This is a genomic window from Psychrobacter sp. SC65A.3, assembly GCF_025642195.1.
GTDB classification, from domain to species: Bacteria; Pseudomonadota; Gammaproteobacteria; order Pseudomonadales; family Moraxellaceae; genus Psychrobacter; species Psychrobacter cryohalolentis.
This window is the reverse complement of the sequence record NZ_CP106752.1, coordinates 2,768,230-2,825,900: the sequence shown is the minus strand read 5'-3', so window position 1 is coordinate 2,825,900 and position 57,671 is coordinate 2,768,230. Positions and strand designations below refer to the sequence as shown.

Genomic DNA, 57,671 nt, shown 5'->3' with positions numbered 1-57,671 from the left:
TCTTGCAATGGGGATTTATAGAAGTTTGTACGATTGTAATGTAGCAGCGTTACTGGATGCCCATTTTGCAGCGCCTGCGTAATCAAACCTAGCATTGGCGTAATACCACTGCCGCTAGCGATAAACAATAGTGGCAGTGGTGTAGAGGTAAGGGATAAGGGTTCGCTTATTTGACTTGCTTGCTGTGCTAACACTGTATGAGCTAGAGTAAATTCGCCACTGGGTAAACTGCTATTAAATATAGCACCCAGTGCTGCACGTTTACTTAGATAATCTGATACTAGACCTTGCGGCTTAACAGCAATAGTCATCGTAGAGACAATAGCTTGCGGTTGTGACTTTTCATCAAGGCGATCTCTATCAGAACCGTTTTTATCAAGGCTATTATTAAGGTTGTCTTGATTTCGATTAGAATTTTTATCGCTGTCCTCATGCCACCATAATGGCTGCTGCGCTAGACCAACCAATGAATAGGGGCGTTGATGATAAATACCATCAATCAGTATGCTTAAATTAATATGCTGACCGCCATGCCAGCCATCGTGTGAGCTATTACCTGAACTAAAAGCTTGCTGCTTAAAGGCGCGGTTAGGCTCAAATTGTAGCGCTATCAAGTCATCACTGAGTGTACGGCGTGCTATAAGACGCAATTTAGGCACAGTTAATGACCAAAAGGGGTGCAGCCGTGTACTGATGAAATCAATAAACACACGTTGGATCAGTTCAGGGCGATAGCCAGTCGTCATGGAGTACCTTTTCTATTGAGCCGTTTTTACAAAGCTATTTTATTAAGATTAGCTAATATAATATCGTCTATTGATTAATTTTGCGAAATGTTTAATGCTGTTTTTTGTGGTTTTTATAAAACGGCCATGGATCAGAAAGATACACCAGTAAGCTGAATGATAATTTTAATAGAAGCATTTTATATAAAATGCGCTCAGCTTTATGTCAAAAGGTATGAAACAAGCGGTAAAACAGCCAGTTAGCTTGCAGGGGTTGCGCCACAATGCGATAATGACAGTCAATGAATACCCCTGATTTTGAGGTGCAGCTTACTTGGTAGTATTGCTAAGTCTGTTTGTTTTCCTCTTTTATGCAGTCTATCGGAGTGTTAATGGCTCAATATATTTACACGATGAACAACGTGTCAAAACTTGTTCCACCTAAGCGTGAAATCTTAAAGAACATCAATCTATCTTTTTTCCCTGGCGCCAAAATTGGTGTTTTGGGTATCAATGGTTCAGGTAAATCAACCTTGCTACGCATCATGGCGGGCGTGGATACTGAATTTAGTGGTGAAGCTCGTGCGCAAACGGGTACCAAAATCGGTTATTTGCCGCAGGAACCGCAGCTCGATGACAGCAAAGATGTCCGTGGTAACGTCGAAGACGGTATGCGTGAGGCGTTAGATGCGCTTGCTCGTCTTGATGCCATTTATGCGGAATATGCTGAACCCGATGCTGACTTTGACAAGCTTGCTGAAGAGCAAGGTAAGATGGAAGACATCATCCAAGCATGGGATGCGCATAACTTAAATACCCAGCTTGAAAAAGCGGCTGATGCACTTCGTCTGCCACCATGGGATGCGGATGTCAGTAAACTATCAGGTGGTGAAAAACGCCGTGTGGCGCTATGCCGTTTGCTATTATCACGCCCTGATATGTTATTACTTGACGAACCAACCAACCATTTGGACGCTGAGTCCGTGGCATGGTTAGAGCAGTTCTTGCAGAACTATAGTGGTACTATCGTTGCCATTACCCATGACCGTTATTTCTTGGATAACGTTGCTCAGTGGATTTTGGAGCTTGACCGCGGTCATGGCTATCCGTATGAAGGCAACTATACTGAGTGGCTTGAGCAAAAGAACACTCGTCTAGAGCAGCAGAATAAGCAAGAAGAATCGTTTGCTAAAGCGTTAAAAAAAGAGCTGGATTGGATTCGTAAAAACCAAAAAGGTCAACAAGCTAAGTCTAAATCTCGCGTGCAGCGTTTTGAAGAATTGAACTCACAAGAGTTCCAGAAGCGTAATGAGACCTCTGAGATTTATATTCCACCGGGTCCTCGTTTGGGTAATAAAGTCATCGAAGTCAACGATATCTCCAAGTCATTTGGTGACCGTTTACTCTATGAAAACCTTAGCTTTAACGTCCCAGCTGGTGCCATTGTTGGTATTATTGGTCCAAATGGTGCGGGTAAAACCACACTATTTAACATGATTACCGAACGCGATACGCCAGATACAGGCTCAGTCGATTTGGGCGAAAGTGTCAAAGTTGCTTATGTTGGTCAGGTACGCGACAATTTAGATGATAGCAAAACGGTTTGGGAAGAAATCTCTGACGGGCTTGATATTATTACCGTTGGTGACTATACGACGCCAAGCCGCGCTTATATTGGTCGCTTTAACTTTAAAGGTTCAGACCAGCAAAAGCACGTCGGTCAATTGTCTGGTGGTGAGCGTAACCGCTTGCAGTTAGCTAAGACCTTGAAGCAAGGCGCAAACGTATTGCTCCTTGATGAACCATCAAACGATTTGGACATCGAAACCTTACGTGCGTTAGAAGATGCGATTCAGGTCTTCCCAGGTACTGTCATGGTCGTGTCGCATGATCGATGGTTCCTTGACCGTATCGCGACTCATATCTTGGCGTTTGAAGATGAAGGTCCAGTTTGGTTCGATGGTAATTATTCTGAGTTTGAAACGTATCGTAAAAAGACGATGGGTGATGATGCCAATCCTAAGCGTATGAAGTATAAAAAGATTTCAACTTAAGATAGCTGCTCAGAAATTTCAAATGTAAAGTAATAAAAAAGACCTCTAATTTGAACCGACCCCCATAAGTTGGACACAACTTATGGGGGTATTTTTATGCGTTACGATCTAGACTTTAAGATGCAAGTCATCGCATACTATCGGCAAGGACATACCGGACTTGCCACAAGTGAGAAGTTTAAAGTAGATTCGAAACTTGTACAAAAATGGGTTAAGCAATACCAAAGCGGTGGTATAGACGCGATCAAGCCAAAGACAAGTAAGGCCAAATACAGCAGTGGGTTTAAATACAAAGTGATTACGACCATGCTGACGCAAGGATTAAGTCAATCCGAGGTCGCTTTAACATTTAACATCAGCTCACCGGCGCTAATCAGTCATTGGCACAAAGCATATCGACAACAAGGCATGTCTGGCCTAATATCCAAACCCAAAGGTAGAACCGCCATGAGTAAACCCTTTATCACAGACAAACCAGATGATGAGAAAACCTTAGCAGAGCTTAAGCGTGAGAATGAGTACCTACGTGCAGAGAACGCCTACCTAAAAAAGCTCGATGCCTTGCTCAAAGCGGAGGAACAAGCAGGCAAAAAGCAAGGCTCATCGAAGCACTAAGACAAGCGCACCCTTTATCTGCTTTGCTAAACATCGCTAAGATGGCTAAGAGTGTCTTTTACTACCATAGGTGCCAGTTTGACGTTAAAGACAAATATGCAGACTTAAAACAGCGTATTGCTAAGCTGTATCATAAGCACAAAGGCAGGTATGGCTATCGCAGAATAACGGCCGCGCTAAAGCAGTTAGATTGTCATCATAACCATAAGCTCATCGCTAAGCTTATGCATGACATGACCCTTAGCGCAAAGATAAGACGTCAGAAGTATCGCTCCTATAAAGGACAACAAGGTAAGATTGCGAAGAACTATTTAAAACGCCAGTTTCATGCAGATAGACCGAACAAGCGCTGGCTCACCGATATTACCGAGTTTAAGGTCGGTGATGATAAGCTGTATTTGTCGCCCATACTAGATTGTTATAACAATGAGATTGTCAGTTATACACTCTCAAAGAGACCGACTTATGACTTAGTTGGCAAGATGCTAGAGGATGCTTTGGCAAAGACGAAAGCGTGTCGTGATAAGACGCTCATGCTACATTCTGATCAAGGATGGCATTATCAAATGAGACTGTTTGGACAGGTGCTGAAACAGCATGGGATTAAGCAAAGTATGAGCAGAAAAGGCAACTGTTTGGATAATGCGCTCATGGAGGGGTTCTTCGGTACCCTGAAGTGCGAGACCATTTATATTGAAAAGCCTAATTCGATTGAAGGTTTAGAGAAACAGATTCATGAGTATATTCACTACTATAATCATGAAAGAATTCAACTCAAACTAAAAGGACTGAGTCCTGTTAAGTACAGAACTCAGTCCTTGATATAAAATAAACCGTCTAACATTTGGGGGTCAGTTCAATTATTAGAGGTCTTTTTTATGCATCATAAAATTGATTAAAAGTTAACGCTTACGCCCAAATTTACGTTGCTTTTTATTGCTGATCTCAGTAATAGCATGGGCAATCTCTTCTTCATTCAGACTGGCTACTTGATGCAGAATTTGCATCATTTCAGGTCTCAGCACATATTTTGCATGATGAGCAATATCATTGATACGTTGATCAAAGGTTAAGATGCCAGTTTCTGTATCTTTTTGCAGATAATCCAAACGAGTCAATGCACCGAGGAAACTGGTGAATAATGCGCGATCAAAGAAGTCAGGAATATCATCAGCATATAACACTGATAAACGTTGACCAAGCAGATGACATAAATCAACTACTTCGTTTTCGGTTAAGTTGCCTGAGCCTTGTTGAGCGAGTAGAGCCAAGGTCATAAAGTAGCGTTCAAGACTTTGCTCAACCGGCGTGGCAAGCACTTGTAGCTGTTGGTAGCATCTGCTATTGGCTTCAGGGACGCTCAGCATACCATCGCCCAATTCTACAATTAGACCGTGAGCAATCAGACTGTCAACTTTTTTGTTCAGGGTATCCGCCAAACCATGCGCAGGATAATATAAGAATAGCTCGCTTTGCAGAAATGGATAGAGCTGCATGGCGATATTGTCTAGACGGCTACGTTCGATACGACCATTACGGGCAACTAAAGCCGCTAAGAAAGACAGGAGAATAAAGACATGAAGAATATTATTGCGGAAATAACTCAACAGTGCTGCTTGCTTACCTGCAATCTGAATGATATCGCCCAAGATATGAGGGATACGTTCAATAAGTTTTAACTTAATACCATAATCAATAATTTGCTGCGGCGACATGTCGGTAACGACCGTATCACTTGAATACGGCAGCTGTTGAGCCAAACCTTGATAAAGGGCAATTTGCTCGCGGCAAATATCTTCATCGAGCGCCGATTTTGGTGCAGATAGTAACACCAGTGACAGCAAGGATACCGGAGTAACCACTGCTGCTTTATTGATATGCTGCATGACTTTGACACCGATATTATCAACCATGGCGCTGGCTTTATCATCGAGCGGCGTATCGGTGCGATCAGCAGGTAAGCTGTTTTCTGGTACATCAAATTTGGCCATAAAATCGGTTAGATGTAGCGGTGTACCAAAACTTAAGTGCACATTGCCAAAAATACGTTCAATCTTGCGACCGACTTTGAGGAGTCCAAGTAATGATTCAGACTCTTTTGGCTTACCTTTTAGCTCACCGATATAGGTGCCACCTTCCATGATGCGCTCATAACCGATATAAGTCGGAATAAAGACCACTGGCTTGTTACTCTGACGCAATTGGCTGTGCACTGTCATTGCTAGCATACCCATTTTCGGTGGTAGCAAACGTCCTGAGCGTGAGCGCCCGCCTTCGATAAAGTATTCAATCGGCGTATTACGAGTAATAAGCGTGTGCATATACTCGCGTAAAACTGCGGTATAAAGCGCATTACCACGGAAACTACGACGTATATAAAAAGCCACTGCACCGCGTAATATTGGACCTAAAACTGGCACATCTAAGTTGTCACCCGCAGCGACATAAGGAATACTCAAGCCGCGTTTATAAATGACATAAGACAGTAATAGGTAGTCAACATGGCTACGATGACAAGGTACATATACCAGCTCATAATCTGCTGCCAGTTCACGTACGCGCTCGAAGTGATGTACTTCTACACCATCATACAATTGCGTCCATAACCACGTTAAAAATTTATAAAAACCGCGGATGATGGCATGTGAGTAATCATTAACCATCTCATTAGCGTAGCTCTTTGCGAGTAGTCGCGCTTCTCGAGGGCTAGTACCTGTTGCCGCCGCTTCTGCCTCTATTGCATGTTTGATGGCAGGCGAGTAAACCAGCTTATCTACTAAGTTACGTCTGTCTGATAAGTCAGGACCGAGCATACTGGCGCGTTGTTTGTCCAAATAAATATTAAGCTGCTGCTGCAATGAGCGTACAAGCTCACGATTGCCATCAGCCGCAGCTACCACAGTATAATTTGGCGCTACACCGATTGTATTTTCAGTGGCGCTATCTGTAGCATCACTGGCATTCGTATCAAGAGTAGCAGATTCAAAGATAGCGGAATTTAAGTCAGTAGGCTCATCGTCATCGTCTTTAAGGCTATCATTAATAAGGGTACGCAAATCTTGCGGAGGATGGAACTGTATAAAAGTATCGCGTCCCATCACGCCGATATTAAATAACTGTTTGGTAATGCTAGGATCTTGCCAGTTATCAGCCGTTAGCAGTTTAAATAAAGAATCCTCTTTTTCAGGCGCGCGTCCCCAGAGGATAGATACTGGTACCAAGCGTACTTTTAATTCTGGATACTGCAAAACAGCAGAGACCAGACGTGATAGGCGCGGTGATAGTTGGTTTTCTTTAGCATGGGGGTGATGTAAAAATATAATGGCAGCATTTTCTTTGATATTATGAGCACTGTCATTTACCCCAACCAATGCTGGCGGTAATTTATGTTCTTGCGTTTGTAAGTCAATCAAAATACTGTTGGAGCGCGAATAATCTTGCAGCACATAAAATCTTAACGTCTGATCATCCTGATCAAACTCTGGCAATTCGCCCAAAAGCTTTGGTTTTACCGCCACATCTAGCATCTGTCCCGAGATTTTACGGTACAATTGATTAATTGGTGCATTAGTATAAGGCGTGGGTACAACAGGGCTGCCATCAATTTTTGGCGTGTCTGACGGTTCAGTGGCTGGCGTATTGCCGCTGACCACTGGTGCTTTAAAAATCCGTTTTTTTAAGAACTTCGGTATCATAATTGGTATCAAAATTAGTCAAATATATTGCCCTTATAATGCCATAAAAGCCATCAAAGCGATATATAGTGTCTGTAGATACTACCAATATTAATAAGCTCTGGTTACTGTGCAGTAAGATACGCGCTGCATAAGCTATTCAATGATTTGAAAAGTAAAGTATTTAGGGTAAAAATAGTTTTGTACAAGATATACTATCTTGTATTTCTGCTTACTCATTAACGTCACTTAATTCAGTGAGAATATTATGACGCCAGCTATCAATCTCGCCAAACAACGTGGTCTTGATTATCGATTACACGAGTATACTCATGACAGTAACGCTGCCTCTTTTGGGTTAGAAGCGGCCGAAAAGCTGAGTGTTGACGTGACACAGGTTTTTAAAACCTTGGTCGTATTGACTGATACAGATGTGCTCGCTGTTGCTATCTTGCCAGTGGATAAAACCTTAAACTTTAAAAAAATGGCTAAGGCGCTATCTGTTAATAAAATGCTGGCCTGCAAAAAAGTCCAAATGGCAGATCCCAAACAAGTCGAGCGTAGTACCGGCTATGTATTAGGCGGTGTCAGTCCATTGGGACAAAAAAAACGCTTGCCAACTGTTGTAGATGAGTCAGCGCAAACACATTCAACCATCTATGTGAGCGGTGGTCGCCGTGGTCTAGAGATTGAACTGCCGCCAGCACAATTAGCGACGACACTTACGGCTCGCTTTGCCTCTATTACCGATGATTGAAAACGGCTGATTGTCAGATACATTAGCTTTGCGAAGCTATTCACTTTTCGTTTTTTACCCGTATTGTATAAGGATATAATCATGCCGCATTTAACCATTCAAGTGACACCCAATGTCAGTATTGCTCACGAAGAATCATTCCTCAAAGCATTGAATAAGATCCTGTGGGACAGTGGACACTTTGGTAAAGCAACAGATATTAAAGCGCGCATTATTCGTGTTGAAACGTTTTTAGTGGGCGTTGAAGATGATGAGCAAGTCAATGGCTTTATTTATGCACATCTAAAAATCATGAGCGGTCGTGATATAAGTATCCGTAATCAGCTTGCTGAGCAATTGGTGACTACTATAGAGCAAACGCTGGGTGCTGAGCAATCAGGACGCGCATCGTTACAAGTATGCGTAGAGGTTGAAGAGATTAGCGCGGTGTATCATAAGAAAATGTTAAATGCGTAACTGAATTTATTAGTTACTTGCTAATACAGTATAAAAAAAGCGCCTAGTTATTTAACTAAGCGCTTTTTTATTTATAACAGTCTTAGACTAGCTTTTAATCAACCCTAGTCTAAGAAAGCAAAGTTTTCGATTTTCATGGCAGTCATGCTGCTGCTTGGTGCAACCATACCTTCGGCGTGACCTGAGGTACGTGGCAACAGCTTATCAAAATAGAATTCTGCCGTTTGGATTTTGGCTTTGTAGAACTCTGGTGATTCTGTGCCGCCATTTTCAAGCTTGTCATAAGCGACAGCCGCCATACGTGCCCAGTGATAACCCATCATGACATAGCCTGAGTACATCAAGAAATCGTCTGATGCTGCTGAGATGATTTCACGGTCTTTACGTGCCATTAGCATCAAGCGAACCGTTAAGGTATTCCACTCAGCACAAAGCTTGGTCAATGCCCAAACGAATTTACGCATGTCTTTATCAAGTGCATACTCGCCACACCATTTCATGATGCTTGAGGTGTAATCGCGGATGATTTTACCTTTAGACTGCAAGATAACCTTACGACCGAGCAAATCAAGTGCCTGAATACCAGTCGTACCTTCGTACATGGTCGCGATACGAGCATCACGAGCGATAAGCTCCATGCCCCATTCTTTGATATAGCCATGACCGCCATAGATTTGCTGACCGTGTTTAGCTGCTTCAATACCTAGCTCAGTCAAGAAGCCTTTTAGGATAGGCGTATAGAAGCCAAGCTTATCATCCCATTTTTCAAACTCTTCGTCATCGCCATTGATGATGCCTTGTGCCATTTTATCTGCATAGCGTGCTGAATGATAAATCATTGAGCGACCGCCTTCGGCAAAGGCTTTTTGGGTAAGTAACATACGACGTACGTCAGCATGATGGATAATCGCATCAGCTACTTTTTCAGGATCTTTCGTGCCTGATAAAGTACGCATTGAACGACGATCTTTGGCATATGGCAGAGCGTTTTGGAATGACAATTCAGTGTGCGCCAGACCTTGGATACCAGTACCAATACGGGCAGTGTTCATAAAGGTGAACATGGCTTTTAGACCTTTGTTCGGCTCACCAATTAAGTAACCAACGGCATCATCAAAGTTTAGGACACAAGTCGCTGATGAGCTGATGCCCATTTTGTGTTCAATAGATCCACAAGAGACGCCATTGCGCTCGCCAATTTCGCCTTCAGCATTTGGCAAAAATTTCGGTACGATAAATAATGAAATACCGCGGGTGCCTTCTGGTGCATCCGGTAGACGGGCTAAAACGATATGAATAATGTTTTCAGTTAAGTCATGCTCGCCACTTGAGATGAAGATCTTAGTACCGCTAAGCTTATAGCTGCCATCGTCTTGTGGAATAGCTTTTGACTTTACTTGACCCAAGTCTGTACCACATTGTGGCTCAGTTAGACACATAGTGCCTGCCCAAGAGCCTTCGACCAATTTATGTAGATATGTCTCTTTTTGCTCATCCGTACCATACTGCATAATGGTATTGATACAGCCGGTTGATAAACCAGGATACATTGCCCAAGGCCAGTTAGCCGTACCGATCATTTCAGCTTTGATAAGGTTCAATGAGGTCGGTAAGTTCATACCGCCATATTCTTCAGGGTAAGAAATACCTTGCCAGCCACCATCAACAAACTGCTGATATGCTTCTTTAAAGCCTTTAGGCGTAGTCACCACACCATTCTCAAAATGACAACCTTCTTCATCCGCTGGCTGATATAAAGGTGCCAAAACGTTTTCGGCAAAATCTGCCATCCCTTGAAGAATCATATCAACGGTTTCAGGATCTGCATTTTCGCCATTATCCAAATCTTTATAATGCGTTTGGTAGTCAAATACATCATTAATTAAAAACTTGATATCACGTAAAGGTGCTTTGTAAGTTAACATAGTCGCTCTCTTTAGTTGTTCGCTATCATAGACGGTTGACTTAGTTTTTAAGCCAGAGTTTATGGAAACGATTTTAATTATTTGGAATAAAAACAGAGAATATCTTGAGTCAATGGGTGGATATGTTAAGGCTAGCTTGTCTATTATGGAAACTGTTAAGTTATCCTTGATAAAAAACAGTCGTTACGCATTGATGCAGTATAAATCTTATATAGCGACAAATATATAACTAATAACTAATATTCATAGTTTATTAGTATAATTACAACATTAAGTTATTATTGTGTCAATGAGCTTTTTAACCTCATGTTTTGCTAAGCCATTATCTATAATTTGCTTAGCCATTATCTATAATAAGAATAACCGTATGATCAAGGCGAACGGGAAGCCCATTATTCTAATGCATTTACGATATAAGGAAGGCTTTGTATGAGCGTACCAAAGTCCAAGGCAAAGCGGGTGTCTTGGCTGACACTATTATTGACTCGCCTGAAGTTATTGATAGATGGTGAGCTTGCTCATTTGCTGACAGTCAATCAAAGCAAGAGACCATGGCATATGCCCATTATCGCTGCCATTACCATCAGTTTCCCCGTATTTGTGGGCGCTTACTTTGAGGCTTTGCCATCAGGTATTAAGGCGTCTTTGGGGGCAATGGTCATCTTGAATTTACCTTTAATAGGCAAGCTGCCTTATCGTTTAGTGACTTTGATGGCATGGGGCTTTGCCATGTCGTTATGCTTTGCATTCGGCTTGGCAGCACAGCAAGTACCTATTCTTAGGCTGCCAGTGTTTATGCTGATAGCCTTTGGTGTGGTTATGTTTGGACGTTATTATCGCCAGCCGCCGCCAGCTGGCTTGTTTGTGATGATGGCTGGGGCGCTAGCATTATTTATACCTTTGCCATTAGAGAAAATCATGTCAGCCACTGGGCTTGTGATGCTGGGCAGTGGCTTTGCCTTAATCATGGGGTTGCTGTATTCACTATTTTTATTAGCGACGCGTCCTGCTACGCCGACACCAACTTATAGCTATGAGCCTGATACCATTAGTGAAAGCATTATTGTCGCGGGTTTTGTCAGTTTAGCGCTCTTGATTCCCTTAATGCTAAATATGTCTAATCCGTACTGGGCAGCGGTTAGCTGTTTTCTGATCATTCAGGGTATCCACTTACGGACGATGTGGATTAAGCAACTACATCGTTTACTAGGGACATTGGTGGGCGCGGGTCTGGCGAGTTGGATGCTATCTTGGGGTCTGTCGATATGGGGTATCGCTATTTCAATATTGGTTATGATGCTTTGTATTGAATCCTTGGTAGATCGTCATTATGGACTAGCCGTTGTATTTATCACACCACTGACGATATTCATTGCAGAATATGGCAGTGGGTTACCGCTTACGTCAGCGGTCTATCAAGAGGTCACGCACACACGCTTGTTGGATACACTACTTGGTTGTATGGTGGGTCTTGGTGGCGGGGTTGTCATGCATTCAACGAATTTGCGTGTACCGCTGCGCCGTATAGAAAAATGGCTGCTGACACGATTTGGCTAGTATAAAAACGTAGATCGTTTTTGTCATTTAGATAGATGATAGCTGCACTCGTGCACCGTTTATTATGTTGATACGTTTTCTAATGCGGTAGTCGCTTGCGCAACATCAATAGCGCGTCCTGTCCAACGCTCAAAACTTAACGCCGCTTGCCCGATTAGCATGCCGTAACCATCCGATGTCTGAGCACCACGGATAGAAAAATGTTGTAAAAATGGCAGCTCACGTCCATACATCATATCGTAAGCATATTGGCAGTTTAGCTTATCGGTTAGTGGCAAGGTTTCACCTGATAGTCCGATGGATGTGGCATTGATAATGATATCAAAGTCGCCACTTAAATCAGCCGTCGCATAGGTCTGAATAGTATGTTGATTTATCTTTTCGCTTGCGGTGCTAAGTTCATCGACTAAAATTTCTGCCTTACTCACTGTACGATTGGCGATACTCAGCGTTTCAATACCAGCCTCTATCAGCGGCAATACCACGCCGCGCGCTGCACCACCTGCCCCAATGATTGCCACGCGTGCACCATTCAATGGCCAGCCTAAACGCTGCATATGATTGACCAATCCTTGACCATCAGTATTGTCACCAAATAACGCCTCTACGGGTGATACACCTTTTGCCAATAGTGCTTTATCTAACAATAAAGTATTGACCGCGCCAGCCACTTTGGCATGTTCAGATAAGCCGCCTCGTGCTGCACAGCATTCATATGCGACTTGTTTAAAAGGCACAGTTACATTAGCGCCCACGCCGCCACCGTGAAAAAACGCTTCTACCACTGCCGTAAAACTTGCCGCATCATCTGGACAATATTGTCGTTGATAACAGATATCAAGCCCTGCTTGCGTACCAAATAACGTATGGATTTCAGGAGATTTGCTGTGGGCAATCGGATTACCAATAACAATAAAATGCTGGGTCATAAAGGCTCCACTGGCGGTACAGGGCATAAGTAAGGGTATCAAAGCGTACTTATCATAAGGGATAACGCGCCGTTTGACAAACCTGAAGCTATGGATATAACTAGCTGAGTCGGGGTAAATTTTTATGACGTTAGCATCTTAACAAATCTGTACTCTCTGCGAGTGTTATCCGTAAGGTAAAGGGTGGTCAAGCGCTAAGCAGTTGGGTAAACTAGAGAGCATGAAAAAGTAACCATATTATTTTTCCCTGTGCTTTTTTAATGTGATTTATAGAATATTTAAATAGAAAAAGCGTATGTATAAAATTCAGTGATAGCAAGACTTCAATAACAGACACTATTCATTATCAGCGGCATACCTAGCTGCTTGTTAATACCATTTTCAGAACTATCTTAAAGTGTGAGTAAGTTGCCCATGTGGAATAACACCCTACAGACCCTTATGGTCAGTACGATAATGGCAGTTGGCGTGTCGTTAAGCGCCTGTGATAACAATAAAAGCAGCAAAGTATCAACAGAGGAAGTAAGTGCTGATAAGCAGACCGTCTCCGATACACCAAAACCAAAAGACCCTGCGCCAAATGCTGATTTAGATGGCGCTACTGCGCAAGAGGGCACCCCAGTCAAATATGATGTCGCGTCATGGGGTCCTAAGAAAGTCGAGCCGCTTCGTGTCGATCAACTAGACGATATCAAATCAACACTTGGTAAAGTGGTCAGCACCGATGAAAATAGCTTGGATTATGCCAGTAATCCTGCGTCCAAATACCGTTTTATGAATACCGAAGCACCTTATTTAGATCTTATCGATTCTGAAAAATATCTCGAGCTTGGCTGGTACTTTGCCAATCCTACCGACTCGGATAAAGAAAAATCACTCAGTCAAGGTCATGCCAAAAAATCCTATCAACTTGCTCGTCAATTAATGGGTGATGAGGGCGGTAAGCTGGTGGCTGATATGCTAAACGGTCAAATTATCAAAAATAAAGTCATCGGTGGGCAAAAAGTAGAGCTGGCAAAATGTGAGTTCTATAGCTGTATGCTGGTCATCAATAAGTCTGCTAGCCAAAAAAATCAGTAAGCCATGCAGCCATCAAATAGCTGGGTCTGTTTATCTGCATTAGACAAGCAGACTACAGCCAGTACCGCCTCATTAGACAATCGCGGATTGGCATACGCCGATGGTTTTTTTACCACCATGGGCGTTATCAATGGGCAGATACTGTGGGCGGAGTATCATCATCAGCGTCTCATCTCTCATGCGACTGCCTTGCAGCTTGATTTAGACCACTGCTGTTTATTATCTGCCTTGCAAGTGCATGCGCAGCAGCTACAACAAGGTATGCTAAAGCTTATTATCACACGCGCCGCACAAGATATCCGTGGTTATGGCTATACGCCAAGTGAGTGCGGTAGCAAGTGTGAGACTTGGCTGAAATCCTTAGCGATGAAGGTTAGCACTACTGCGCAATTGCCGTTAGCTGATGGTATTTTTGTTCCGATGCAGCCTATGAGCACTGCTGTTTGTTTATCTTCGCAAATCGCTTGTCTGCCGCCGTCTCTTGCTGGACTAAAAAGTCTAAATCGTCTTGATAATGTGTTAGCGAGTGCGGAGTTGCAGGATATCAAAGCTCGTTCATTAAACTCTAATGGATCGCAAGATATCAGTGAGGGCTTGCTACGTGATATGACTGGGTGCTGGGTTGAAGGCACGATGAGCAATATGTTTTATCAATTATCTGATTGCCGACTGGTAGAGTCGCCATCTTCAGAGATGATAAATACGGCTAATGATGATAAAGATAGTGCTGATAAAAACAAGGCTGTTAAAGGCAACGCAAATTATTTAACCCAAGGTCAATGGTATACGTCATCAATGGCACAATCGGGCGTCGCTGGCGTGATGCGGCAAGTAATTATTGATGAGTTATCTACGACGAAATATCCAGTTGTTGTGCGGTCATTACAAGATAAGGATTTGCCACAGCTTCAGCAGCTGTTCTTTTGCAATGCGTTACGCGGTATTATGCCAATGACCAGTCTGACGTTACTGTCGGGTGAAATAGTGAGTTTTAAGCGATTTAATCATATTTAAAAAGGGCAGCCTAGAGCTGAGCGTTATAACGAAAAGCGTTTAATATAATTTTTGATAATGACCACGACCCAAAAACTTAATAATGCCTCTATCGCGTAATATTTGTAATTGCTGACGGATTTTATCTTTAATGTGGTTGTTTTCAGGATGTTTAAGCTTTAATAAGTCGGCAAACGCATAAACCTGATTGAGAGAGAAATTAGCTTCTAGCTTATCAATACATTGCAATACATCTAGTGTCCAGCCGCGTGAGGCGATAGATTGTGTACGTAAAAACAAGGTTTTTTGAAATTGCTCAGTGACATTATCTCGTGGTATGACTTGCTGGTCTTTGACTAAAAATACTTTTCCTGATTCGGGCACTTTACGCAAGTCAATATTACAGCCAACCCAGCCCGCACGTTTGGCCGTAACGGATAACGGTTTGCGCTTTATAATCATATCGGGCTTGAAGAATTGTTTGGGAATGATTAAGAAGTTGTTGACGCTCAATGCTTGAGAATAGGTCAAAAAGAAAAAGCTGGGATTATTGTCACTGTTGATACGTTCAATCATGGTGTCATAAGCACCATCATTAATAATGTTACTTAATTTAGCCTTCTTACTTTTTAGTTCGTATTCTTCTTTACAGTTTGCACAATAAAAATCAGCGACAGGTTTGCCGTTCGTAAATGCAGCCAATGGTTCGGCATTACAATTAGGACAGTAACTTTGGTTGGCGACCCAATCTTCGCTAAGCACACGAATTTTTTGAAGTTCAGATTTATATTTTTTGGCAAGATTTTGATTAAAATTTAGGTTCATAGCCCGTTTTCTTATTAAAGGAAAGATTTGAAGTGATACATAAGCGATATGAGTATTAAGCCATATAAATGAGCTTAAACGCTAAGTTAATGGATAAGCTAAGCAAATCCCATTGAAAAATAAGCGGTTCAGTGCTAAATTCTAGCAAACTTCTGCCTCGCGAGTGACCATGAGCACGCCAACCCCTGAAACGCCTCCTGAACGTCCTAATGATACGCTATCGAATGACCAAAAAGGTACTGCTGACGAGCGTATCGACGGGGTACCTTTGAATTCAAAGCCAGTCGATGAGACAGGTGTAGAGGAAGTTCCGCCTACAGATGTCTCGCTCATAAGTGGTAATAATAAACCACGTCATTATAAAGCCGATAACCCTTCATTCTTTATGCAGCGCGGTTATCAAGTGTTGTTGGTACTCGGGTTAATTGCTGCATTTTTCTTAGTCATGGTTTATCAGACCTTATTTGGTCGGATTGAACAGCCGCAGCAAATGGTGACGATTGAAAAGGGTCAGACCTATTACGGGTTGCTACCGCAGTGGCAACAGGAAATTCCGCTATTTTCTGCCACGATTGCCAAGCTTTATATGAAAACGCAAGTCGATGGTCCATTGCACGCAGGTATTTACCAATTACCGGAAAACCCTACTATTGCTGAAGCGCTACACGTGCTTGGGCAAGGGGTAAAAGCGGCGATGGTTAAAGTACAAATTATCGAGGGCAAAACCTCAAAAGATTTGTATCAGGCGCTACGTGATAACAAAGGCATCAAAAAAGAAGTGCTGACCGCTGACAGTACGAATGCTAGCATCGCAGAAGCGTTAGATTTGGTTGGCATATTGCCGGATGCAGTTGCCAATAGTAATGATCCTATCGTCAATCACAATCTTGAGGGCTGGTTTGCCCCTGATACTTATTATTATGGGGAAGGCACTACCGACAAGAAGGTATTGACCGACTTGTACAAACGCCAACAGCAAGCGCTGACCAAGGCATGGGAAAACCGTGCGCCAAATCTCCCTTATCAGACTCCTTATGAGGCACTGGTGATGGCGTCTATTATCGAAAAAGAAACCAGTGTGGCAGCAGAGCGTCCTTTGGTCTCAGCCGTCTTTAATAATCGTTTGAACAAAAGCATGCGTATGCAGACGGATCCTACCATTATCTATGGTATGGGCAGCCGCTATGAAGGCAATATTCGCCGTAAAGACATCGATGAAAAAACGGGTTATAACACCTATCAAATCGATGGTTTGCCGCCGACACCCATTGCACTGCCGTCAGCGGCTTCTATCGAAGCAACCTTACATCCTGCCGATAGCGCAGCGCTATATTTTGTGGCGACAGGCAACGGTGGGCATAAATTTACCAATAGCCTAGCTGAGCACAATCAAGCAGTTAAAGAGTATCTCGGTGTCATGCGTGAGAAGAAAGCTCAAACGCCGTCGCAGTAACACTATTTTATGTTGCTATTTATATTGCTTTAAAAAACCATCATTTATTGAGCATTATCGTTATAAAAATAAAAGTAATGATAACGCTCAACAATGACATAAGGTCATATCATGTCAGCATCCATACAAGCGCCGCTTTCTCAAACCACCACTACGCCCATTCACGGGCGTTTTATTAGTTTTGAGGGCACTGAAGGTGTTGGTAAAACCACGGCGATTGAGCAACTATGTGCGCGTCTGCAAGCGCGCGGCATTGATTATCTGCGCACCCGCGAGCCGGGTGGTAGTCCGTTTGCTGAACGCTTGCGCGAGATATTGTTAGACCCGAATACCGCTATCAACGATGATACAGAGTTGCTACTCATGTTTGCTGCGCGCTGTGATCATATGCAGCAAGTCATTTTGCCAGCGCTGCAACGTGGTACATGGGTAATATGTGACCGCTTTACCGACTCGACGGTTGCTTATCAAGGCTTTGGACGTGCAGATGGCGATGCGATTGTCCGTGCCAAAATTGACATGCTTATCGAGCAGTTTGTGGTGCAATTACCCGAGCTTACACTGTGGCTAGATCTACCAGTATTAGAAGGCATGGCACGTGCTAATAAACGCAGTGCCGCTGACCGCTTTGAACAGCAAGCGACGGAATTTTTTACCAGAGTACATCAAGGTTTTAGTGTCCTTGCTAGCGAGCAGCCTGAACGTATCCAGCGTATTGATGCCTCAGGCAGCGCTAATGAGGTCAGCACACGAATATGGCAGACGATCGAAGAGAAGTTGGTTATTTAATAGACATTTTCATAAAGAAATAAGCTTGCTCCAATAAAAAGCCCCAACTAACTAGTTGGGGCTTTGTTAATTGATAGGCATTTAATAAACACTATTTAAGCGTTGTTTATTTAGGTTTTATCTATATGACTAGTATCTCAATCATTTTTACCTACATTTTTACTTAATACAGCTTCAGCAGTATTACTCTTGACCGCTTTATCTTGGCCTGAGTCCGGTAAACGGTTGGGGTCTAGAGAGCCGTTTTTATTTTTAGGCGCACTGCCATTACCGTTACCACTGTCTTTATTATTGCTGGCTATTTTCGGTATTACTGGCGTATTAGGATTCGCTGGCAATACTTCGGGATTGACCTGACTAGTACCAGCAGATTCAGCGGTTGCTATTTTTTCGTTAGCTCCTTCATCATTTAATGCTGTTGGCATGGTTGAAGATGGATTAGACGCTAAGCTAGCATCAGCTGACACATCATTAGGTAGATTTTGTTCAGTGTCTTTGTCGTTATCTATCAAAGATGCTTCCTCTACATCACTATCATCGTCCGCCAGCTCTATTTCTTGGCGTTTTTCAGGCGCTTTAGAGTCGGACTCAAAGCTTGCGTCAGCTGCAGCGCGCGCTTGCTCTTGTTGCGGCGTCACATCGACCGGTTTTGGCTGTACGTCATCATCGACGACCAATGAAACAAGCTTGCGATCACGCGGCACCGTACCATCGAATTTGTCAGTAATTACATGTAGCTTGCCTTCTTTATCGACCGTATAAAGCGGCACAAATTGCTTATTATCGGCTTTATATTGCTCAAAGCTATAGCTGTCGGTGATATTGGTGATTTTAATACGGGCTTTCTTGGACAGCATACTGGCAAGCTTGGTATAGGTCACATCTTTGCCAAATAGCCACTGCGAATGGAAGTTTCCTTGCTTGTCATCGCGCTCACTTTTGACTTTTTCATCGCTAAACTTTAAGCGGTACAGTTTGCGCTCACCGAACTCATGACGATAGTGAATCTCGGATAAAGTATTCAGCTCTTTATCCATACTCATAGCAAATAAACGTCCGATACCGATGAGATCCAAATGATGGTCAGCGTGGTCAGAGACAGGATTGCCAAAGTAAGTACGCAAGCCACTCATGCGCGCGCTAGCGATGTTGGTATAGTTATTATGAGCAACGATGACATCAAAGCCCTGATCCTTTAGCGAGGTAGCGACCAACAAAGCGACAGGGTTTGAGCCCACAACCAAAATACCGTTGGTTTCAGGTTCACGTACACCCAAAAAGTTCCCTACCATTTTTGCGCCCAAACCCTGAATCATCACCGTACCAATAATGACCAAAAACACCAAAGGCACTAGTAGCTCAACCCCTTGAATATCATACTCTTGTAGACGAATGGCAAAGAGTGATGAGATGGCAGCAGCAACGATACCACGCGGCCCAATCCAGCTGATCATCAGCTTTTCTTTGGTCTTTAGGTTAGAGCCGATAGATGATACCCAAACCGATAAGGGGCGGGCGACAAACATCACAATCGCTAGTAGCACGAGACCTGCAAAACCGACGCTCAATAAGCTTTCCAGCTCAACACGCGCTGCAAGAATAATGAATAAGACTGACACCAATAAGATGGTGAGCGATTCATTAAACTCTAAAATCGTATCACGTGGGAATTTTGGCCAATTGGCCAGCGCAACCCCAAGTACAGTCACCGTCAATAAACCGGATTCATGTTCCAGATGGTTGGAGATTGAAAACAACACCAGTACAAAAGCAAGGGTAAAAACATTGCGTAAAAATTCAGGAATCATATGGCGACGCATCAAAAATGCTAATGCCCACGCGCCAGCTAGCCCCATTGCTACTGCCAATACCACAATCTTAGCAAACAGCAAAATACTACTGGCTTCACCACCTGAGATAATATATTCATAGACCAGTACCACCGCAATCGCGCCGATAGGGTCGATAATGATACCTTCCCATTTTAAGATATTGGAGATGGTTTTATTGGGTCGTACACTGCGCAGTAACGGCATGATGACCGTTGGACCAGTCACGCAGACCAATGCCCCAAACAATAAGGCAATAATAGGGTCGATATCAAAGAGCAAATACGTCGACAGCGACACGATAGCGATAGTGATTAGCACACCGACGGAAACCAGCATCTGTACTACAGAGCCGTGTTGTTTAATCTCCTCAAACTCTAAGGTCAGCGATCCTTCAAATAAGATAATCGCTACGCCTAGTGAGATAAAGGGAAACATCAGTTCGCCGAGTACTAAGTCAGGATCGAAAACCCCTAATACTGGACCCACTATAATACCAATCAGTAATAAAAACAAAATGGACGGTTGCTTTAAATACCAAGCCAACCATTGGGCGGCAATGCCAATCCCAACCACGCCGGATAACAATAGGGCGGTATCCATAAATTAATCCTTTTATAATAATATAGTCATGCTGTAGAGCGATTCGAGGCTATAGCATTTAGCATAGACGGTTTTTTAGTTCATGATTCATTCACATCACTATTAAAAGTCGCTATCAAAAATCGCTATCGACGGTTACCGCAAGAGTCACAGCAAGAGTCATGTATACTATATAGTAGCAAACACAGAATAATAGCAAAGATGAATACGCTTCTAGATAAAGTCGCGGAGCTTTAGAATATAAGATCTAATAGCCAGAAGTGCAAAAGAAAGAAGATACGGTAAAATAATAGCCAATTTAAACAATGAAACATTAATAAGTTTCAGCGCTAACTTTTGTTTGTTTTAAATGTGTTTTACTGGTTATCATAACATGATTTTATTTTATATAACTGAGTGCTCACTGTCACCCAAAGCGTTACAAGACTCTTAAAAAGACAGACAGCATAAGTCATTTTGGTGATGAACTAGCGACTGAATGCTGCAACGATGTTGTTCACTAGCTATGGTTAATCAGTGATTCTAATAGCTATCATGCTAGCTCGATGAAGTCCTTAAGTGACGTCGCAAGTCATAATCGTATTCAGATGATTCTGAGTTTGCAGTGTGTGGTTTAGCGTATAGTGCAATTAGCATATTCAAGTTAACTTACCGTATTGAGATAGATGCTCAATAGATGACAAACTAAGCTGCAGTCAGCAAAAATACTCTATAAACTAAGATAAAAGTAATATTCATTAATCATGAATTAAAATGCCAAGCCGTGCTATAAGTTAATAGCATAGCTACTCACAAAAATTATAAAAATCACTTGGATGAGGGATAAGATGCCAATCGACATATCTAAATCGAAAATCACCATAGCTACCATGCAGCGCTTGCTTCAACGCAGCACCTTGGCAATCGCTGTCGCTACTACCATGGTTGTTGGTATTAATCTCAACACTATGCCAAGTGCGCAAGCAGCTGTCACCACAGCGGATTTTTCAGGATTGGTACAGCAAGTCACGCCAGCGGTGGCACGCGTCAATGTGACCAAAACTGTGAGTGAGGCTGAGCTTGCAAAAGCCCAAACGGCTGAGCTGTTACGGAAATTCTTTGGTGATCGCCTACGTATCCCTGATCAAGCTGCGACACCAGCGATTGAGCATGCGTATGGCACGGGATTTTTTGTGACCGATGATGGTTATATGCTGACCAATCACCATGTAGTGGCGGGCGCAGACAAAATTACAGTGACTCTCAATGACAGAACTGAGCTGGATGCGACCTTAGTTGGCAGCGATGAGCGCTCGGATGTGGCAGTATTAAAGGTCACAGGCAAAAAATTCCCAGCGCTACCGATTGGTGATTCTAATAGCCTAAAAGTCGGTGAACCAGTACTGGCCATTGGCTCGCCATTTGGTTTCGATTATTCAGCATCAGCAGGTATTGTCAGCGCCAAATCACGTAACTTTTCGCGTGAAACCAGTGTGCCATTTATTCAAACCGATGTGGCATTGAATCCTGGTAACTCAGGCGGACCTTTATTTAACCAGCGCGGTGAAGTGATTGGCATTAACTCACGTATTTTTAGTGGCACCGGTGGTTATATGGGATTGTCGTTCTCCATCCCGATTGATGCGGCAATGGATGTTTATGAGCAGCTCAAAACCAATGGCAAGGTTGAGCGTGCTTATTTAGGTATTTATCCGCAAGATATCGATCGCAATCTCGCCGAAGCCTATAACCTAGCGCGTCCGCAAGGGGCGTTACTGACACGCGTGTCGCCTGATTCACCTGCCCAAAAAGCAGGACTAAAATCAGGGGATATTATTTTACGCTACAATGATGTCCAAATTATGGAAGCCTCTGATTTATTGAACCTGATTAATCGCGCGCGTCCCAATGATGGCTTTCGCATGCAAATCCAGCGTAATGGTAAGCAATCGCTTGTCACTGGCAAGCTGAGTGATGCCTCAAATGACATGCAATCACAAAGCCGTGGTCAGCAAAATAACGAGATAAGTCTGGGCTTAGCCTTACGTAATTTGACCCCAGAGGAACAAGCAGAGCTGGCTTCTGATAATAAAACTGGTGTCTTGGTCACAGCGATTGAACCAACTGGATTGGCAGCACGCTCAGGCATATTAGCAGGCGATATCATTACCAACCTACATCAAAAACCGATTAAAACCGTTAATGATGTTTCGAGTGCGGTGTCGGTATTGCCTAAAAAGGGAGTGGTGACGATCGAAGTTATGCGTCAAGGTATCCCCGGTATTATTGGATTACGGATAGAGTAGTTAAAGATATTGCTATTACTTGTGGCACAAAAGGACATAAGCGTTTGTTTGCTTGTATCGGCTAGCCAACGATGTGTTGACGATTGGTTAAAAGGCTTAAAAAGGTTTTATCGTCCCTTGGCAATTACGCTAAACTGACGGTTTGGTTTAAAAGTTAGATTTTATCCATTTTACTGTATATTAATGGCAAATGAGATTGAAGCAGCTGGGTAATTATTTTCAGAATGGCTTGCTTTGGCATTAATTGATTGATAGCGGTCAATCCAAAATATGCTACACTAGCAGGCGTTTTTATAGCGAGATAATCATCCTATTAATGTCAGATAAAATGGCGTCAAGGACGGTATAAGACATACAAACATTCAGTATTAACCTCGAGCAAGATCTTACCAATGATGTTTAAGAGCATGCATATTATTTATAGTATCCATGCAGCTATTTGACAATGAATACTTCAAAATATGCATTGGTACTTGCAAACGACCTATCATGTGATAGCTTTAATCAAAGCTAGGATACGAGAGTAAGGCACAGTTATGAGCACAGCATACGACGATATTAAAACCCGACTACAAGGCTCAATGGTAGCTTTGATAACGCCCATGCTTCGTGACGGCACGGTCGATTATAAACGTCTGGCAGACCTCATAGATTGGCAGATTGAACAAGGCACACATTGCCTTGTCGCTGTTGGTACCACTGGCGAATCTGCAACCTTGTCAATGCAAGAGCACAGCGATGTCATTCGCTATTTTGTACAGCATGTTAAAGGTCGTGTGCCGGTGATTGCAGGTACTGGTGCGAACAATACGGTGGAAGCCATTAAGCTGACCCAAGATGCCGCAGATGCCGGTGCAGATTGTGCATTATTGGTCGCCCCTTATTATAACAAGCCGCCACAAGAAGGCTTATATCAACATTACAAAGCCATTGCTGAAGCTGTTAATATCCCGCAAATGCTGTATAACGTCCCTGGACGCACCGTCGTTGATATCGCGCAAGAAACAGTCGAGCGTTTAGCGGATATCGATAATATCGTTGCTATCAAAGACGCGACAGGTTCTGTTGCTCGCGGTGAACAATTAATAAAAGCAGTTGGCGATCGTCTTATTGTCTTGTCTGGTGATGATGGTAGTGCCCTTGAGCTGATGAAATTTGGTGGTAAAGGGAATATTTCTGTGACTGCCAACGTCGCACCAAAAGCGATGAGTGAAACCTTTACAGCAGCCTTGCGCGGTGATTTCGATACCGCCAATCAAGTACATGATATCGTTAAACATTTACATCGTGACTTGTTTATCGAATCAAGCCCTATTCCAGCCAAGTACGCTTTGCACAAAATGGGTATGATAGATCAAGGTATTCGCCTGCCGCTAGTATGGCTAGCCGAGCAACATCACGCGACGATTGATAGTGCTTTGGTTCGTGCAAACTTATTATAAAATGATGCGTGTAAATGCTAACTCAGAGAGATAATATGATGAAAGTATCATCAATGACTGCAAAAATATTCCCTGCTGTAATGACGGTCGTGTTGGGTAGTACGTTAGTATTAAGCGGCTGCCAAGCGACAAAAGAATTTATTGGTAAGCGTGACAATGGTAGCCTAGAGTATCAGCAAAGTAAAAAGTTGACGCCGTTACAGCTGCCAGCTGCTCAAGAGACTGCACCTTTTGTACCGCTTTACCCAACCCCTAATGCAGGCGCCAATACGCTCACATTACAGAACGAGTCTGGTAAACAGTACCAGCTACCAAAACCGCAACGCGCTGTTGCGAGTCGTACTGAATAAAGTCTTTTTTAACCTTATCTATGCCGCTGATGCTTTTATCAATACTAATGTATCTCATTGGTTTTATAAGTTATCAGCGGTCGCTGCGCGTTTTTACCACATAAGCTTGAACGAACAGGAAACCTCCTAATGCAAAAGCAAGAACTGCTCTATAAAGGCAAAGCCAAATCTGTTTATGAAACAGAAGACAACGACCTGCTGATTTTACATTTCCGTGATGACACCTCAGCGCTTGATGGTAAGCGTATTGAACAACTTGCACGCAAAGGCGTGGTTAATAATCGCTTTAACGCGTTTATTATGCAAAAGCTTGCTGACGCTGGTATCGAGACGCATTTTGAAAAGCAATTGTCTGATGATGAAGTGTTGGTCAAGCGTTTGGATATGATTCCGGTTGAATGCGTTGTGCGTAACTTTGCTGCGGGCAGTTTGGTACGTCGTTTAGGGTTGGAAGAAGGTCAGGCTTTGACGCCACCGACTTACGAGCTGTTCTATAAAGATGATGCGCTTGGCGATCCGATGGTTAATGAGTCAATCTCAATTTCTCTTGGCTGGGCAAATGAAGCACAGCTTGTTAAAATGAAAGAGCTGAGTCATCAAGTAAATGAAGTTTTGACAGCGCTGTTTGATGCTGGTGATTTGATACTAGTAGATTTCAAACTAGAGTTTGGTGTATTTCATGACCGTATCGTCTTAGGTGATGAGTTCTCACCAGATGGCTGCCGCATTTGGGATAAAGCCACTAAGAAGAAGCTCGATAAAGACCGCTTCCGTCAGTCATTAGGTGATGTCATCGAAGCTTATGAAGAAGTGGCAAGCCGTATCGGTGTACCACTGAGCTAAATGTAGAAAAATTACAACCGTTAAAACATAAAAAAACTGAGCCATGGCTCAGTTTTTTTTGCACTTAAATTTATTAGCTGTCTTTACGAGCGTCTTTGATTTTCTTAGCAGCAAACTCCATGGCATCTGCCGCTTTATCTGCTAATGTACCGACCACTTCTTTTGCCTTTGTAGTAGCAGTATCAGCTAAAGAAGAGTCTTTATCGCCCTTACTTTTAGCATTTTTATTTGAAGACTTACTATCTTTACTATCGTCTTTATCTGATGCTTTGTTGTCTTTGTTGTCTTTGTTGTCTTTGTTGTCTTTGTTGTCTTTGTTGTCTTTGTTGTCTTTGTTGTCTTTGTTGTCTTTGTTGTCTTTGTTGTCTTTGTTGTCTTTGTTGTCTTTGTTGTCTTTGTTGTCTTTGTTGTCTTTGTTGTCTGAGCTATTATTTGAATTCTTACTATCAGAACCTTTATCAGTATTCTGATCTTTAGTGTCATTGGCAGTGTTGTTGTCTTTTACATCATTTTTTTTGTCTTCTGCTTTATCACTACCATTTTGCTGCTTATTGCCTTGACTATTAGAGTTACTCATTGTTATATCCTTTTAATTTAATTATGTTTTTTAGTGTGGTATATCTGGGATCAAGATTACTATTATATTGAGTTAACTGTCTGTATAACATCAGTTGCAATAAGTAATGGTGGTCGCTATCAGACAGCCTTTGATGGCTTTTTATGTTAAATTTATGCTGCTGTGATAATAGAGTGTAAATACAAACCCTTATAAAAAGGTTATGACTGATGTTAGCGTCTCAAGTTGTATCGAGTGTTTTGGAGCCATCTTGGTTTGCCCGTCCCACTTGCGTGGTGGCTGCCGACTTAATTGGCAAGGTGTTGTGTCGAGAGCTGACAGACAGCGATGGTCAACAAAAAATCTTGCGTATGCGTATCTCAGAGACAGAAGCCTATATTGGCAAGGGGGATGCTGCGTGTCATGCGCATGCAGGCACACGTACGCCGCGTACAGAGATTATGTACCATATAGGCGGTGTTTTTTATGTATACCTGACTTATGGTATTCATCATATGCTCAATTTGGTCAGTGGACCAACAGAATCGCCAGAAGCTGTTTTAATACGTGCTGGATTTTTAATAGAGGATAGCGCTCGCTTAATGAATGAGCAATTATTAGACGTTAATAAACAACTTAATCATATCAAACAGCTGGCAGGTCCTGGCAAGCTGACCAAGGGCTTACAGATAGATAGAACGTTATACGGTAAGCCAATCACTCCTGCGTCAAAAGTTTGGGTGGAGGATGACGGTTGTCAGCCGCTAGTATCATTACGCCCCCGTATCGGCATTGATTATGCTGGCGACGCAAAAGAGTGGTTGCTGCGTTATATATGGACTGATCACCCTTCTTTGTCAAAAAAGTAGAAATTTTTTTATAGTTTTAACTTAATTTTCAAGTATTTGATGAGGCGATTAATTTAATAAGGTTGCTATTTAATGAGGCTAGGACATGTATAAACTCACCGTTTTTGTACCAGACTCAGTATTAGAACAGGTAAAGTCGGCGCTATTTGCAGCAGGTGCTGGCAAAATTGGCGATTATGAGCAATGTTGCTGGCAAGTGCAGGGGATAGGGCAATTCATGCCACTCGTAGGTAGCACGCCACATATTGGTACACAGGACAGCTTAGAGAAAGTCAATGAATGGCGGGTAGAGATGGTGGTTGCGAAGGTTAATATTGGTGATGTCATTATCGCATTAAAGCAGGGGCATCCTTATGAAACACCTGCTTATGATGTGATTGAAGTCTTAGATTTTTGATCGCAGTTTTCAATGCTTCTTAAAACAGACTATTAGTCTTCTTTTATTTTTAAGACATTATAGCCGGGATAGCCAAGCTCGATTTTATAATCTTCACCACCGCGGTATGCTTTTACTTTTATTTTGTTGTCGCCTTTTTTGTATTTAACGTCTTCAACACGGTAACCCATACTACGGACTTTATTTGCTGCTCTTTGCTCGATAGCAGGACGGTAAATATCTTTATCAACGTTATTGATGGTTTCCTTATGTTTCTTATAGACGCTACTGTCTTTATAAATATCTTCATAAAGATCGCCATAAGGGTTATATCCAGGTGTCGTAACACAACCTGTGGTTATCGTTAATAGCACTGCTGCCATACTGCCCGCTGCTGTGGTTTTTAGTAAAGAGTTAATGTTCATAAGATGATCTCAGTAATGATATGAAAATTGCGTATGAAACGACGATAAATAGATAGTATACGATAAACAAAAAAAAGCGATAAAAAATGGTCAAATAAACCAAGGGCTGGCTTATTTGACCGCGGACATCAAATACTAAATGATGCCAAAATTTGATAAATAATAGAACGAATAAATGTTATTTGGATGCTATGGCTTTAACATTAATCTTTTTTAATCTTGATTACATTCAAGTTTGGATAGCCAAGTGTAATCTCATACTCTTGTGAGCCGCGTTTGGCTTCAATCTCAAACACGCCACGATTGTTCTTTTGTTCAAACTCGATATCTTTGACTCGATAACCCATACCCTCAACTTTATTGATAGCACGGCGTTTAATCGCTGGATAACGTGATTCGTTTTTGATGCTATCTTCATTTTTATAATGTTTATCTTTATATTTGCCATTATCTTTATAGTCGTTTTTATCATCCCAGACATTAGACCAAGATTTTTTGGTCGAGCTGATCAGCCTAAGATCTGGTGAGCTGTATTTTAGTTCATACGCTTGATTATTTTTCTTAGCAAGAACCGTCAGCACACGGTTACCGCGGTAGCTCTCTGTTCTGACGTCCATCACGTTATAACCTTTACGGCGTAAATCCTGACGCAGCTGCTGAATGGCACGGTTGTTTTCAGCGTGGTTATAACCGCTGTTGTCATTGTATATCGGATAATTGTCATAACCTGAACCGGCGACAGCGCAGCCAGCAGTAACGCCGACGAGTGAAAATGCAAGTGAGGCAGAAAGGACAGTTTTAAACGAGAAAGGTTTTAACGTTTTCATGATGGAATCTCCTAAGATATAAGTTGACTTAAAAAGTGCTTATATACAGTTGCAAAATTTTGTCAATATATAATGCAGAATAACGCTAACAATCATGAATAATACGCAAAATATGCTTATAAACTATGGATGTTTGTTCTTAATTATCGTTATTCTTGAAATATTTTCTTACATACACATAGTAAGACTTAAAGCTCATTAATACGTGTCGTTGGTGTTAAGAAGTTGTAAATTTTGCAAATAATTGCGTAAGCATTCGATACTTTGAGTGACTAAGGTGTTGCTTAGAACAGCAAGTATCGCTAACACTTAGGTAGTTTGTATTAATTTTTTCTAACTCAAACATAGTTATTTATGTTAAAAGCTATTAATATCATATGGTTAAGTTTTTTGATATTCTGAATTTGAGCTCACGTAAGCATATGCTTACACGCAATGACGTTTACGCGACTTAACAGTAGCTCAATAATTTGACACTATACACACACGGCATAAGGGAATGTGACTCAAGGATTGAGTTGACCGTATTAAGGATAATATTTCAACGGCTAGCATCAGGATGATAATAGCAATTGGATTAAGGACACATAACCCGTGTTGCAGGCAGATAATGCCACTAGTAGTAAAAAGGGCAGGATGCCCAACTGTCACAATATGCTCAATATCTTGCAAGGATGCAGCGATTAGAGCCGTGATGGGTAACAAGGATAGTTAACAATAAAACCGCATAACAATTAATTGCTATGCGGTTTTATCGTGTCTGAGGTTTGAGCTTTGTCCCTGATAAGTATCTGCTGATACGCTGAGCATAAAAAAACCGCATTAGAAACTAATGCGGTTTTCGTTTAAATAATCTGCCTACAAAAATTTTATCTTAACTCTTGTTACAAGCAGCACTATTTACTAGTATTTATTTTCAGTACGCCATGCATCTACTTCACGCTCAGCATCGTCTTTACTATGACCATAACGCTCTTGTACTTTACCAACGAGCTTATCACGGCTACCTTCAACATGTAATAAGTCGTCATCAGTAAGGTCAGCCCATTTCTGCTTTGCTGAGCCTTTTACTTGGTTCCACTCGCCTTTTAGAGTATGTTCATTCATTGCTATTTTCCTTGTTTTAGTCATTGCGTCTTTTACAGTAGCTGTTATTTAAAAGTTAAATCAACAGGTTGCATCACGCTTTAGTATCCAAATTATTATTTATGATTCTTATTGCTAGTACAGTATTGCTGTTAAATAGCTTATTTCTTATATAGCGTATCTTAAATCACTTAACTACGTTACAAATAGCCAATGGCTAACTTGTGCTACTAATATATGAATTTCAAAATGCATTGTCTGTATGGACAATGTTGATACTGTTGCTCAATTATAAAAAAAATCGTGACTATGTTATGAGCAGTCTAGTTATGTAATCATTAAGATGTGTTGTCAGTGAGGTACGTAACTAAGGTGCGTTACTACAGTGCACACATTTGACTATGAGTTACACCATCAGCGAGATATAGTAGAGAATAGACTGTCAGTAATCACAGTCTTAAAAAGGAATTCAGTATCGATTTATTGAGAATGATAATATAAAACAGGGAGCGCGACCGTGGCGACTGAACAAACCAAATCCAAAGAGCAGACGCATTTTAGAACCTGTACTCTGTGTGAGGCAATGTGTGGTATAGAGATAAAGCACGATGGCAAAAAGGTTTTATCGATTAAAGGGGATAAGAGCGATCCATTTTCTAAAGGGTATATTTGCCCAAAAGCGACTGCCTTGCAAGATTTGCATGAGGATCCTGACCGCCTGCGTCATCCTGTTGAAAGAACGGCTAAAGGCTGGAAAGAAATTAGCTGGACTGAAGCGTTAGATAAAGTCGCAGCTGGTATTGGCGCAGTGCAAAAACAACATGGCAAAAATGCTTTTGGTGTTTATTTGGGCAATCCCAATGTACACAATCTGGGTGGCATGCTAACGATTAAGTATCTGCTAAACAGCCTCAAAACGCGCAGTCGCTTCTCTGCCACTTCAGTCGACCAATTACCGCACCATATCGTTAGCATGCATTTATTCGGGCATATGCTGCGTATTCCTGTGCCTGATGTCAACCGTACTAATTATATGCTCATTATCGGTGGCAATCCGCTAGCGTCTAACGGCAGTATCATGACAGCACCAAATATGCGCCAAAAACTAAAAGACGTTAAAGCACGTGGTGGCAAAGTCGTCGTCATCGATCCAAGACGTACTGAAACCGCTGATATCGCAAGCGAGCATCACTTTATTCGTCCAGCGACTGACGTGTTGCTATTATTAGCGATGCTCAATGAGATTTATTTGCAAGGCTATGCCGATAAAGCAAGCATCAATAATAGAGCAGCGGCGCTTGCGCCAGAAATAGAGCGACTGGCAGATTTTGCCAAAGACTATAGTGCAGAGTCAGTTGCCGCTATTACCGGTATAGCCGCAATCGACATCAAGCGATTGGTCACAGAATTTTGTGAAGCAAAAAGCTCGGTTTGCTATGGTCGTATGGGTATATCTGTGCAGGAGTTCGGTTTATTAAGCCAGTATTTGTCTATGGTTATTAATATCGTGACGGGGCGCTTAGATGAAGTAGGCGGTTTGATGTTCCCGAATGCTGCAGTCGATGTGGTGAATAACTCTGGTCCGGGGTATTTGGGTAAGCGTCATAGTCGTGTCAGCAAGCTGCCTGACTTTAATGGTGAATATCCCGTGGTTGCCATGAGTGATGAGATATTGATCGAAGGTGAGGGGCAATTAAAAGGCTTTATGACGGTAGCGGGTAATCCTGTTTTAAGTACACCCAATGGCGAAAAATTAGATCAAGCCTTTGAACAGTTAGATTTTATGGTCGCCATTGATTATTTTGTTAATGAAACCAGTCGCCATGCTAATATTATTTTGCCACCAGTCTCACCGCTAGAGCGCGACCATTACGACGTTACCTTTAATAATTTTGCCGTACATAACGTTGCTAAATATTCAAAAGCGTTGTTTCGTAAAAATAAAGACGCCAAGCATGATTGGCAAATCTATCTAGAGCTGGCAAAGCGCTTGGATAAAAAAGCGTCTTTAGCAACTAAAGTCGAACGGTTGTTAATAGAGAGATTAGGACCGAAATTCATACTCGATCAAGGATTGCGGCGTGGACCTTATGCTGGCATGACACTGAACAAGCTCAAGAAAAATGCTCATGGTCTTGATTTAGGACCGCTTAAAACCATGCTGCCGCAAGCTTTACGGCACAAAGATAAGCAGATTCATCTTAACGTCGATTTTTATCAAGCAGATCTTGCCCGCGTGCAAGCGATGATGCAAAATTATGATGACAGTGAGATTTTATTGATAGGTCGTCGTCATGTCCGCAGTAATAATTCGTGGCTGCATAACAGCTATCGCTTGGTCAAAGGTAAGCCGCGCTGTACGCTCATGCTGCATCCAGATACTGCTGCGCAATATGGTATTGAGGATGGTCAAGACGTGAAAGTCACCTCGCGCGTCGGTAGCGTGATTGTTGCAGCAGAAATCACTGATGAGTTGATGGCGGGGGTAGTGAGTATTCCGCATGGCTTTGGTCACGGCCGTAAAGGCGTTAAGCAAAAAATCGCCCAAGCGCATGCAGGTGTCAGTGTGAATGATCTGACAGATGATACGTTGATTGATGAGTTAAGCGGTAATGCCGCTGTAAATGGCGTCCCTGTGCAATTGGAAGCTATACATGCAGGAACTATATTCTCAGAAGCTGCTGAGTCAAACAGTTCGAACTCTTCGTTACATTCAAAAGCCGAGTCGGGTAGTGCTGCATAAATACGATCAGTCCTATAGTTAAGATTGGACTCGAAAGCGCTTATTTATAATGATAAGCGCTTTTTATTTACCTTATTAATTTGTCTTAGACTAAATCTAGATACCGATAAAATCAAAATCGACTGGCGGTCTCTCACCCTGTATCAATAAGCTAATCGCTTTAGCCGAACCACATGCATGCGTCCAGCCAAGCGTGCCATGACCAGTATTGAGCCATAAATTATCAAAAGTGGCATCAATATTTCGACTACCATGTCGGATCTTACCCATATGCGCGCGTCCTATTAAGGGGACATTTGAGGGCGTCATTGGTCGTAACCCTGTCCAATATTGTACAGAGTTGGCAATGATTCCTTTTGGAAATAATTGCTGCACGCGGCTAGTAATGGCTTCACAGCGTACGGTATTCAAATCTAAGTTGTAGCCGTTAAACTCTGCTGTCCCCGCCACTCGCAATTTATCACCGAGACGCGATGTGACCAGCTTAAACTCATCATCAATGAGACTGACAAAGGGTGCTAAATGGGGTGCTCGTGGGTTGATTTGATAAGTGGCCGAGTAGCCTTTGGCAGGGAAAATAGGCAGATGCATACTAAGCGGTTTCATTAAAGCGACGCTATGGCTACCAAGTGCCAGTACATGGCTATCTGCACTAAAGGTTTGTGCATTTTCGCCATTAGGTCGAATGGTAATGCTATGTACGTGCGGACGCGCAGAGTCAGCATCCATATTAATCGCTAAGATCTCAGTATCGTATAAAAACTTAACGCCAGCCTTTATACAGTGCTTAGCTAAACGCTGAGTAAATAGATGGGCATTGCCTGATTCGTCACGGCTAGTATATGTCGCGCCTTTGAGCTTATGCGCAATGGGGTAGAGTGCTGGCTCGAGACTAACGGCATTATTGATGTCAATCACATAACGCTCGCAGCCGAGCGCCTGCATACGCTCTGTAGGCGCTATTGCAGCATCAAACTCCGCTTGATTGGTATAAAAATGCATAATACCGCGCGTTTGCTGCTCGTAATTAATCCCAATATCCGTGCGTAATTGTTGTAAAGCATCGCGTGAGTACAATCCCAAACGTACCATTTGTACTAAATTTGCATCAGCACGATCTGCGCGGCACTCTTGCAAAAACTGCATCGCCCATTTAATTTGCGTCTTATCCGCACGCAATCGATAAAGCAACGGTGCATCCTCGCGAAACAACCATTTGAATGCTTTTATCGGTGCAGTAGGATTTGCCCAAGGGGTCGCATGCGAGACTGATATCTGTCCGCCATTGGCAAATGAGGTTTGCATACCTGCCGCTGACTCACGCTCAATCACGGTCACATCATAGCCTGCTTGGCGGAGATACCATGCGGTGGTCACGCCCACCACGCCTGCTCCGAGTACCGCAATATGGGTCATAGATTACTCTGCTGCGATTGATGAAATTAGATGAGAGCGTTGTTATCTGGTATTACTTAGGGCGAGCAACATCCGCTTGTAGCGCCAATGGTAAGTCCAATATGGTCAGACTACTTTCAGCCAACTGTTCTGGACGAGCCACGACCAATGCCTCAAAGCCTTCACTAGTAGTAATCGCATTGACGACTTGTACTTTATCCAGTTTTTCACCAGCGGCAGGAGTTGTACCTGAGCCTTTTAAATTTGTTCCTTTTACATAGTGCAAAAACGCTTTCGGCGCTGATTTAAAGTAAATACGGGCGATGACTTCTTGACCCAAATAACAGCCTTTATCGTAATCCATGCCGCCGCGCTGATGCAGACGCAACTCTTGTGGTTGGAATTCGCCTTGCGTTGCCGCTACTATCCAATAGTTACCAGTTGCGATACTAGACTGCATCCAAGCTTGAATATTCTTAGATGTATTGTGGTCGTCCTGATGGCTAAAAGTCGGCACTTCATCAATAACACAAGGATAAATAGGTGTCGGGGCACTAGTATCAAACTTTGAAAAGGCACCGAATTTTTTTAAATGTCCTTGGAAAGCCTCAGCGCAATCTGCACTGATGACCATGTCAAAATGCTTTTCCGCTTGTTTTTTAATCCAAATACCGAATTCTATACGACCTTTTAAATTCCCAATGGCTGCGGCTTGATAGCTAAGACCGAGCTTAGTGACATCACAAGTTAATTGTCCTTGCAAAAATTTTTCGGCATCCTCGCCTTGGATAGATAATTGGGAAAACTGTGGCAATGCCGCCGTATTGATAGATTGAGTCATTGTTATTGTCCTTCTGAAAAGAGGTTTTTTATAAAGCACTAAATGTTAAGAATAAGTATCAAAAAATGATAGCTCAGATTTTTATGCCAAGATAAACAATTATAAAATCAGATGAGGCTAAGAAGAGTACCACAAAAAACACCCTCATAAAAAACGTCATCGTTAAGATAGCTATCAAGCGTTAAATTGGGCACAGCCAGCGGTTTTCAAGCGTACAAATTGGTTAAAGAGTGCGAGTTACGGTACAATGTGAGCTCTGGAATAAACCTAATATATGATGGCTGCCGAGGGAATTATGAGCTTACCAAATTGTCCGAAATGTGATGCTGAATATACGTATGAAGATGGCGCGCTGCTGGTATGCCCGATGTGTGCTCATGAATGGACAGTGGCAGAAACCGATGTAGCACAATCTGAAGATCAAGACGCGGTCATTCGCGATGCCGTTGGTAATGAGCTGCAAGACGGCGATGCCGTGACCGTGATTAAAGATTTGAAAGTCAAAGGCTCTTCAACCGTTATCAAAGTAGGAACAAAAGCAAAAAGTATTCGTCTATTGCCAGATGCGACCGATGGTCATGATATTGATTGTAAGCTTGATGGCTATGGTCCGATGAAACTTAAATCATCGGTAGTTAAAAAAGCTTAAGCTACACATTTATTGTGAAAAAAATAATACAAATTACTGAATAGACAATCCCTAAGTATAAAATCACTAAATAAAAAACGATTAAATAGAGAATAACTATGAGCACTAAAAATGAACAACTATTCGCGCAAGCACGTAAGCATATCCCTGGCGGTGTAAATTCACCTGTCCGAGCTTTTGCTGGTGTTGGTGGCACGCCAATCTTTATGCACCGTGCCAATGGTAGCAAAATCTATGATACCGAAGACAATGCTTATATTGATTATGTTGGCTCTTGGGGTCCAATGATTTTGGGTCATGCCCATCCAAAAGTTATTGATGCGGTCAAAAAAGCTGCTGATGATGGTTTGAGCTTTGGTACGCCAACGCCATTTGAGACCACCGTTGCCGATAAAATTTGCGAAATCGTCCCGAGTGTTGAGATGATTCGTATGACCAGCTCAGGCACGGAAGCGACTATGAGTGCGATTCGTTTGGCACGTGGTTATACTCAGCGTGACAAAATCGTCAAGTTTGAAGGCTGCTACCATGGTCATTCAGACAGCCTATTAGTAAAAGCAGGCTCAGGCATGCTTGATATTGGTGAGCCAACCTCAAAAGGTGTACCAGCAGATTTTGCCAAGCATACTATTACGATTCCATATAACAATCCGCAAGCGATTAAAGACTGTTTTGAGAAATGGGGTGAGGAAATTGCCTGCGTTATCTTAGAGCCTATCGCTGGTAACATGAACATGGTGATTCCAAGCCAAGAGTTCCATGATACGTTGCGCGAGCAGTGTACTGCCAATGGCGCAGTATTGATTTTTGATGAAGTGATGACGGGCTTTCGTGTTGGACTTGGCGGTGCGCAAGCGCACTTCGGTATCGACCCTGATTTGACTTGCTTTGGTAAAATCATCGGTGCAGGATTGCCAGTTGGTGCTTTTGGTGGCAAAAAAGAAGTCATGTCTTGCATCGCGCCACTTGGCGGTGTCTATCAAGCGGGTACGTTATCCGGTAATCCGCTGGCGATGCGCGCCGGTATCGCCATGTTTGAAGACTTAACGGCAGACGGTTTCTATGACGAGCTATCAGCGAAAGTAGATCATTTGGTTGATGGCTTCCAAGCGGCTGCTGACAAGCATGGCATCAATATGCGCACCAATAAATTGGGCGGTATGTTTGGAATGTTCTTTGTCAAAGACAGTGCGACGACTGTACCTCAAAACTTTGATGATGTGACTGAGTGTGATATGGAGCTATTTAATACCTTCTTCCACGGTATGCTTGATCGCGGTATTTATCTGGCACCGTCTGCTTATGAAGCAGGCTTTATGTCTATCAAGCATAGTAACGAAGATATCGAGGCGACTATTAAAGCCGCTGATGAAATATTTGCAGAAATGGCAAAAGCGTAACACAGCAGTTTTAGGCGTCTAAAAAAACCAGCATAGTGACAAGATTACTGTGCTGGTTTTTTTATGAGTAATAAAGGAAGTTTTATTTATCGCACTTTATCAAACTTACGGTCTCTCAGACTTAAATTACCTCGCATTACGTCTACATACATACGAAAATCACTAGCAAAGCTTTTTAAAGGAAATTTAAAAGAGGCGGGTTTATTCTTTTCAAAGAAAAAATGTCCGACCCAAGCGCAAGCGTATCCTGCGGCAATACCTTTAAGTAAGGGTTTTGCTGAGCGATTCTTAACAGATTTTGCCAGTCCAATTAATCCAAAGCTACTGCCTGCAAAATGCAATCTACGGCAAGCCATATTTTGATGCTCATCAAGATAAAAGTCATAAAATGACGGTTTGTCTGAGCTATCCATTTTTATTAGATTGTTCCGGCTGTCTTTTTCGGCAGTAATTTCTTTAGTTTGTGACGTTTGCGTAGGGGTGTTATTCATCGATTTGGCTTCCTTGTAGGTTATGTCTCATCTATCCGTAATGAGTCTTGTCAGTAGAATGAAATAGCTTGATACCATAAAGCTCATAGGTAAGTACTTGTTCTCTATTATAATATAGACAATAGTGGTGGTAGCAAGCCAATATTGAACAAATAATGGCTAAGGGCAGAAGATATTTTTTGCTTCACAAAGTATCTATCCTGTTTTTAGCCGCTGTTTAGCGGTTGTCTTCGCTTACTTGCCAGCGTTTGGCATAAATGTTTTAATGGCAAAACTTGCCATCATTTATGTGACTATTATCTTTTTTATATATGGTAGTCCTTACTTTAATCCAACGTACTTTCTATTTTAAAAGCCTAAACCCTTTTAATTATCTTTTGATCTGACACGGTAACGACCTTACTTATGCCCAAAGACAACCTAAAAAATCCACCACTCGCAGAAGATGAACTGATGGCAGCCATTGATATTGGCTCCAATAGTTTTCATTTAGCCATTGCTCGCCTCGATCATGGTGAAGTGCGAAAAGTGGTGTCTATGTCTGAAAAAGTTCAGTTAGCTGCAGGACTGGATGAGCATAATATTTTGGGTGCAGCAGCGGAGCAGCGTGGTTTAGACTGTCTCAGCCGCTTTGTGGCGCGTTTAGATTCGGTGCCTCCTGAGCGTATTCGTATTGTTGCGACCAACGCCTTACGCCAAGCCAAAAATGCCAATGACTTTATCAGCCGTGCCAATAAAATCTTACCCAAGCCTATTGAGATTATCGCGGGACGAGAAGAAGCGCGTTTGATTTATTTAGGAGTCTCGCATACCAATGCCAGTAGTGACAAGCGTCTGGTTATCGATATTGGTGGCGGCTCAACAGAGTTTATTATTGGCCAAGAGTTTGATCCATTATTGACCGAGAGCTTACAGATGGGCTGTGTTGCCTTTACCCAGAAGTATTTTGCTGATGGGCAAATTACCAAAGAAGCCTTTAACAACGCCATATCGGCTGCGCGCAAAGAAGTACTGGCGATCAATGGGCGCTACCAAAAAGTAGGCTGGAGCAGCGCCATTGGATCGAGTGGTACGATTAAAGCGGTACGTAACGTCCTTGTTTCAAAAGGTTGGGCAGACGAGCAAGAGCGCATCACTTATAAAGGTGTTAAAAAGTTAGAAAGATTATTACTTAAAATTGGCAACGTTGATGACATCGATTTAGAAGGCGTCAAAGAGCACCGTAAAGCCGTATTTCCAGCGGGCGTTGCGGTATTACGAGCAGTCATGAAGGTGTTGGGCGTAGATGCTATTACTTACTCAGATGGCGCGCTACGCGAAGGTGTCATGTACGATATGCTTGGACGATTTGCCAGTGAAGACGTACGTGACCGCAGTGTATTGGCACTGATTAAGCGCTATTCAGGCGATAAAAAGCAGGCTAAGCAAGTAGTCAAAACCAGTCGCCACCTTTTTGGGCAAGTGCAAACTAAACTTGGACTCAGTACGGAAGATGGCGATCTACTCAGGCGAGCTGCATTTTTACATGAGATAGGACTGGCGATTGCTCATAGTAGCTATCACAAACACAGTGCGTATTTGATGGAACATTCTGATATTCCAGGGTTTTCACAAGTCGACCAAAAACGTATGGCACAGCTGATGTTGAATCATCGCCGTAAGCTCAAAGCAGATATGTTAGAGCAGACGTGTACTATCGGCGGTGATCAGCTCGTTTATCTGTGCTTGCTGCTACGTTTGGCAGTACTGGCACATCACAGTCGCAGTGATTATGAATTACCAACATTAGAATTAAAAGTAGATGATGACAATCATTGGCAAATCATGGTTGGTGATAGTAGCGAACACTATGCTTTCTTATTGTCTGATTTGCAGACTGAAATAGAACAATTTGCCAAATGGGGCGTCAAACTAAGCGTCATTGAGGTTTAATTTTTTATCAGCTGAAACTGTTAATAGATTACTTGATTAATGCGGTTAGAAATAACATAACAAAAGCGGTGTTGTCGGTAATGTTATGGCATATAAGATGTGCTATTATAGTTTTTATTGAGTTTACAACTGTACTTTCATTATCCTAAAACCGATAACGATGCCAGTATTAATCTAACCATATTGAACATAGCTCTATTAAGTATAACTAAGAAAGGGAAGCGTCTATGAGTACCGTCTGGGATAGCGTTCAGCTTGCACGGCATGCCAAACGTCCATTGTTTATGGACTATGTAAATCAGCTGTTTACCGAATTTGATGAGTTGCACGGCGACCGCGCTTTTGCTGATGATAAGGCAATCCTTGGTGGGCTTGCACGCCTAAACGGTATGCCAGTGATGGTTGTTGGTCAACACCGTGGTCGCAGCACACGTGAGCGCATTGAGCATAACTTTGGTATGGCAAACCCTGAGGGCTATCGAAAAATCATTCGTTTGGTCAAAATGGCTGAGCGCTTTAATATTCCGGTTATGACCTTTGTCGATACCCAAGGAGCTTATCCGGGTATTGGCGCAGAAGAGCGTGGACAAGCACAAGCCATTGCTGAAAGCATTGCTGTGTTTTCTAGTTTAAAAGTGCCTATCATCGTCACCATTATTGGTGAAGGCGGCTCAGGTGGCGCATTGGCGATTGGCGTTGGTGATAAAGTGAATATGCTACAAAATAGTATTTATTCAGTCATCTCTCCTGAAGGCTGCGCTTCTATTCTATGGAAAACTGCCGAAAAAGCGCAAGATGCCAGTGAAGCCTTAAAGTTAAATGCTATCAATCTGTATCAAATGGGCTTGATTGATGCGGTCATCGACGAAGGTGAAGGTGCTCATATTCAGCCACAGCCAGTAATGACGGCATTAAAAGCTCTATTGGTTGAGCAATTGGATGAGCTGAAAGATTTAGATACCCATACACGTTGTGAACTACGTTATGAGAAATTCAAATCGTTTAACTCAGAAGTCATGTTGCCTTGCTAGTATGTTCCATCGCTAAATAGTTGACAATCAGCTTTTAGCACTAGAGGCTTACGCTTAATGTTAAAATAAAAACGTGTCATGTTATGGCGCGTTTTTTTGTGTCAATTAATTCATATACTAACTAATGAGATAAGGTCAATGATGAGCAGCAGTGCAATCCTACCATATCCTATTGAGCCAATAGCTGAACTGCCGATTGACGATAATTTGGCAAAGGCATTATTGACCAGTATATCTGAGTATGGCGAGCAGCTACAGGGTCGGCGAATTTGGCTGGCCTGTAGTGGTGGGCGTGATTCATTGGCACTGGCAGCGCTATGTGTGCAATTACACTGGCAAGGTAAGTTGCCATTTTTACCGCAACTATTGCATGTCAACCATGGCTTGCAAGCGGATAGCGCTATTTGGGCTGCGCATGTTGCTAATTGGGCAAAGGCTCAAAAGATACCATGCACTATTTTGCAGGCACACGTAAATGGACATGATGAGCAAGCCGCACGCCAAGCACGTTATGATGTGATGCGTGCGCAACTCAATCAAGATGATGTATTACTATTAGCCCATCATGCTGATGATCAAGCTGAAACTGTGTTGATGCGGTTGATTCAAGGCGCAGGAGTAAATGGTCTGTCGGGTATGCAGCCGTGGCGTGTACAAACGCAGGACGCGCATCGCATCATATTATGGCGACCTTGGCTCATTGTACAGCGCGCCAGTATTAGCTCATATGCTAAGCGCCTAAAGCTGCCTTATATTGATGATCCCACCAATGACGGCGGTGATAATGTTCGTAGTGGATTGCGCCGTGACATCATGCCAGTATTGGCAAAATACAATCCCAACGTTATTGATAACATAGCTCGTAGCGCGCAGCTACTAAGCGATGCGCAATTAACCGTTAAGGCACAAGCGGCAGAGGATTTAAAGCAGACAGAGGTAATATCATTACAGCTACCATCTGCCCAGCGTGTGCTAAATATAGATAAGCTGCAAAAGTTACCGCTTTATCGCCAGCGCCAATTATTACATCATTGGCTTGGTCAAGATGAGCCATTACCGCCTGCTAAGCAGCTTGTCGATAACGTATTTAGCTTAAGCCAGCGTGATGATCATGATCATCAAACGAAACTGTTTTGGCAAGGACGCAAACAGTCATATACTATTCGCCGTTATCGTCAGCAGCTTTATCGGCTTAGTAATGACTGGCTAGCGTGGCTTAAAATCCCGTTTATTGAACAAACGCAAACCTTACTCGATCTTACTGTGGCTGATAAAGCGGATAGTGAATCATTTTCAATGACTTTACGTAGTGATGATAAGTTTGCTTGGCACGTGCAGATTATGCCAAATGACGTAACACGACTATTAGAAAGCGATAAAGATAAGGTTGAGATCACTTTTGCGCCATTAGATCGCAATCAGCGTGTGCAAACCGCATTGGCGTCGCGTCCACAATCGGGCAAAAAGCTCTATCAAACCTTAGGCATTCCATCATGGATGCGTGAGAGTTTGGTAGTCGTTAGCGTGACTTTGATAAAGAAAGAAAGTAGTGAAAATGAGCTATTAGAAAATAAGCACCCAATAGAATTGCCTATTTTATTAATATCACCTTTTCATAGCTGGGTGTTGGATGGTGCTAAGCGGTTAACTTATACTGTAAATAATTCTTATAGTATAGAAAGTGCTATTAGCAGCTGTTTAACCGTACCTAGCTCGTTTTGATGTTTGTTACTCAAAGCCTTGAGTAGGGTAGATCTTCATTTTTTTGATCATTTTGATATCTACTATTTGTGTATCTTTATAATCTTCTTCACTTTTTTCACCATTACAGACAAACCCGAATTTTTTATAGAAATGAATGGCAGGCGCATTATCCTCTAATACCCATAAATAAAAATTTGCATTGATATTAAAACTCAATATGGCTTGTAATGACCTTTTCATCAATTTACTGCCTATGCCTAGCCCATGATATTCTGATAAAACATATAAAGTCGTGATTTCATAGCTATTATTTTTAGTAAAATACCCAATAAATCCTAAACTCTTATGATTAGCATCATAGGCTATCCAAATAATGACATCAGGATGATTAATCAATTCCTGCCACATTTTTGTTTTTTCACTAAGGTTGTTTTTATTGTTGATATAAGACTTAGGTAGCAGATTCAAGTAGGCGTCATGCCAACTTTTGCAATGGATATGAGCAATATCCGCAAAATCTTTTGAATGAGCTTTACGAATGCAAAACATATTTTTCCCCTGTACCACTCTACCTAAACGACTTTTTAATCTAACAGGTAAGCTGTGTGATATTCGATGTTAATTTAGTATCTCAATTAAACGGTAGTACTAGTAGTACTATTAGTTAGCCTTTGAATTTCCCGAACAGCGCCAGTAGCAGTATGGTAAACTGAGTGTCATTTTACCTATCATTATGTTAGTTTGAATACCTTTGGTTTTTTGAATAGGAGACATGTATGTCAGTATTAGATAATAAGAAAATCAGCTTTATCGGTGGCGGAAATATGGCGCAGGCTTTGATTAGCGGGTTAGTCAGCTGCGGCGTCAAACCGAGTTTAATTACCGTTGCTGATCCTAGTAGTGAGGCGCGCGAGCAATTGGCTGCTAAAGGATTGAATACGGTTGATCCGACTGCCGATGCAAAAGCTGCCGTTATCGATGCTGACATTGTGGTGCTGGCAGTCAAACCGCAAGTGATGAAAGCGGTAGTCAGTAGCTTTTCGGATATCTTAGACAAACAGCTGGTGATTTCAGTGGCAGCAGGTTTGTCAACTGAGCTTTTATCTGACATGTTAGGTGGCTATGATAATATCGTCCGCGCGATGCCAAATACACCTGCGATGATTCAAATGGGCGCAACGGGTCTGTACGGTACTGATAATATTTCTGCTGAAGAGAAGCAATTGGCAACGGCGGTCATGGAAGCATCAGGATTGGTCATGTGGGTCGATAATGAAGAACACATGCATGCGGTAACTGCTGTATCAGGGTCAGCGCCAGCGTATATGTTTTACTTCATTGAATCTATGATTGACGGTGCAGTGGCTTTAGGTTTGGATAAAGAGCAGGCCTCCGCGCTTGCCATGCAAACCATGTTGGGCGCGGCAAAAATGGCAATGGGTAGCGAAGATGCGCCAAGCGAGCTACGTCGTAAAGTGACCTCACCAAATGGGACAACCCAAGCCGCCGTTGAGTCAATGCAAGCCAATGACATTGGTCGTCAAATTGGTGAAGCCATGCAAGCGTGCTATGATCGCAGCCAAGCCTTGAGTGAAGAGATGAGCAAATAATCATCTTTATAATAGAGGTAGTATTTTATAAAATGCTGCCTCTGACTGGTTATAATAAATGCCTGATAATGACATTCGTCATCCTCAAACCTGTTAATAATGTCACATTGAGTAGCGCTTCATGAACAACATGTTATTGCAAATTTTTGATTTGGTCACTACCTTCGCCATGATGTTGGTGTTTATTCGTTTTATGCTGCAGTTTGCAGGGATGGATGCCAGCAATCCTATGATTGCGCCTGCCTATAAAGCGACCCATATCGTCGATGTCTTTGGACGTATTTTTCCAACCGTTGCACAAGGTCGTATTAGTATCGCTGCCATCGTCCTGATGTTTTTGATTCGTCTGATTGATATCGCAGGAAAAGCAGCATTAACACATAAGGGTATTGCGCCAGTCCCATTGTTTTTTACTGGTACTATCAGCTTGGTTTTAGACTTTTTACGCATGTGCCGCTACTTGGTGATTGGTTCTATCATCGTTAGCTGGATTGTGGTTTTTACACAGTCTCAGCATCCGCTTATCGGTATTATTGTTAATTTAGCAGAACCTATTTTGGCACCGTTTCGTCGTATTACGCCAAACTTAGGGATGATTGACCTATCACCGATGATTGCCTTTTTTGCCTTTTACCTACTCGAAATCTTTATCGGTGGTTTGGCATCAAGCTTTATGCCGATGTTAGGTTAAGCCAGTTAAGTTAAAAAGATTTTCGAGATAATAAAATTTCAAATAAAAAAGGCGCTCTATACAAGATAGAGTGCCTTTTTTATGTTCGTTATTTAGATAAAATTATACGATAAATACTAAGTGCTAAAAGTGCATAAAGCGGTTGGGTATCAATTGCGCTTTAGCATTCTCAGGGTGCGGTGCATCAGCGGCACGCAGCGTTTTGGTAATCCAGCTATCTGCCGTTTTTACCGCCTCGATAAGCGCATCACCCATCGCTAAGCGCCCAGCGATAAAGCTCGCTAGTGAACAGCCAGAGCCGTGAAATTCGCCTTTTAGGCGTGGCAAGATACTTTTATGTACCATCTCGCCTTTTATGTATAAATACTGCTCAATATCACCGCTATCGAAGTCGTGTGAGGTTTTGACCAGTACTGCATGAGTGCCTTGTGCACATAACTTCTGAGCACCTATATGTAAGTCTTGTTCAGCACTCAAGGCGCGCAGCTCATGAGTGTTAGGGGTAATCAAGGTGGCATAGGGTAGCAGCTGTCTAAAGGCGCTGACTAGCGTCTGCTCATCGCCTAAGCTACCACCACTGTTGGCAACCAATACTGGGTCCAATACAAAAGGAGTACCCTTAACAATAATCTCGTCAGCAAATAACTGGGTGAGCATAGTGATATTATCAGTCGTACCAAGCATGCCTGACTTAATGACACTGACAGATAAGTCATTAAGTACAGCGCTGGCTTGATTTTTGACTAAATTTGCCGCGCACGCATCAAAGCCAAATACCTGTTGCGAGTTTTGTATGGTAATAGCCGTACAAGCGATAGCAGCATGAGCGCCTGCTTGACCGATGGCTTCTATATCCGCTTGTAATCCAGCACCACCTGAGGGGTCTAAGCCTGAAAAACACAATACGACTGGTCGCATAACACATCCTTTGATATCTTTTATAATAAGTGGTAAATACTATAGCCATCTACTGTCAAAAAAGCCATAAAGACCGATAAATCGATAATTATGCAAAAAGCATGATTAAAAGGACAGACAATGCTTGCAATTCGTTTTGGCTTTGCTATAATACTCGCCCACGGCATAAGACGTATTGTTAGCATCAATACTATGTTTAAAGAGGTGTTTTTATTAAAAATACTTTGATAAGTGTCTTAAATCGTTAGGTGAAGTGGGTGAGTGGCTGAAACCAGTTCCCTGCTAAGGAACCATACGTGTAAGCGTATCGAGGGTTCGAATCCCTCCTTCACCGCCATTTATTCGTTGTTATTAGAGTAATCACGCGAAAACAGCGTTAATTATCTTCTGTTTTGTTAAAACAAAAATTAATTTGATTTTAACAAAAAAAGATGTTGACACAAGCGAAATTATCTATATAATGACCAACCTAATTTACTGTAATTGTTATTAACAAAGCAGTAAATGATGTGTAAAGTACGCGCTTGTAGCTCAGTTGGATAGAGCACTTGGCTACGAACTAAGGGGTCGGGAGTTCGAATCTCTCCAAGCGCACCATTTTACATCATCGCCTATTTACTAAATCAATCGCCTGTCTTATGACAATTTGGCGGTTTTTTTACGTCTGCGATTTCTTTATATCCAATCGACTATCCTGAGTATAGTGTACGATAAGTGCCTGAATTACGGTACAATAGCGCTATTATTCATTGCTTGCTATGAGCTGGTACCATGTCAAAGAGTTTATCTAAACGTCCGTCTAAATCCGCTGCTAAAGCCAAAAAATCTGCAACTCATATCTCTGAGGTTGAAGAGCTAGCGATTGCTAAACCCAGCACCCGCATGGCAGCGATTCTTTATGATGGTATGCTGATTTTAGCATTACTATTTTTGGTAGGGACGGTGCTGACAGTGGTTGGCACCTTGTTGACGATGGAGACGGGTAGCGAGTCGTCACAAGCTCAATCACTGCCAACATGGTATCAAAACGTTATTATGACACCCTCTTTTATCCTGACGTTGGTAGGGTTTTATGGGTTGTTCTGGCGTCGCGGTGGGCAGACATTAGGTATGCAGACTTGGCGGCTTAAAACCGTTAATAACAGCGGTCATCTGCTCACGTGGGGGCAATCTTTTAAGCGTGTTCTAGCAGCCAGTATCATGCCACTTATATTTGGTCTCATTGGTAGTGTCATCGGTGGCTCGCGTGCTATTTTATTGACCAGTGTCTTTCTGGGCTTTGTTTTTAATTATGCTTTTTGCCTATTCAACTCACGTGGTCTCGCAGTGCAAGATATGCTATCGAATACCATTACCTTAAAAATGCCAAAAACGGAGAATGAAGGACTATGGCGAGTGATTAGAAACCGCAAGCGAGGAAAATAAACTGCATTATCCTTGCCATAGTCTGTCAACATACTTTAAGCCTTACATATTGGCTGTTTGCATCAGCCATAAAGTATAGCCGACAAAGAATAAGACCAAAGTCGAGCCAGAAGTGCGACCGAATGGACGCTTACTCATAAAGGCAAAAACCGCTATAGCTACCAGTAAGAGCGTGACCAGACCCATAGCTAATATATCACGTGATAAGATAATTGGACTGACTGTGATTGGCGCTATAAGCGCTGCGAGACCAACGACGCCCAAGGTGTTAAATATATTAGAGCCGATAATATTACCCAGTGCCATGTCGTGCTCACCTTTACGTGCGGCTGATAAGCTTGCGACCAATTCAGGCAGCGAGGTTCCAATAGCAACAATAGTCAGACCGATAATCAGCTCGCTCAACCCCCAAAACGTTGCTAGCTCAACGGCGCCCCAGACGATGGCTTGCGAGCTTGCTACAAGCATTGATAAGCCAATGACTAAACTGCCTAAACCGCGCATCAAGCTAGGATGGTTGTCCTCTGTACTGCTCAAATTTTCTGTAGTAGCCTCTTCATCATTTGATTTGCTTTCACGTAAACTCAGAATGATCTGAATTCCCAACACAATAACCAATGTTGCCAATAGTACCAGACCATCAGTTAGGCTTAATAGCCCGTCACGGAGCTGCCACGCTGCCAATGCAGTGATGACTACCAGTATTGGCAGATCGCGCTTGATGACACCTTTATGAATGATAATAGGGCTAATCAATACGGTTGCACCCAAGACCAAAGCAATATTGATGATATTAGAGCCGTACGCATTACCCAGTGCGAGTTCAGGGCTGCCTTCCAATGCTGCCAATGCAGACACGACCATCTCAGGGGCAGATGTGCCTACTCCTAATATGATAACGCCAATTAAGAAGCTGGGCGCATTAAACTTTTTTGCCAATGCTGTTGCAGCATCAATGAAGACATCGGCACTCCAAACAAGAATCGCAAGACCAATCAATATTGCAATAACTGCCAACCACATTTAGACAACTCCTTCGTTAGAGATAAAAAACAGATATTGGGTTTTGAGCAAGCTTATGTCATATAAAAATGGCATAAAAAAAAGCTGAATCACAATCTGGATTCAGCTTCGATATAAGTACAAGTATTTTAATGGGCTTTTGACAGAAATGGCAACCATGTGACCATGTATTTACTCATAGTTTATGTAACAAGTTCTTAAATGATTTTCTTAGGCCACTTGTACTGGAATAATATTTGCGGTGTCTTTAACCGTGTTGTCTTCGTTGCAATAGACCAGTCTTGGCTGATACGTTGACGCTTCAACTTCATCAAAATGTGCATAGGCACAGATGATAACGATATCGCCTAGGTCTGCCATATGAGCCGCTGCACCGTTTAAGGAGATAATACCAGAGCCCGCTTCAGCGCGAATGGCATAGGTGCGAAAGCGCTTGCCATTGGTGACGTTATAGATGTCGATAGATTCGTTTTCACGCAGACCGGCAAGGTCTAACAAATCACCGTCGATACCGCATGAGCCTTCATAGTGAAGTTCGGCATGAGTAACACGGGCACGATGTAATTTGCACTTGAGCATATTAAGTAGCATAGATTGCTTCCTTAGTGTAACGGATATAAATGAGTCAAATCAAAACGTTAATGGGGATTAACTTGCTAAAATAAAAGGCTATTATAATTGAAACACCATTCATTCAGGTAATTTAAAACCATTAATTTGCGAACGTGCTTTTTCGACATCACCGCCTAATAGCAAAGGCAGGGCGTCAAAAGCAGCAGATAATGCACTATCAATAGCAATCTGCTCATCTGGCGCAGCTTTTGAAAGTACATGACCACTGACTTTAGACTTGTGACCCGGATGACCAATACCCACACGCAGACGATGGAAGTCATTGCCAAGATGGGGGGTTATGTCACGCAGACCATTATGACCGCCATGACCACCGTCAGTTTTGAGTTTGATGCTGCCAGCGGGAATATCAAGCTCATCATGGGCGATTAACAGCTCGTCATTATCAATGCCATAAAATTTAACCATGGGCACGACTGACTGACCTGATTTATTCATAAAAGTCAGCGGCATCAATAGACGCACGTCATGCCCATGAATCTGCCCGCGTCCTGTCACTCCATGGAATTTTTTGTCGGGGGCGAGAGTGATATTAAACTGCTGAGCCAAATGAAGGACGAACCAAAATCCTGCATTATGGCGCGTAAACATATATTCCTGACCCGGATTACCAAGACCGACTATAAGCTTTATGGCCATAAAAACACCCTGCTTGACTATAATAAATGAGTGGTCAGGTCTGATTTCTCAAACCTTACTTACAAAAACAGCAGGAGATATTCATCACCTGCTATTTTTTTGACTGAACGAACCTTACATTATATAGACAACAATAAGTCGCTATATAAAACCGGTTTATTACTCGCCGTCTTTGCTTTCGTCAGTACCTTGCTCAGTCGCAGGTACGTCAGCAGCATCCACTTCAGCAGCTTCGTCAACTTCTTCAACCGTTGGTGGCTGCATGTTCACGATCGTACGGTCATGACCATCTTCTAATTCAAGCTCAGCAATAACCACGCCTTCAGGAAGAGTGATGTCTGATAGACGGAACAAATCGCCAATTTCCATACCAGACACATCTATTTCTAGATATTCAGGTAACTGTGATGGTATGCAAACGATTTCGATGTCAGTTACTAGTGTTGATAGAACACCACCAGCCTTAGTTCCAGGCGCTTCTTCACGACCAGAAAAATGAACAGGAACATTCATGTTGATTTTCTGACCTTTCACAACGCGCTGGAAATCAGCATGCATTGGGAAACCTTTAGCAGGATGGCGTTGCAAGTCTTTAATAACTACTTGATGCTCTTCGCCATCTACATTCAAAGTCAAGATGTGTGAGAAGAAAGCTTCAAATTCTAGTGATTTTACTAGCTCATTGATTTTGATAGAGATAGCTGTTGGCTGCTCACCACCACCATAGATGATAGCAGGAACTAGGTTCTGCTTACGTAGGCGGCGGCTCGCACCTTTACCTTGAAGCTCAGCAGAACGATCAACTGCGTTTAATGCAAAATGATTAATAGTCATGGATGTAATCCTATAAAAAAATGATGAAGTGTCTGGTCATAAAAAAGTGGATTTGCGACCAATCCACTAATACGTGATGATAGCTAGTATTTATCGTGCGTGATAAACGCCGATAATCAAATCTAGCCATGTGCTTAACCTAATGATTGCCATGATAAACATTATCAAGAAAATCATTATTTTAAACGTGATCAGCACTTTTAATAATACTGACTGTTTTAAATCATAAAAAACGGTCAGCACAGGCGCGCATTATACGTGATTAGCTAATAATAAGAAAGACCTACGTAAAATAGCTGGGCAAAACCTTTATGCAAGATCGTTATGAAAAACACCTATACGAACAACAGTGCAAAACTATTAATTAACATCGTTAAATAAAAAAGCGCCAAGTAATGAAACCTGGCGCTTTTTTCAATCTACGATAACTCTTAAGCGTCAAACATCGCGCTGATAGATTCTTCGTTATTAATACGGCGTAAGCTTTCAGCCAACATTGGCGCGATGCTCACTTGACGAATCTTGCTGCAAGCTTTGGCAGCATCAGACAATGGAATCGTATCAGTAACGACAATCTCATCTAATTCTGATTCACTGATGTTCTTAAGCGCATTACCAGATAATACAGGGTGGGTGATATAAGCCACTACGCGGCGTGCGCCATTTGCTTTAAGCGCTTCGGCAGCTTTACATAGCGTGCCAGCCGTATCGACCATATCATCAACGATGACACAATCACGGTCACGGACGTCACCAATAATGTGCATCACTTGCGACTCATTGGCACGGGCACGACGTTTATCGATAATCGCCATGTCAGTATCGCCCAACTGCTTAGCCATCGCACGTGCACGAACCACGCCGCCAACGTCAGGAGAGACAACCATGATGTTATCATAATCTTGTTTTTGTAGATCGTTAAGCAATACAGGCGTGCCGTAGATATTATCGACTGGGATGTCAAAGAAACCCTGAATCTGATCTGAGTGCAAATCAACGGTCATCACACGATCGATACTAACGATGTTCAACATGTCAGCGACGACTTTAGCAGAGATAGGCACACGAGCTGAACGAGGGCGACGGTCTTGACGGGCATAACCAAAATACGGCATGACTGCTGTAATACGACCAGCACTAGAGCGACGCAAAGCGTCTGCCATCATCATGATTTCCATCAAATTGTCGTTGGTCGGTGCACAAGTAGGCTGCATGATAAACACGTCTTTACCGCGCACGTGTTCTTTGATTTCTACGGCAATTTCGCCATCAGAAAAACGCGTGATGTCAGCTTTACCAAGAGGTATATGGAGATGATCGGCTACGGTTTTTGCTAATTCTGGGTGGGCATTGCCCGTAAAAATCGCCAAATAAGGCATGACAGAAGTCCTATTGATTGACTCAAGCAGCGACCGCTAAGCAGTGTCAAACTGCTCAAATTCAGAAAAGAGTGGTGAAAAAGATTGATGACTACTATTACAGTAAAAAATGGCAGGGGTAGCTGGACTCGAACCAACGGATGTCAGGATCAAAACCTGATGCCTTACCAACTTGGCTATACCCCTGTAATGTCTAGGCTGTGTACGTCGATATCTAAAAGCAACTTTTAATAAAAGTCATTATTAGAATAGCGTCACGACCTGTTCGTTATCTGATAAACGGAAAAAACCGTCTAAAACATAACTTTTCCCTAACGGTGTTCATTGCGAACTATACCGAAACTGGGATAACATTGTCAATGTCAATAAGATAAGCGGCTGTCTATAAACTGCTTATAATAAGTACACGTCTAATGCTTTGAGCTTAAAAATGGCAGGGGTAGCTGGACTCGAACCAACGGATGTCAGGATCAAAACCTGATGCCTTACCAACTTGGCTATACCCCTATTGAGGCGACCTATTATAATTAAATTTTCAGATTTTGCAAGTCATTTGCGCCTTTTTATAGCTTTTATTAAAAAATAGGTCAAAAATAAAATGGGTATTGGATCCATAAAACTTTTTACGCTGCATCTATAGTCCTCTTATTTTCACACTATAGCTCAAATCTAACTCATAAATTACGACCTAAATAGGCAGGACAGGGCGCCTCTTCAATCCACTTTGCCAAACGCGCTTTATCAGATATCACACCTGCATCCAAAGGCAAAAATACTGCGCTGCCTGAGCCGGTCATTCTTGCTGTGCTCAGTGCTTGAGTCTCTAACTCTTGCAAATATCGTAGTGCTTCATCGACGGCGGGAGCAAGACTGGTTACCACTGGGGTAAAAACATTTTGATAAGGCGTGTTTAAATGTTGCACATAGTCATTGGTCTGGTTTTTAATGGTCTTGATTGATAGCGGGGCGATATCTCGCTGTAGCTTGGGGTGCGCAAAAAGCTCGGCAGTATTAACGTGAGCATTAGGGGTCAATAATAAATACTGTTGCTCGGGCAAATCAATCGCTGTCAGCTCTTCGCCAATGCCCATCGCAATAGCATCTTGTCCAAAGATAAATATCGGTACATCCGCGCCAATGCTTGCGCCAATTTTTATAAGCGTATCTTGATCAAAATTAATCTGCCATATTCTATTTAAGACTAATAATGTCGTCGCGGCATTGGACGAGCCACCACCTAAGCCTGCGCCCATCGGTAAGTGCTTATCTAACCTCACTGACACTTTCGGTAGATTCTTAGGTAGCGAATTTGAGTCTATGGCAGATGCCAGTAAGGCATTAGCCGCTTTAAAGATCAAATTGTCCTCTATGCTGCTGGTTATGGTGTCGGCACCACTTAGCGTGAGTAGCTGACCACACATGCTACTATTATCTACAGCGCTATTGTCTGCTACGCTATTAATAGTAATTATTAGTTCATCTGCTATTGAAAAATGCAAATAATCGCCCCAATCGAGCAGGCGAAACACCGTTTGCAAATTATGATAACCATCAGCGCGCTGACCAGTAATATGCAAAAATAAATTAATCTTTGCTGGTGATAGGCGAGTAATAACCGATGCAGAAGTCGCGTTTTTAGTCATAAATAAAGGTCACAATTCTCAGGTGCAATTTTTAAACGCAAACAGCCATTTATAGAAATGGCTGTTTGCAATAGCGATCAAATCTATTGGTGCTATTACTTTTGATGATCGATTGTCATAACAACTTTGTTGCCTTGCGATTGAACCGCACTGATCTTATTTGGTAATTTATCATTGCCCTTGTAGCTAAAGCTGGCACGCCATTCGCCATTTACCGAGCTAATTAGACGGTTTTGAGCATCAAGCTGCGGTGCGCTGTCTGAAGGCGCTGGGCGTCCAGAAATCCAGTAAGGCATTTGAGAGATAGGTGCTTGCCAGCCGGTGGCTTTTTTAAGCAGGGTTTCAGGGTCAGCCGCATTCAAAGTACCGGTTTTTTCGCTCACCAAAGTCGCAGATTGACCATTGTATTCGATATTGGTTTTACCAATGCCTAACGCACCAATGAGTTCAATGGCAAAGCGATCATTCTGTTGACCCCATGCATAAAATGCACTGCCGCCTTGAGCCCCTGTTGTATCACTCGCAGCCGTTGTAACACCAATCTTACCTGTAATATTAAAGCTCTCAAGTTTCTTTGGTTGCTCAGGGTTTTGACCTTGAATGGTTGTGCTAGGCTGGTTGGTCGCGTTGGCGCTTTTCATAGACTGACAGCCAGAGGTAATTACCATTGCTGCTGACATAGCGGCAAATAGGGCCAATTTATTAGGTTTATAAAAAGATCGCAGGGTAGACATGATGTTTCCTCAAAAATGGACAAATTTGCAAAATTTTTGTTTCGAGAGCAGGTTAGCTTAAGTGTTATTTGTTACTCAGTTATGCGTGGCTGTTAGCTTCTTATACATGACTTGTAATAATAGGATGTCGTATTCGAGGACTTAGAAGCACTATGCCATTGCTTATTAATTATATCGTTTGTTATTAATACAATTGTATACGGTCATTGATATTGTGTTGCCCAAATGAGAAGCGCTGCTGCAAGTCGGCAAGTAAAGCATCAACTTTTTCATTGTCGCCTAAGCCTTGATAAGCGCGTAATAGCAATGTTCCTGAGCGTAAAGTAGGGAGCACATCGTAAGGCGTTTGTAGATAGTCGATCACTTGCTGATAATTCTCGTTTGCCAGCGCATTACTTGCCAGTACATTGAGGGCTTGCAGATGCAGCTCATTGTCATAGCGAGGGTCATCGTAGCGTATTTGTATGATCGCCGTCGCCAATGCCAATCCTTGTTCAGAACCACGCTCATTGGCCAGCAATAACTGGGCGTAACTCAGCTGATAAGCAGGATTGCTGGGGTCAAGCGCTTGCAAGTGATTAAGTAAGGTACGCTTGACGATATAGTCCTCTTTATCATCAAGGAGCTGGGCGCGTGCAAAAAGCAGCATCTCATTATCAGGGTATTTACGAGCAGCCTTAGTTAATAGGCGTAAGGCTTCTGCAGGTTCATTCTGTTGCCATAAGATATCGGCTTGTAGCACAAAGCTATCAGGAGCGAAGACGCTAAAGTCTTTACGCAGCTTTTCTAACGTTGCGATAGCGGCATCAATATTATTATTGAGTAAGTCTAATGCGACCACTTTTCGTCGAGCTTCCAATACCAAGTCCTCTTGCATGACAGCATTGAGATAGTATTTGGCTTGCTCAAAGTTTTGCTGACGCTCAGCACTGATGCCCAGATAATAATAAGATTGATCTAAATAAGCGGGATTTTTGGCAAGCGTATTAAGCAATTGATCGGCACTAGTATATTTTTCAATATCTAAGCTAACCAGCGCCGCTAATAAGGTAATCTCAGCATCATCGGCAAAGCGCTGATGAGCGCCTAACAACAGCTGCCACGCTTGCTCATTCTGTTTTAAATCAAGCAAATAGCGAATCTCATACAAGTATAGATTCTTACTGTCAGCATTACGCAAGCGTGCTTGGCTGAGATACTCAATGACTGCTTCTGGCGTTTCGATTTTGCGCAAGATATCTGCTTTTAAGGTAATAAAAGGCACATAATCCGGCTGGCGCTCAACTGCTCGATTGATATGAACGATGGCAATCTCAGGTTCATTAAACTGATAAAGCAAGCCCGCTTTTAAGACTGATAGCGAGGCGTTTTGTTCACTGGCGATAGGTTGCAGAGCGGCGAGTAACTCTCGCTTATCATCATCGCTGTTTGGGTAAATACCAATCAGAATTTCGCTAAGGTCGGCGCGAGGATCATAGCTCAAGATGCGATTTAGAGTTTCGCCTGCCAACTCATAATCATGCGCCCGCAGTGCCAAATGAGCGACATAAAACCAAGCAGGCACATGGTCTGGGTTTTCATCTTGCCATGCTTTGGCAAATTGTAAAGATTCTTCGACCCTGTCATTACGTAATGATAAGCTCAACGCTCTTTCAAATACGGCTGTGGCGTCTTGTTTAAATGATTGCTGCTTATAGATAATCAGCGCACGCTCGGTATCATCACGATTTGCAGAAAATTCTGCATCTAATAAGGCATACAAGCTTGGTTCATTGCTTATTTTATTGAGGTCAGATGACGGACTACTTTCGGTTATCGAGGCATCGGTTATCGAGGCATCAGTTATCAAATTTTTATTAGCCATGCTTTTAGTCACTGGTGTGTGACTGTTAATAACTTGACTAGAGGCATTAATGGTTCTGGTAACGGTGGCACTACTAATGTTAGTAGGAGAGACTTTGGGCAAAGCTATGTTTGGTGAGACAATGGCATGGTCAGCATGGGCAGGGAATACTAGGCACAAACAAACCGCCAACGAAAACGCTAGCTTATAACGTCGGCATAGCCGCTCAATGAGAGCATGCAACAAAGCACTAAGGCTAGATTGAGCGTTATGCATAGATTGTCGTCTAAATGAAGACCCAAAAAAGACCATAGCGTGCAGTATTCACCTATTCTGACCTTGTTTCTATGCCTAGTAAAAGGATTTGCAGCATAGAAGGCTGGGTTTATTAGAATCGTTTTAAAAACAGATATCTGTGACGAATAATGATGTCAAACATTATAAGAGTAGCATGAAGGGATACACAATAGCAGCCGTGTTACTTAGGTGTCAGTAATAGTGTAAATTTATTCTATTGACAGTCCTAAATAAAAGAAATACAAATGTTATCAATCACTACTGGGGTTAATTTTTCTTGCTTGCTGTGATTATGCTGTGCTTGCGCAGACAGAGGCTGCGAACAATCAACCCCAGTAGTTCTGTATTCTTTTAAAAGTGGATCAACTATAGTAGCACCCGAATTTAAGGGTAACATTGTTAGCTTTAAGTAAACCTATATGCAAGTGTTTGAATGTTAAGCCGGTAATCGCAGTTGATTTGTAAGCCATGCGCCCAGATACAGACAAAATGCTGGCTTATAGAGGTGAGTGTTAAATAAAGCTATCAATAATGATATAATAAACGCTTTTTATTATTTTACTTTCAAAGTTGCCTATTAAAAGCTATTTTTCAAAGATTTCTTGTCAAAAGCTGTCTTTGAAAAATAGGATTTTAATTTTTTAAAAACCGCTAAAGGTGTTTGGTTGGCGAGTGAATATCATATTTATGGTCTGTCAATAATGAGATTAGTGGTCATTGGGGTCAATCACAAAACTGCACCAGTCGCTCTACGAGAGCGCTTGGCGCTTGTCGGTGACGAGGTCAGTATCGCACTTGCACAACTACAAGGCTTTAGCGACGGTAGTGTGATAGTCTCCACCTGCAACCGTACAGAGATTTATGCATTGGTCCCAGAAAGCATATTATCACCATACACGTTATTGCCAAATTCAGCCTCAGCAGTTATAGAGTCTAGTGTAACGGCTAACAATAGCACCAACCTCTCATCGACTATCATCAGCGCTCACATCCTAAAAATTAAAACTTGGCTTGCAGGTTTTAAGCAATTATCACTGGATGAGATTGACCCTTATTTGTATGTCCATCGAGATACGCATGCCTTAACCCATTGGCTACGAGTGGCTGCAGGTCTTGACTCTATGATACTCGGTGAGCCGCAGATACTGGGGCAAATCAAGCGCGCTGTGCATATGGCGCAAGATCAAAAAGCGCTTAGCAATCAGCTAGGTTGGATTGTTGATCAGGTATTTGCAGCGGCAAAACGAGTACGTAATGAGACCCAAGTTGGCGCACAAGCCGTATCACTTAGCTATGCTGCTGCCAAACTGGTGACGCAAATCTTTGATGATTTGCCAAGTCGTACTTTGCTGGTGGTAGCTGCTGGCGAGATGAACCGCTTGGTAGCGACGCATATCGCAGGTCTTGGAGTCGGTCGCGTTATTATTTGCAACCGTAATCCTGAACGCGCAGAAGCGTTAGCGGCTGAGCTGCGCAATCCCAATCGCCGGATCGAAGTCAGAACGCTGCAAGAGCTGCCACAAGTATTGGCAGAAGCCGATATTGTGAGCAGCTGTAGCGGTAGCATGGACATATTGATTGATAAAACCATGACGCTGCGAGCACTGAAAAGCCGTCGCTATCAGCCGATGCTGATGATTGACTTGGCGGTGCCGCGTGATATTGATTCGACTGTCAGCCGGATAGACGACGTTTATCTATATTCTGTCGATGACTTACAACATGTGATAGCCGGTAATATTGAACAACGCCGTCAAGCAGCAGTAGATGCTGAGCTGTTAGTCAGTCAATTGGTGGTTGAGATGGATCGCCGCTTTCAAGTACGCCAAGTAGGCAAGGATATTCAGCAATATCGCGCGCGTACTCATGAGCAGGTAAACAAACTATTGCAGGCGTCTATCGCAGAGCTGCAAAGCGATAATGCTAACCCTGAAGATATTATGATTGAGCTAACGCGGCGCTTAACGCAAAACTTGACCCATGCGCCCTCCAAGCTCATGCGTAAGGCGGCACGCGAAGGTGATAATGAATTACTCGACTTTGTGGTATCAGGTCTACAAGACGCCCATCGGAATCACTGATAGTTGCCTTTTATCATCAAAAATAAGAAATTGTATCAGTATGGTTTTAACGCAAACATAGCATTGTCAACCTGCATTATCAGTGCTAATATCGAGCTGTTATGACGATATTAAGTGATGATGCTTGATTGATAAATAGGGACTGTTTTTAGGATACTCGAGCGGTATTCGTTACAACACCAGCATATTTAACTTTTATCTATCCAATCAATCATTTTTAATGACCACTGTTATCAGCCTACCACCGCGTAGCAACGATAATGGTTTGCGTATCTTATGCGCTTTCACTCAATATCTGATGACATCAACGACGTAAAAGATACCACCGTCAACGGCAATAGCGCTAGGATAAAGTGCTACATCGTCCACCCTGCGTCATATTCTCAATTATTACTCGATATTCGTACTTAGT

49 protein-coding genes and 4 tRNA genes (1 of these 53 running past the window's edge) are annotated in these 57,671 nt (G+C 42.5%); 28 read left to right on the top strand and 25 right to left on the bottom strand.

What is annotated here, in order from left to right; all coding sequences use genetic code 11:
* Window positions 1-746 carry the 5' portion of a flavin reductase family protein gene (locus tag OEG80_RS11970; RefSeq protein ID WP_020442519.1) on the bottom strand. 577 nt of this gene lie to the left of the window's left edge, so the window shows 746 of its 1,323 coding nt (coding positions 1-746); its start codon is at window positions 744-746; its stop codon lies off the left edge, out of view.
* Between the two features lie 371 nt (window positions 747-1,117).
* Between OEG80_RS11970 and ettA the strand changes: the two genes are divergently transcribed.
* From ettA to OEG80_RS11955, 3 genes are all read left to right on the top strand, one after another.
* Window positions 1,118-2,779, top strand: a complete 1,662-nt coding sequence (gene ettA, locus OEG80_RS11965; RefSeq protein ID WP_011512518.1) for an energy-dependent translational throttle protein EttA — start codon at window positions 1,118-1,120, stop codon at window positions 2,777-2,779.
* 96 nt (window positions 2,780-2,875) lie between these two features.
* Window positions 2,876-3,394, top strand: coding sequence for a helix-turn-helix domain-containing protein (locus OEG80_RS11960; protein ID WP_263241012.1), 519 nt, complete (start codon window positions 2,876-2,878; stop codon window positions 3,392-3,394).
* Window positions 3,382-4,221, top strand: a complete 840-nt coding sequence (locus tag OEG80_RS11955) for an IS3 family transposase (RefSeq protein WP_263242443.1) — start codon at window positions 3,382-3,384, stop codon at window positions 4,219-4,221. The genes OEG80_RS11960 and OEG80_RS11955 overlap by 13 nt, the downstream gene beginning before the upstream one ends.
* Window positions 4,222-4,296: 75 nt before the next feature.
* On the opposite strand, the gene plsB is transcribed toward OEG80_RS11955, so the two are convergent.
* Window positions 4,297-7,089, bottom strand: coding sequence for a glycerol-3-phosphate 1-O-acyltransferase PlsB (plsB, locus tag OEG80_RS11950; RefSeq protein ID WP_263241011.1), 2,793 nt, complete (start codon window positions 7,087-7,089; stop codon window positions 4,297-4,299).
* Between the two features lie 247 nt (window positions 7,090-7,336).
* Between plsB and ybaK the strand changes: the two genes are divergently transcribed.
* Both ybaK and OEG80_RS11940 read left to right on the top strand, forming a co-directional pair.
* Entirely contained in the window at window positions 7,337-7,825 is a 489-nt protein-coding gene (ybaK, locus tag OEG80_RS11945) for a Cys-tRNA(Pro) deacylase (protein WP_263241009.1), read from the top strand.
* Window positions 7,826-7,906: 81 nt separating this feature from the next.
* Window positions 7,907-8,281 carry a 5-carboxymethyl-2-hydroxymuconate Delta-isomerase gene (locus OEG80_RS11940; RefSeq protein ID WP_011512521.1) on the top strand — a complete coding sequence of 125 codons (375 nt, stop codon included), beginning with the start codon at window positions 7,907-7,909 and terminating at the stop codon, window positions 8,279-8,281.
* A gap of 104 nt (window positions 8,282-8,385) precedes the next feature.
* Here the strand turns inward: OEG80_RS11940 and OEG80_RS11935 are convergent, their stop codons facing one another.
* Window positions 8,386-10,206, bottom strand: coding sequence for an acyl-CoA dehydrogenase C-terminal domain-containing protein (locus tag OEG80_RS11935; protein WP_263241008.1), 1,821 nt, complete (start codon window positions 10,204-10,206; stop codon window positions 8,386-8,388).
* A gap of 429 nt (window positions 10,207-10,635) precedes the next feature.
* Between OEG80_RS11935 and OEG80_RS11930 the strand changes: the two genes are divergently transcribed.
* Window positions 10,636-11,763, top strand: a complete 1,128-nt coding sequence (locus tag OEG80_RS11930) for an FUSC family protein (protein ID WP_263241007.1) — start codon at window positions 10,636-10,638, stop codon at window positions 11,761-11,763.
* 62 nt (window positions 11,764-11,825) lie between these two features.
* Here the strand turns inward: OEG80_RS11930 and aroE are convergent, their stop codons facing one another.
* Window positions 11,826-12,692 (bottom strand): shikimate dehydrogenase, encoded by an 867-nt coding sequence (gene aroE / locus OEG80_RS11925; RefSeq protein WP_263241005.1) that lies wholly within the window; start codon window positions 12,690-12,692, stop codon window positions 11,826-11,828.
* 414 nt (window positions 12,693-13,106) lie between these two features.
* Here aroE and OEG80_RS11920 point away from each other — a divergent pair, with 414 nt between their 5' ends.
* On the top strand, window positions 13,107-13,772 hold the full coding sequence (locus tag OEG80_RS11920; protein WP_181209398.1) for a hypothetical protein: 666 nt from the start codon (window positions 13,107-13,109) through the stop codon (window positions 13,770-13,772).
* 3 nt (window positions 13,773-13,775) lie between these two features.
* Window positions 13,776-14,786, top strand: coding sequence for an aminotransferase class IV (locus tag OEG80_RS11915; RefSeq protein WP_263241004.1), 1,011 nt, complete (start codon window positions 13,776-13,778; stop codon window positions 14,784-14,786).
* Between the two features lie 39 nt (window positions 14,787-14,825).
* Here the strand turns inward: OEG80_RS11915 and OEG80_RS11910 are convergent, their stop codons facing one another.
* On the bottom strand, window positions 14,826-15,590 hold the full coding sequence (locus tag OEG80_RS11910; protein ID WP_263241003.1) for a DpnI domain-containing protein: 765 nt from the start codon (window positions 15,588-15,590) through the stop codon (window positions 14,826-14,828).
* A 169-nt stretch (window positions 15,591-15,759) separates the two neighbouring features.
* Between OEG80_RS11910 and mltG the strand changes: the two genes are divergently transcribed.
* Both mltG and tmk read left to right on the top strand, forming a co-directional pair.
* The gene (gene mltG / locus OEG80_RS11905; RefSeq protein WP_263241002.1) at window positions 15,760-17,043 is read left to right on the top strand and encodes an endolytic transglycosylase MltG; all 1,284 of its coding nucleotides are present in this window, start codon (window positions 15,760-15,762) and stop codon (window positions 17,041-17,043) included.
* 111 nt (window positions 17,044-17,154) lie between these two features.
* Window positions 17,155-17,832, top strand: coding sequence for a dTMP kinase (gene tmk, locus OEG80_RS11900; protein ID WP_263241001.1), 678 nt, complete (start codon window positions 17,155-17,157; stop codon window positions 17,830-17,832).
* A 137-nt stretch (window positions 17,833-17,969) separates the two neighbouring features.
* Here the strand turns inward: tmk and OEG80_RS11895 are convergent, their stop codons facing one another.
* Window positions 17,970-20,264, bottom strand: a complete 2,295-nt coding sequence (locus OEG80_RS11895; protein WP_263241000.1) for a cation:proton antiporter — start codon at window positions 20,262-20,264, stop codon at window positions 17,970-17,972.
* An 827-nt stretch (window positions 20,265-21,091) separates the two neighbouring features.
* Between OEG80_RS11895 and OEG80_RS11890 the strand changes: the two genes are divergently transcribed.
* From OEG80_RS11890 to purC, 4 genes are all read left to right on the top strand, one after another.
* Window positions 21,092-22,549 (top strand): Do family serine endopeptidase, encoded by a 1,458-nt coding sequence (locus tag OEG80_RS11890; protein ID WP_011512531.1) that lies wholly within the window; start codon window positions 21,092-21,094, stop codon window positions 22,547-22,549.
* A 536-nt stretch (window positions 22,550-23,085) separates the two neighbouring features.
* Window positions 23,086-23,991, top strand: coding sequence for a 4-hydroxy-tetrahydrodipicolinate synthase (gene dapA / locus OEG80_RS11885; protein WP_263240999.1), 906 nt, complete (start codon window positions 23,086-23,088; stop codon window positions 23,989-23,991).
* A 14-nt stretch (window positions 23,992-24,005) separates the two neighbouring features.
* Window positions 24,006-24,341 (top strand): hypothetical protein, encoded by a 336-nt coding sequence (locus OEG80_RS11880; RefSeq protein WP_263240998.1) that lies wholly within the window; start codon window positions 24,006-24,008, stop codon window positions 24,339-24,341.
* A gap of 129 nt (window positions 24,342-24,470) precedes the next feature.
* Window positions 24,471-25,184 carry a phosphoribosylaminoimidazolesuccinocarboxamide synthase gene (purC, locus tag OEG80_RS11875; RefSeq protein ID WP_133103911.1) on the top strand — a complete coding sequence of 238 codons (714 nt, stop codon included), beginning with the start codon at window positions 24,471-24,473 and terminating at the stop codon, window positions 25,182-25,184.
* A gap of 73 nt (window positions 25,185-25,257) precedes the next feature.
* Here purC and OEG80_RS11870 read toward each other — a convergent pair whose 3' ends face one another.
* Window positions 25,258-25,761 carry a hypothetical protein gene (locus OEG80_RS11870; RefSeq protein ID WP_263240997.1) on the bottom strand — a complete coding sequence of 168 codons (504 nt, stop codon included), beginning with the start codon at window positions 25,759-25,761 and terminating at the stop codon, window positions 25,258-25,260.
* 209 nt (window positions 25,762-25,970) lie between these two features.
* Between OEG80_RS11870 and OEG80_RS11865 the strand changes: the two genes are divergently transcribed.
* Together OEG80_RS11865 and OEG80_RS11860 are read left to right on the top strand one after the other, a co-directional pair.
* Entirely contained in the window at window positions 25,971-26,609 is a 639-nt protein-coding gene (locus tag OEG80_RS11865; protein WP_263240996.1) for a DNA-3-methyladenine glycosylase, read from the top strand.
* Between the two features lie 85 nt (window positions 26,610-26,694).
* On the top strand, window positions 26,695-27,006 hold the full coding sequence (locus tag OEG80_RS11860) for an NGG1p interacting factor NIF3 (protein ID WP_263240995.1): 312 nt from the start codon (window positions 26,695-26,697) through the stop codon (window positions 27,004-27,006).
* A 32-nt stretch (window positions 27,007-27,038) separates the two neighbouring features.
* Here OEG80_RS11860 and OEG80_RS11855 read toward each other — a convergent pair whose 3' ends face one another.
* From OEG80_RS11855 to OEG80_RS11845, 3 genes are all read right to left on the bottom strand, one after another.
* On the bottom strand, window positions 27,039-27,410 hold the full coding sequence (locus OEG80_RS11855; protein WP_011512538.1) for a hypothetical protein: 372 nt from the start codon (window positions 27,408-27,410) through the stop codon (window positions 27,039-27,041).
* 203 nt (window positions 27,411-27,613) lie between these two features.
* Window positions 27,614-28,237: a hypothetical protein gene (locus OEG80_RS11850; RefSeq protein WP_263240994.1), complete on the bottom strand. Its 624-nt coding sequence runs from the start codon at window positions 28,235-28,237 to the stop codon at window positions 27,614-27,616.
* A gap of 903 nt (window positions 28,238-29,140) precedes the next feature.
* Window positions 29,141-29,344, bottom strand: coding sequence for a CsbD family protein (locus OEG80_RS11845; RefSeq protein WP_011512540.1), 204 nt, complete (start codon window positions 29,342-29,344; stop codon window positions 29,141-29,143).
* A 496-nt stretch (window positions 29,345-29,840) separates the two neighbouring features.
* On the opposite strand from OEG80_RS11845, the gene OEG80_RS11840 reads away from it, so the two are divergent.
* Window positions 29,841-32,066 (top strand): molybdopterin oxidoreductase family protein, encoded by a 2,226-nt coding sequence (locus OEG80_RS11840; protein WP_263240993.1) that lies wholly within the window; start codon window positions 29,841-29,843, stop codon window positions 32,064-32,066.
* 96 nt (window positions 32,067-32,162) lie between these two features.
* On the opposite strand, the gene OEG80_RS11835 is transcribed toward OEG80_RS11840, so the two are convergent.
* On the bottom strand, window positions 32,163-33,482 hold the full coding sequence (locus tag OEG80_RS11835; protein ID WP_263240992.1) for a D-amino acid dehydrogenase: 1,320 nt from the start codon (window positions 33,480-33,482) through the stop codon (window positions 32,163-32,165).
* Between the two features lie 52 nt (window positions 33,483-33,534).
* Window positions 33,535-34,302 carry a CAF17-like 4Fe-4S cluster assembly/insertion protein YgfZ gene (gene ygfZ / locus OEG80_RS11830; RefSeq protein ID WP_263240991.1) on the bottom strand — a complete coding sequence of 256 codons (768 nt, stop codon included), beginning with the start codon at window positions 34,300-34,302 and terminating at the stop codon, window positions 33,535-33,537.
* A gap of 295 nt (window positions 34,303-34,597) precedes the next feature.
* Between ygfZ and OEG80_RS11825 the strand changes: the two genes are divergently transcribed.
* Together OEG80_RS11825 and hemL are read left to right on the top strand one after the other, a co-directional pair.
* Window positions 34,598-34,951 carry a zinc ribbon domain-containing protein YjdM gene (locus OEG80_RS11825; RefSeq protein ID WP_011512544.1) on the top strand — a complete coding sequence of 118 codons (354 nt, stop codon included), beginning with the start codon at window positions 34,598-34,600 and terminating at the stop codon, window positions 34,949-34,951.
* 98 nt (window positions 34,952-35,049) lie between these two features.
* Entirely contained in the window at window positions 35,050-36,351 is a 1,302-nt protein-coding gene (gene hemL, locus OEG80_RS11820) for a glutamate-1-semialdehyde 2,1-aminomutase (RefSeq protein ID WP_133103902.1), read from the top strand.
* 86 nt (window positions 36,352-36,437) lie between these two features.
* Here the strand turns inward: hemL and OEG80_RS11815 are convergent, their stop codons facing one another.
* A complete protein-coding gene (locus OEG80_RS11815; RefSeq protein WP_263240990.1) occupies window positions 36,438-36,842 on the bottom strand; it encodes a DUF962 domain-containing protein in 405 nt (134 codons plus the stop codon).
* A 405-nt stretch (window positions 36,843-37,247) separates the two neighbouring features.
* Here OEG80_RS11815 and ppx point away from each other — a divergent pair, with 405 nt between their 5' ends.
* The 3 genes from ppx (at window position 37,248) to tilS (ending at window position 41,527) form a co-directional block, all read left to right on the top strand.
* On the top strand, window positions 37,248-38,774 hold the full coding sequence (ppx, locus tag OEG80_RS11810; RefSeq protein WP_133103900.1) for an exopolyphosphatase: 1,527 nt from the start codon (window positions 37,248-37,250) through the stop codon (window positions 38,772-38,774).
* A gap of 227 nt (window positions 38,775-39,001) precedes the next feature.
* Complete coding sequence (locus OEG80_RS11805; protein WP_011512548.1) at window positions 39,002-39,805, top strand: acetyl-CoA carboxylase carboxyltransferase subunit alpha; 804 nt, start codon at window positions 39,002-39,004, stop codon at window positions 39,803-39,805.
* Window positions 39,806-39,946: 141 nt separating this feature from the next.
* Complete coding sequence (gene tilS, locus OEG80_RS11800) at window positions 39,947-41,527, top strand: tRNA lysidine(34) synthetase TilS (protein ID WP_263240989.1); 1,581 nt, start codon at window positions 39,947-39,949, stop codon at window positions 41,525-41,527.
* A gap of 6 nt (window positions 41,528-41,533) precedes the next feature.
* Here the strand turns inward: tilS and OEG80_RS11795 are convergent, their stop codons facing one another.
* Window positions 41,534-42,058, bottom strand: a complete 525-nt coding sequence (locus OEG80_RS11795; RefSeq protein WP_263240988.1) for a GNAT family N-acetyltransferase — start codon at window positions 42,056-42,058, stop codon at window positions 41,534-41,536.
* A 227-nt stretch (window positions 42,059-42,285) separates the two neighbouring features.
* On the opposite strand from OEG80_RS11795, the gene proC reads away from it, so the two are divergent.
* A complete protein-coding gene (proC, locus tag OEG80_RS11790; RefSeq protein ID WP_263240987.1) occupies window positions 42,286-43,119 on the top strand; it encodes a pyrroline-5-carboxylate reductase in 834 nt (277 codons plus the stop codon).
* 121 nt (window positions 43,120-43,240) lie between these two features.
* On the top strand, window positions 43,241-43,810 hold the full coding sequence (locus tag OEG80_RS11785; protein ID WP_011512552.1) for a YggT family protein: 570 nt from the start codon (window positions 43,241-43,243) through the stop codon (window positions 43,808-43,810).
* A 123-nt stretch (window positions 43,811-43,933) separates the two neighbouring features.
* Here the strand turns inward: OEG80_RS11785 and OEG80_RS11780 are convergent, their stop codons facing one another.
* Window positions 43,934-44,728, bottom strand: a complete 795-nt coding sequence (locus OEG80_RS11780) for a hydroxymethylpyrimidine/phosphomethylpyrimidine kinase (RefSeq protein ID WP_263240985.1) — start codon at window positions 44,726-44,728, stop codon at window positions 43,934-43,936.
* A 247-nt stretch (window positions 44,729-44,975) separates the two neighbouring features.
* Here OEG80_RS11780 and OEG80_RS11775 point away from each other — a divergent pair.
* The 3 genes from OEG80_RS11775 to OEG80_RS11765 all read left to right on the top strand — a co-directional run bounded on the left by OEG80_RS11775 (window position 44,976) and on the right by OEG80_RS11765 (window position 46,153).
* Window positions 44,976-45,065: transfer RNA gene (locus tag OEG80_RS11775), tRNA-Ser, on the top strand.
* 183 nt (window positions 45,066-45,248) lie between these two features.
* A tRNA-Arg gene (locus tag OEG80_RS11770) sits at window positions 45,249-45,325 on the top strand.
* Window positions 45,326-45,499: 174 nt separating this feature from the next.
* On the top strand, window positions 45,500-46,153 hold the full coding sequence (locus tag OEG80_RS11765; RefSeq protein WP_263240984.1) for an RDD family protein: 654 nt from the start codon (window positions 45,500-45,502) through the stop codon (window positions 46,151-46,153).
* Window positions 46,154-46,195: 42 nt separating this feature from the next.
* On the opposite strand, the gene OEG80_RS11760 is transcribed toward OEG80_RS11765, so the two are convergent.
* The 10 genes from OEG80_RS11760 to OEG80_RS11715 form a co-directional block, all read right to left on the bottom strand.
* Window positions 46,196-47,176 (bottom strand): calcium/sodium antiporter, encoded by a 981-nt coding sequence (locus tag OEG80_RS11760; RefSeq protein WP_263240982.1) that lies wholly within the window; start codon window positions 47,174-47,176, stop codon window positions 46,196-46,198.
* A 210-nt stretch (window positions 47,177-47,386) separates the two neighbouring features.
* The gene (gene panD, locus OEG80_RS11755) at window positions 47,387-47,767 is read right to left on the bottom strand and encodes an aspartate 1-decarboxylase (RefSeq protein ID WP_011279481.1); all 381 of its coding nucleotides are present in this window, start codon (window positions 47,765-47,767) and stop codon (window positions 47,387-47,389) included.
* Between the two features lie 99 nt (window positions 47,768-47,866).
* Entirely contained in the window at window positions 47,867-48,448 is a 582-nt protein-coding gene (pth, locus tag OEG80_RS11750; protein WP_263240980.1) for an aminoacyl-tRNA hydrolase, read from the bottom strand.
* A gap of 159 nt (window positions 48,449-48,607) precedes the next feature.
* Window positions 48,608-49,282, bottom strand: coding sequence for a 50S ribosomal protein L25/general stress protein Ctc (locus OEG80_RS11745; protein ID WP_011512557.1), 675 nt, complete (start codon window positions 49,280-49,282; stop codon window positions 48,608-48,610).
* 431 nt (window positions 49,283-49,713) lie between these two features.
* A complete protein-coding gene (locus OEG80_RS11740) occupies window positions 49,714-50,661 on the bottom strand; it encodes a ribose-phosphate pyrophosphokinase (RefSeq protein WP_011512558.1) in 948 nt (315 codons plus the stop codon).
* A gap of 110 nt (window positions 50,662-50,771) precedes the next feature.
* Window positions 50,772-50,847 (bottom strand) — tRNA-Gln (locus OEG80_RS11735).
* A 245-nt stretch (window positions 50,848-51,092) separates the two neighbouring features.
* A tRNA-Gln gene (locus OEG80_RS11730) sits at window positions 51,093-51,168 on the bottom strand.
* Window positions 51,169-51,335: 167 nt separating this feature from the next.
* Window positions 51,336-52,304, bottom strand: coding sequence for a 4-(cytidine 5'-diphospho)-2-C-methyl-D-erythritol kinase (gene ispE / locus OEG80_RS11725; protein ID WP_263240977.1), 969 nt, complete (start codon window positions 52,302-52,304; stop codon window positions 51,336-51,338).
* A gap of 95 nt (window positions 52,305-52,399) precedes the next feature.
* Entirely contained in the window at window positions 52,400-53,038 is a 639-nt protein-coding gene (gene lolB / locus OEG80_RS11720) for a lipoprotein insertase outer membrane protein LolB (RefSeq protein ID WP_263240975.1), read from the bottom strand.
* 184 nt (window positions 53,039-53,222) lie between these two features.
* Window positions 53,223-55,157 (bottom strand): tetratricopeptide repeat protein, encoded by a 1,935-nt coding sequence (locus tag OEG80_RS11715; RefSeq protein ID WP_263240974.1) that lies wholly within the window; start codon window positions 55,155-55,157, stop codon window positions 53,223-53,225.
* Between the two features lie 722 nt (window positions 55,158-55,879).
* Between OEG80_RS11715 and hemA the strand changes: the two genes are divergently transcribed.
* Window positions 55,880-57,259 (top strand): glutamyl-tRNA reductase, encoded by a 1,380-nt coding sequence (gene hemA, locus OEG80_RS11710; protein WP_263240973.1) that lies wholly within the window; start codon window positions 55,880-55,882, stop codon window positions 57,257-57,259.
* Window positions 57,260-57,671 lie beyond the last annotated feature (412 nt).

What these genes read in the sequence shown, in the direction of transcription:
- ettA (WP_011512518.1), top strand. Translation starts at nt 1,118, where the DNA reads ATGGCTCAATATATTTACACGATGAACAACGTGTCAAAACTTGTTCCA.
- OEG80_RS11960 (WP_263241012.1), top strand. Translation starts at nt 2,876, where the DNA reads ATGCGTTACGATCTAGACTTTAAGATGCAAGTCATCGCATACTATCGG.
- plsB (WP_263241011.1), bottom strand. Translation starts at nt 7,089, where the DNA reads ATGATACCGAAGTTCTTAAAAAAACGGATTTTTAAAGCACCAGTGGTC.
- ybaK (WP_263241009.1), top strand. Translation starts at nt 7,337, where the DNA reads ATGACGCCAGCTATCAATCTCGCCAAACAACGTGGTCTTGATTATCGA.
- OEG80_RS11940 (WP_011512521.1), top strand. Translation starts at nt 7,907, where the DNA reads ATGCCGCATTTAACCATTCAAGTGACACCCAATGTCAGTATTGCTCAC.
- OEG80_RS11935 (WP_263241008.1), bottom strand. Translation starts at nt 10,206, where the DNA reads ATGTTAACTTACAAAGCACCTTTACGTGATATCAAGTTTTTAATTAAT.
- OEG80_RS11930 (WP_263241007.1), top strand. Translation starts at nt 10,636, where the DNA reads ATGAGCGTACCAAAGTCCAAGGCAAAGCGGGTGTCTTGGCTGACACTA.
- aroE (WP_263241005.1), bottom strand. Translation starts at nt 12,692, where the DNA reads ATGACCCAGCATTTTATTGTTATTGGTAATCCGATTGCCCACAGCAAA.
- OEG80_RS11920 (WP_181209398.1), top strand. Translation starts at nt 13,107, where the DNA reads ATGTGGAATAACACCCTACAGACCCTTATGGTCAGTACGATAATGGCA.
- OEG80_RS11915 (WP_263241004.1), top strand. Translation starts at nt 13,776, where the DNA reads ATGCAGCCATCAAATAGCTGGGTCTGTTTATCTGCATTAGACAAGCAG.
- OEG80_RS11910 (WP_263241003.1), bottom strand. Translation starts at nt 15,590, where the DNA reads ATGAACCTAAATTTTAATCAAAATCTTGCCAAAAAATATAAATCTGAA.
- mltG (WP_263241002.1), top strand. Translation starts at nt 15,760, where the DNA reads ATGAGCACGCCAACCCCTGAAACGCCTCCTGAACGTCCTAATGATACG.
- tmk (WP_263241001.1), top strand. Translation starts at nt 17,155, where the DNA reads ATGTCAGCATCCATACAAGCGCCGCTTTCTCAAACCACCACTACGCCC.
- OEG80_RS11895 (WP_263241000.1), bottom strand. Translation starts at nt 20,264, where the DNA reads ATGGATACCGCCCTATTGTTATCCGGCGTGGTTGGGATTGGCATTGCC.
- OEG80_RS11890 (WP_011512531.1), top strand. Translation starts at nt 21,092, where the DNA reads ATGCCAATCGACATATCTAAATCGAAAATCACCATAGCTACCATGCAG.
- dapA (WP_263240999.1), top strand. Translation starts at nt 23,086, where the DNA reads ATGAGCACAGCATACGACGATATTAAAACCCGACTACAAGGCTCAATG.
- OEG80_RS11880 (WP_263240998.1), top strand. Translation starts at nt 24,006, where the DNA reads ATGCTAACTCAGAGAGATAATATGATGAAAGTATCATCAATGACTGCA.
- purC (WP_133103911.1), top strand. Translation starts at nt 24,471, where the DNA reads ATGCAAAAGCAAGAACTGCTCTATAAAGGCAAAGCCAAATCTGTTTAT.
- OEG80_RS11870 (WP_263240997.1), bottom strand. Translation starts at nt 25,761, where the DNA reads ATGAGTAACTCTAATAGTCAAGGCAATAAGCAGCAAAATGGTAGTGAT.
- OEG80_RS11865 (WP_263240996.1), top strand. Translation starts at nt 25,971, where the DNA reads ATGTTAGCGTCTCAAGTTGTATCGAGTGTTTTGGAGCCATCTTGGTTT.
- OEG80_RS11860 (WP_263240995.1), top strand. Translation starts at nt 26,695, where the DNA reads ATGTATAAACTCACCGTTTTTGTACCAGACTCAGTATTAGAACAGGTA.
- OEG80_RS11855 (WP_011512538.1), bottom strand. Translation starts at nt 27,410, where the DNA reads ATGAACATTAACTCTTTACTAAAAACCACAGCAGCGGGCAGTATGGCA.
- OEG80_RS11850 (WP_263240994.1), bottom strand. Translation starts at nt 28,237, where the DNA reads ATGAAAACGTTAAAACCTTTCTCGTTTAAAACTGTCCTTTCTGCCTCA.
- OEG80_RS11845 (WP_011512540.1), bottom strand. Translation starts at nt 29,344, where the DNA reads ATGAATGAACATACTCTAAAAGGCGAGTGGAACCAAGTAAAAGGCTCA.
- OEG80_RS11835 (WP_263240992.1), bottom strand. Translation starts at nt 33,482, where the DNA reads ATGACCCATATTGCGGTACTCGGAGCAGGCGTGGTGGGCGTGACCACC.
- ygfZ (WP_263240991.1), bottom strand. Translation starts at nt 34,302, where the DNA reads ATGACTCAATCTATCAATACGGCGGCATTGCCACAGTTTTCCCAATTA.
- OEG80_RS11825 (WP_011512544.1), top strand. Translation starts at nt 34,598, where the DNA reads ATGAGCTTACCAAATTGTCCGAAATGTGATGCTGAATATACGTATGAA.
- hemL (WP_133103902.1), top strand. Translation starts at nt 35,050, where the DNA reads ATGAGCACTAAAAATGAACAACTATTCGCGCAAGCACGTAAGCATATC.
- OEG80_RS11815 (WP_263240990.1), bottom strand. Translation starts at nt 36,842, where the DNA reads ATGAATAACACCCCTACGCAAACGTCACAAACTAAAGAAATTACTGCC.
- ppx (WP_133103900.1), top strand. Translation starts at nt 37,248, where the DNA reads ATGCCCAAAGACAACCTAAAAAATCCACCACTCGCAGAAGATGAACTG.
- OEG80_RS11805 (WP_011512548.1), top strand. Translation starts at nt 39,002, where the DNA reads ATGAGTACCGTCTGGGATAGCGTTCAGCTTGCACGGCATGCCAAACGT.
- tilS (WP_263240989.1), top strand. Translation starts at nt 39,947, where the DNA reads ATGAGCAGCAGTGCAATCCTACCATATCCTATTGAGCCAATAGCTGAA.
- OEG80_RS11795 (WP_263240988.1), bottom strand. Translation starts at nt 42,058, where the DNA reads ATGTTTTGCATTCGTAAAGCTCATTCAAAAGATTTTGCGGATATTGCT.
- proC (WP_263240987.1), top strand. Translation starts at nt 42,286, where the DNA reads ATGTCAGTATTAGATAATAAGAAAATCAGCTTTATCGGTGGCGGAAAT.
- OEG80_RS11785 (WP_011512552.1), top strand. Translation starts at nt 43,241, where the DNA reads ATGAACAACATGTTATTGCAAATTTTTGATTTGGTCACTACCTTCGCC.
- OEG80_RS11780 (WP_263240985.1), bottom strand. Translation starts at nt 44,728, where the DNA reads ATGCGACCAGTCGTATTGTGTTTTTCAGGCTTAGACCCCTCAGGTGGT.
- OEG80_RS11765 (WP_263240984.1), top strand. Translation starts at nt 45,500, where the DNA reads ATGTCAAAGAGTTTATCTAAACGTCCGTCTAAATCCGCTGCTAAAGCC.
- OEG80_RS11760 (WP_263240982.1), bottom strand. Translation starts at nt 47,176, where the DNA reads ATGTGGTTGGCAGTTATTGCAATATTGATTGGTCTTGCGATTCTTGTT.
- panD (WP_011279481.1), bottom strand. Translation starts at nt 47,767, where the DNA reads ATGCTACTTAATATGCTCAAGTGCAAATTACATCGTGCCCGTGTTACT.
- pth (WP_263240980.1), bottom strand. Translation starts at nt 48,448, where the DNA reads ATGGCCATAAAGCTTATAGTCGGTCTTGGTAATCCGGGTCAGGAATAT.
- OEG80_RS11745 (WP_011512557.1), bottom strand. Translation starts at nt 49,282, where the DNA reads ATGACTATTAATCATTTTGCATTAAACGCAGTTGATCGTTCTGCTGAG.
- OEG80_RS11740 (WP_011512558.1), bottom strand. Translation starts at nt 50,661, where the DNA reads ATGCCTTATTTGGCGATTTTTACGGGCAATGCCCACCCAGAATTAGCA.
- ispE (WP_263240977.1), bottom strand. Translation starts at nt 52,304, where the DNA reads ATGACTAAAAACGCGACTTCTGCATCGGTTATTACTCGCCTATCACCA.
- lolB (WP_263240975.1), bottom strand. Translation starts at nt 53,038, where the DNA reads ATGTCTACCCTGCGATCTTTTTATAAACCTAATAAATTGGCCCTATTT.
- OEG80_RS11715 (WP_263240974.1), bottom strand. Translation starts at nt 55,157, where the DNA reads ATGCATAACGCTCAATCTAGCCTTAGTGCTTTGTTGCATGCTCTCATT.
- hemA (WP_263240973.1), top strand. Translation starts at nt 55,880, where the DNA reads ATGAGATTAGTGGTCATTGGGGTCAATCACAAAACTGCACCAGTCGCT.